General features: G+C 58.9%; 39 protein-coding genes and 2 tRNA genes. 15 read left to right on the top strand and 26 right to left on the bottom strand.

The window, feature by feature from the left end:
* On the bottom strand, positions 1-359 hold a 359-nt coding region (locus tag K8U03_10595), incomplete at its 3' end, for a hypothetical protein (GenBank protein ID MCE9605336.1).
* 506 nt (positions 360-865) lie between these two features.
* Here K8U03_10595 and K8U03_10590 point away from each other — a divergent pair.
* Positions 866-2,479: a 2-isopropylmalate synthase gene (locus tag K8U03_10590; GenBank protein MCE9605335.1), complete on the top strand. Its 1,614-nt coding sequence runs from the start codon at positions 866-868 to the stop codon at positions 2,477-2,479.
* Between the two features lie 11 nt (positions 2,480-2,490).
* On the opposite strand, the gene K8U03_10585 is transcribed toward K8U03_10590, so the two are convergent.
* Positions 2,491-2,961 carry a DUF420 domain-containing protein gene (locus K8U03_10585; protein ID MCE9605334.1) on the bottom strand — a complete coding sequence of 157 codons (471 nt, stop codon included), beginning with the start codon at positions 2,959-2,961 and terminating at the stop codon, positions 2,491-2,493.
* Positions 2,962-3,128: 167 nt separating this feature from the next.
* On the opposite strand from K8U03_10585, the gene K8U03_10580 reads away from it, so the two are divergent.
* Positions 3,129-3,215, top strand: a tRNA-Leu gene (locus K8U03_10580).
* A gap of 44 nt (positions 3,216-3,259) precedes the next feature.
* Here the strand turns inward: K8U03_10580 and K8U03_10575 are convergent.
* The 8 genes from K8U03_10575 to K8U03_10540 form a co-directional block, all read right to left on the bottom strand.
* Complete coding sequence (locus tag K8U03_10575) at positions 3,260-4,426, bottom strand: tyrosine-type recombinase/integrase (protein MCE9605333.1); 1,167 nt, start codon at positions 4,424-4,426, stop codon at positions 3,260-3,262.
* Positions 4,427-4,705: 279 nt separating this feature from the next.
* Positions 4,706-4,900: a hypothetical protein gene (locus K8U03_10570; GenBank protein ID MCE9605332.1), complete on the bottom strand. Its 195-nt coding sequence runs from the start codon at positions 4,898-4,900 to the stop codon at positions 4,706-4,708.
* A gap of 127 nt (positions 4,901-5,027) precedes the next feature.
* Positions 5,028-6,473 carry a hypothetical protein gene (locus K8U03_10565; protein ID MCE9605331.1) on the bottom strand — a complete coding sequence of 482 codons (1,446 nt, stop codon included), beginning with the start codon at positions 6,471-6,473 and terminating at the stop codon, positions 5,028-5,030.
* A complete protein-coding gene (locus tag K8U03_10560) occupies positions 6,470-6,961 on the bottom strand; it encodes an ERCC4 domain-containing protein (protein MCE9605330.1) in 492 nt (163 codons plus the stop codon). Before K8U03_10560 ends, K8U03_10565 begins: the two co-directional genes overlap by 4 nt.
* Positions 6,958-7,356, bottom strand: coding sequence for a hypothetical protein (locus K8U03_10555; GenBank protein MCE9605329.1), 399 nt, complete (start codon positions 7,354-7,356; stop codon positions 6,958-6,960). Before K8U03_10555 ends, K8U03_10560 begins: the two co-directional genes overlap by 4 nt.
* A gap of 72 nt (positions 7,357-7,428) precedes the next feature.
* Positions 7,429-7,635, bottom strand: a complete 207-nt coding sequence (locus tag K8U03_10550) for a helix-turn-helix domain-containing protein (protein ID MCE9605328.1) — start codon at positions 7,633-7,635, stop codon at positions 7,429-7,431.
* 86 nt (positions 7,636-7,721) lie between these two features.
* The gene (locus K8U03_10545) at positions 7,722-8,546 is read right to left on the bottom strand and encodes a hypothetical protein (GenBank protein ID MCE9605327.1); all 825 of its coding nucleotides are present in this window, start codon (positions 8,544-8,546) and stop codon (positions 7,722-7,724) included.
* 113 nt (positions 8,547-8,659) lie between these two features.
* The gene (locus tag K8U03_10540; protein MCE9605326.1) at positions 8,660-9,034 is read right to left on the bottom strand and encodes a hypothetical protein; all 375 of its coding nucleotides are present in this window, start codon (positions 9,032-9,034) and stop codon (positions 8,660-8,662) included.
* Positions 9,035-9,290: 256 nt separating this feature from the next.
* Between K8U03_10540 and K8U03_10535 the strand changes: the two genes are divergently transcribed.
* Entirely contained in the window at positions 9,291-9,989 is a 699-nt protein-coding gene (locus K8U03_10535) for a recombinase family protein (protein ID MCE9605325.1), read from the top strand.
* Positions 9,929-10,324: a helix-turn-helix domain-containing protein gene (locus tag K8U03_10530; GenBank protein ID MCE9605324.1), complete on the top strand. Its 396-nt coding sequence runs from the start codon at positions 9,929-9,931 to the stop codon at positions 10,322-10,324. Before K8U03_10535 ends, K8U03_10530 begins: the two co-directional genes overlap by 61 nt.
* A 214-nt stretch (positions 10,325-10,538) precedes the next feature.
* Here the strand turns inward: K8U03_10530 and K8U03_10525 are convergent, their stop codons facing one another.
* Positions 10,539-12,311, bottom strand: coding sequence for a GYF domain-containing protein (locus K8U03_10525; protein MCE9605323.1), 1,773 nt, complete (start codon positions 12,309-12,311; stop codon positions 10,539-10,541).
* Between the two features lie 213 nt (positions 12,312-12,524).
* Here K8U03_10525 and K8U03_10520 point away from each other — a divergent pair, with 213 nt between their 5' ends.
* A complete protein-coding gene (locus tag K8U03_10520) occupies positions 12,525-13,277 on the top strand; it encodes a hypothetical protein (protein ID MCE9605322.1) in 753 nt (250 codons plus the stop codon).
* Between the two features lie 42 nt (positions 13,278-13,319).
* Here the strand turns inward: K8U03_10520 and K8U03_10515 are convergent, their stop codons facing one another.
* Together K8U03_10515 and dmeF are read right to left on the bottom strand one after the other, a co-directional pair.
* Positions 13,320-13,652 carry a (2Fe-2S)-binding protein gene (locus tag K8U03_10515; protein MCE9605321.1) on the bottom strand — a complete coding sequence of 111 codons (333 nt, stop codon included), beginning with the start codon at positions 13,650-13,652 and terminating at the stop codon, positions 13,320-13,322.
* A gap of 120 nt (positions 13,653-13,772) precedes the next feature.
* Complete coding sequence (dmeF, locus tag K8U03_10510) at positions 13,773-14,738, bottom strand: CDF family Co(II)/Ni(II) efflux transporter DmeF (GenBank protein ID MCE9605320.1); 966 nt, start codon at positions 14,736-14,738, stop codon at positions 13,773-13,775.
* 218 nt (positions 14,739-14,956) lie between these two features.
* Here dmeF and purB point away from each other — a divergent pair, with 218 nt between their 5' ends.
* Entirely contained in the window at positions 14,957-16,381 is a 1,425-nt protein-coding gene (gene purB / locus K8U03_10505) for an adenylosuccinate lyase (GenBank protein MCE9605319.1), read from the top strand.
* 26 nt (positions 16,382-16,407) lie between these two features.
* On the opposite strand, the gene K8U03_10500 is transcribed toward purB, so the two are convergent.
* Positions 16,408-17,448 carry a Gfo/Idh/MocA family oxidoreductase gene (locus K8U03_10500; protein ID MCE9605318.1) on the bottom strand — a complete coding sequence of 347 codons (1,041 nt, stop codon included), beginning with the start codon at positions 17,446-17,448 and terminating at the stop codon, positions 16,408-16,410.
* A 54-nt stretch (positions 17,449-17,502) separates the two neighbouring features.
* Positions 17,503-18,762 (bottom strand): MFS transporter, encoded by a 1,260-nt coding sequence (locus K8U03_10495; protein ID MCE9605317.1) that lies wholly within the window; start codon positions 18,760-18,762, stop codon positions 17,503-17,505.
* Positions 18,763-19,022: 260 nt separating this feature from the next.
* On the opposite strand from K8U03_10495, the gene K8U03_10490 reads away from it, so the two are divergent.
* Together K8U03_10490 and K8U03_10485 are read left to right on the top strand one after the other, a co-directional pair.
* On the top strand, positions 19,023-21,014 hold the full coding sequence (locus K8U03_10490) for a prolyl oligopeptidase family serine peptidase (GenBank protein ID MCE9605316.1): 1,992 nt from the start codon (positions 19,023-19,025) through the stop codon (positions 21,012-21,014).
* Positions 21,015-21,250: 236 nt separating this feature from the next.
* Entirely contained in the window at positions 21,251-22,471 is a 1,221-nt protein-coding gene (locus K8U03_10485; protein ID MCE9605315.1) for a hypothetical protein, read from the top strand.
* 6 nt (positions 22,472-22,477) lie between these two features.
* Here the strand turns inward: K8U03_10485 and K8U03_10480 are convergent, their stop codons facing one another.
* From K8U03_10480 to K8U03_10460, 5 genes are all read right to left on the bottom strand, one after another.
* Complete coding sequence (locus K8U03_10480; protein MCE9605314.1) at positions 22,478-23,683, bottom strand: ATP-binding cassette domain-containing protein; 1,206 nt, start codon at positions 23,681-23,683, stop codon at positions 22,478-22,480.
* The gene (devC, locus tag K8U03_10475) at positions 23,683-24,834 is read right to left on the bottom strand and encodes an ABC transporter permease DevC (protein ID MCE9605313.1); all 1,152 of its coding nucleotides are present in this window, start codon (positions 24,832-24,834) and stop codon (positions 23,683-23,685) included. The genes K8U03_10480 and devC (K8U03_10475) overlap by 1 nt, the downstream gene beginning before the upstream one ends.
* Positions 24,835-24,865: 31 nt before the next feature.
* On the bottom strand, positions 24,866-25,996 hold the full coding sequence (gene devC, locus K8U03_10470) for an ABC transporter permease DevC (GenBank protein MCE9605312.1): 1,131 nt from the start codon (positions 25,994-25,996) through the stop codon (positions 24,866-24,868).
* Between the two features lie 2 nt (positions 25,997-25,998).
* Positions 25,999-27,177 (bottom strand): HlyD family efflux transporter periplasmic adaptor subunit, encoded by a 1,179-nt coding sequence (locus K8U03_10465; protein ID MCE9605311.1) that lies wholly within the window; start codon positions 27,175-27,177, stop codon positions 25,999-26,001.
* A 206-nt stretch (positions 27,178-27,383) separates the two neighbouring features.
* Entirely contained in the window at positions 27,384-27,791 is a 408-nt protein-coding gene (locus tag K8U03_10460) for a bifunctional nuclease family protein (GenBank protein ID MCE9605310.1), read from the bottom strand.
* A gap of 631 nt (positions 27,792-28,422) precedes the next feature.
* On the opposite strand from K8U03_10460, the gene K8U03_10455 reads away from it, so the two are divergent.
* The 5 genes from K8U03_10455 to K8U03_10435 all read left to right on the top strand — a co-directional run bounded on the left by K8U03_10455 (position 28,423) and on the right by K8U03_10435 (position 32,441).
* Positions 28,423-28,617, top strand: a complete 195-nt coding sequence (locus K8U03_10455; GenBank protein MCE9605309.1) for a twin-arginine translocase TatA/TatE family subunit — start codon at positions 28,423-28,425, stop codon at positions 28,615-28,617.
* A gap of 76 nt (positions 28,618-28,693) precedes the next feature.
* Entirely contained in the window at positions 28,694-28,960 is a 267-nt protein-coding gene (locus K8U03_10450; GenBank protein MCE9605308.1) for a twin-arginine translocase TatA/TatE family subunit, read from the top strand.
* Positions 28,961-29,062: 102 nt separating this feature from the next.
* A tRNA-Val gene (locus K8U03_10445) sits at positions 29,063-29,136 on the top strand.
* Positions 29,137-29,551: 415 nt separating this feature from the next.
* Positions 29,552-31,105: a hypothetical protein gene (locus tag K8U03_10440; protein ID MCE9605307.1), complete on the top strand. Its 1,554-nt coding sequence runs from the start codon at positions 29,552-29,554 to the stop codon at positions 31,103-31,105.
* Between the two features lie 121 nt (positions 31,106-31,226).
* On the top strand, positions 31,227-32,441 hold the full coding sequence (locus K8U03_10435) for a hypothetical protein (GenBank protein MCE9605306.1): 1,215 nt from the start codon (positions 31,227-31,229) through the stop codon (positions 32,439-32,441).
* Between the two features lie 26 nt (positions 32,442-32,467).
* Here the strand turns inward: K8U03_10435 and K8U03_10430 are convergent, their stop codons facing one another.
* On the bottom strand, positions 32,468-34,072 hold the full coding sequence (locus K8U03_10430) for a sel1 repeat family protein (protein MCE9605305.1): 1,605 nt from the start codon (positions 34,070-34,072) through the stop codon (positions 32,468-32,470).
* 345 nt (positions 34,073-34,417) lie between these two features.
* Here K8U03_10430 and K8U03_10425 point away from each other — a divergent pair, with 345 nt between their 5' ends.
* Positions 34,418-34,858, top strand: a complete 441-nt coding sequence (locus K8U03_10425) for a prepilin-type N-terminal cleavage/methylation domain-containing protein (protein MCE9605304.1) — start codon at positions 34,418-34,420, stop codon at positions 34,856-34,858.
* Positions 34,859-34,902: 44 nt separating this feature from the next.
* Here the strand turns inward: K8U03_10425 and K8U03_10420 are convergent, their stop codons facing one another.
* A complete protein-coding gene (locus tag K8U03_10420) occupies positions 34,903-36,291 on the bottom strand; it encodes a PAS domain S-box protein (protein ID MCE9605303.1) in 1,389 nt (462 codons plus the stop codon).
* 251 nt (positions 36,292-36,542) lie between these two features.
* On the opposite strand from K8U03_10420, the gene K8U03_10415 reads away from it, so the two are divergent.
* Positions 36,543-37,931 (top strand): POT family MFS transporter, encoded by a 1,389-nt coding sequence (locus tag K8U03_10415; GenBank protein MCE9605302.1) that lies wholly within the window; start codon positions 36,543-36,545, stop codon positions 37,929-37,931.
* A 19-nt stretch (positions 37,932-37,950) separates the two neighbouring features.
* Here K8U03_10415 and K8U03_10410 read toward each other — a convergent pair whose 3' ends face one another.
* From K8U03_10410 to K8U03_10395, 4 genes are read right to left on the bottom strand one after another with little or no spacing between them, the layout of a single operon-like run.
* Entirely contained in the window at positions 37,951-39,594 is a 1,644-nt protein-coding gene (locus K8U03_10410; protein MCE9605301.1) for a D-aminoacylase, read from the bottom strand.
* Between the two features lie 36 nt (positions 39,595-39,630).
* Entirely contained in the window at positions 39,631-43,584 is a 3,954-nt protein-coding gene (locus tag K8U03_10405; protein ID MCE9605300.1) for a cell division protein FtsK, read from the bottom strand.
* Between the two features lie 38 nt (positions 43,585-43,622).
* On the bottom strand, positions 43,623-43,856 hold the full coding sequence (locus K8U03_10400) for a hypothetical protein (protein ID MCE9605299.1): 234 nt from the start codon (positions 43,854-43,856) through the stop codon (positions 43,623-43,625).
* The gene (locus K8U03_10395; GenBank protein MCE9605298.1) at positions 43,853-44,485 is read right to left on the bottom strand and encodes a hypothetical protein; all 633 of its coding nucleotides are present in this window, start codon (positions 44,483-44,485) and stop codon (positions 43,853-43,855) included. The genes K8U03_10400 and K8U03_10395 overlap by 4 nt, the downstream gene beginning before the upstream one ends.
* Positions 44,486-44,490: the final 5 nt, after the last annotated feature.

Below are 44,490 nucleotides of genomic sequence, written 5' to 3'. Positions count from 1 at the left end.
TCGTCGAGCGCACGATCGGTTGGATGAAGGCCTTCCGACGGCTCGTTACCCGCTACGAGTTCTACGCCTTCCTCTTCCATAGCTTCGCCAAGCTCGCTTGCCTCATGATCGTCCTGAGGCGGTTTTGAAACTGCCTCTAGTAGATACATCGGAAAAGGAGGAAGACGCGTGTAAGCGAATCCAATTGTGCGTAAGCAATTGATAATGAAATCTACCGCGATCAACTCAAGTGCGACGATCATCGAAGTTGCGACGCTTACGTCGGGTATTTGCTCAAGCTTGGCTACGATCGTGAAGAAGGCGACCGCAAGCAGGATATGTATGATGTGGTAGACGACGCTGATCATCAAAACGAACATGTAGCGAAATCCGAAGGGGTGAAGTTTGCGAGCAAAACGATCGGAGGGCGGGCTCCATTTCGACGTTCGGAATCAGTCCGTTGCAGAGTCTATCATCCACCCGAGAGACGGGCGAACCCGCGTCGCAGATACCGAATTGGTTTTGCACTTCCCAGTAAAAACGATGTACTACGCTAAATGTGTTGGTGCCTCCGAACCTCACCGAACTTGACCCTGTCTGGGTAGACGATTAGAGTGTTTACAGAGGTCGGCAGCGGGCCTGCTCCCGGACGAAAAGCCTTAAAAAACGTGAGTTTTACGTGATGAACGCTCGGCAACTCCTCCGACTTCGACTTTTATCGCTACTTCGGAGCGGGCCGTAGGGTTCGCCGACCGCTTTCGATGGCGGACGGCAAATGTACGAGAAAGTCGTACAATGAACCTCGCGGCCTCTTCACTGAGACCGCGAGGTTTTTTGTTGGACTGAACGAGATTCGCTAGCGACGACTTTACGAAGGATCACGACCATGGCCGAAGTACGCCCGATCAAGATTTTCGACACCACGCTGCGCGACGGCGAGCAATCGCCCGGCTGCAGCATGAACAAAACCGAGAAGCTCGAAGTCGCGCAGGCGCTGGTCGATCTCGGGGTCGACATCATCGAGGCCGGCTTTCCGATAGCATCGCCCGACGACTTCGAGGCGGTTCGCGAGATCGCGTCGAACATTCGCGGCTCGACCATTTGCGGTCTCGCACGTTGCAACGATCAGGATATCGATCGGGCCTGGGAGGCGCTCAAGCTTGCCAAGCAGCCCCGCATTCATATCTTCCTCGCGACCAGCGCGATCCATCGCGAGTTTAAACTCAAGATGAACAAAGAAGAGATCATCGCCAGGGCCGTGGCCGGAGTGAAGCGCGCCGCCGGCTATTGCGACGACATCGAGTTCTCGCCGGAAGACGCGGCTCGCACGGAAGCAGATTTTCTCTGCCAAGCGGTCGAAGCGGCGATCGCAGCCGGCGCGACGACGATCAACATTCCGGATACCGTCGGCTATGCGACTCCGGTGCATATGTCGAACGTCATCCGGAACTTGAAAAATCGAGTGCCGAACATCGATCGAGCGACGATCAGCGTCCATTGCCACAACGACCTCGGCCTGGCCGTGGCAAACAGCTTGGCCGCCGTGGAAGCAGGTGCCGGCCAAATCGAATGCACGATCAACGGCATCGGCGAGCGAGCCGGCAATTGCTCGCTCGAAGAAGTCGTGATGGCGATTCGCACGCGCTTCGACTACTACCAATGCACGACCGGCGTGAACACGAAGCGGCTCGTGCCGACGAGTCGGCTCGTGCAGAATATCACCGGAATGCAGGTGCAGCGCAACAAAGCGATCGTCGGACGCAATGCCTTCGCCCATGAAGCGGGCATCCATCAAGACGGCATGCTCAAAGAGCGAAGCACCTACGAGATTATGCGGCCCGAGGATGTCGGGCTGTTGAAGACCGACCTCGTGCTCGGCAAGCATAGCGGTCGTGCGGCCTTGGCCGATCGCGCGAAAGCGCTCGGATATCAATTGACCGGCGAGCAACTGCAAGAAGTGTTCGAGAAGTTCAAGCGACTCTGCGATAAGAAGAAAGAAGTTTATGATGCCGATATCGCCGCTCTGATCGAACAAGAGTTGCACGGCTTGCCCGAGGTCGAAGTTTGGAGCATGTCGGGCTATAAAGTCGCGGCCGGCATGGGGCATACTCCGTCCGTCACGCTCACGTTGCGTCGCGGCAAGGAAGAGGTCACGAAGGAGGTCGTCGCCGGCGACGGGCCGTTCGATGCGCTGTTCTTAGCGATCGAAAAGATCACGGGCATCGACGTGGCCTGCCGCGACTTCAGCATTCATAGCGTTACCGTCGGCAAAGACGCGCAAGCGGAAGTGACGGTCGAGGTCGAGCACAACGGCCAGCTTTATCGCGGCCGAGGCGTGTCGACCGACAGCGTGGAAGCGAGCGCGCTGGCGTTCTTGAATTCGATCAACCGCGTGGCGGCGACGGCCGGTCGGCCGACGCAACGAATGAGCCCGTTCGAGACGACCGCAGCATCGCCGCAGCCGGCTCCGCGCGATCCGATCGTCGAGAACAACAAGTAGAGCTACGAGCGCTAAGCGACGAACGCCAGCCAATAGAATAGCCAGCCGGTAACGGATGTGCCGAGCATGTCGAGCGCGGCGATCCAACCCCAGCGCCGATGCCACGCGCTATGCCGACAAGGGCCGGGAGGATTCGGAATGTTGCGCAGCGCGCGCGCCATGACGACGATCCAAAGAGCGGTCGTCGTCACGGCGAAAAAGAGATGAACATAAAGGGAGTTCATCACGACGCCGGTTGCGTAGTAAGGGGAGGCATGCGCTCGGAGACGCCAGTCGGTGACGAACCGCATGTCGATCTCGAACAACGTGACGGCGATCAAGAGCACGATGCCGAGCGTGACTTGAACTTGCTTGTGAAGTCGGTAGTTTCGCCGATTGCGAACGAGGTGGATGCTCCAAGCCAGCGTCGGAACGACGGCGAACATCGCGAGAAATACGATGTCGAGCATGATCGAAGCCCGAGTGCCGAGAAAGCCGTCCATCGTTCGCGTAAAGATCCGAGAAGGTCGAAGTCATTGCGAGGCGTATCGTAGCGGACGAGGGCGAACCGCGGAAAGGCCCCGGCCGGTTTCGCTCCGACAAGCAATCATCGGGCGTTTGCACCGTGCGGCAAACAGGTTAGGATACGAAGCCGCTGCAAAAGCTTCCCGGCCGGGTGGCGAAATTGGCAGACGCACAGGACTTAAAATCCTGCGGGGGGATAACTCCCGTGCGGGTTCGAGCCCCGCCCCGGCTACCTTGCGGTTCGCAATGCTTTGAGATGCTACGAAATGCCTTGTTTTACGCACTTTCGATTTTTGGCTGCGAAGCATTTCCGAGCATAACGGGCGGTTGCTGCGCCTGAATATGCGCCGCCTTGGCGAAGTGTTCGTCGGTCGTTTGCGTGTAGTGGCGGAGCGCCACCTTCGGCGAGTGACCGAGCCACGAACAGACCACATGCAGCGGATAGACTTCGGCAAGTTCGGTTTCCCGAGTGCTCCGAAGATTCTGGAAAGTTTTTTCCCACGGCGTAAGCCCAGCCCGACGAATGATGCGGTGCATCTGCGTCCGAAGGTTTGAGTTGTCGTTCCGATACCGAGTGATCACGAACTCGTTCCCGCCGTTGGGATCGTGGAACACGGTTTCGAGGTGCGGCCGGAGTTCGGGGAAGATCGGAATGAACCGCTCGGCGCGTCCGTCGTGGTGCTCGGTCTTGATGCAGGAAACGCGAATCCGGTTTTTTTCCCAGTCGATATCGTTCCAGGTGAGCGCCAGAGGCTCGCTAGGCGTGCGGAGACCGCCCCAACGTGCGAGAGAGAACAATAGCCGCCATTGCGTGTCGGGACATGCTGCGAGCACCTTATCGGCCATCTCACGCGTGATGATGAAGTCCCGCGACCGGTTGGCCTGCACGCCGAGGTTCTTCATGTCGCCGAAAGGATTCTCAGCGAGTAGCTTCTTCCGCTCGGCTGCGCGAAAGAATTGCTTAGCCCGACCTAGCACGCGCCGCGCCGAGTTGTCACCCATCTTGGCGGAGAGCCATCGGCGGTAGTCGTCGGCGTCGGCCGGCTTCACATCCTGCAACCGCTTGCCGGCCCCGAGGAACTCTTTCAGCAACTCCCCGGCCTGAGTGAGCTTCCACATTGTCCGCGGCTTCGTGTCGGCCTTACGCGACTCGACATAGCTTTTGACGAACTCGCCGATACTCGACCGCTCCCGCCGCGGGATCAGTCCTACGGCCGCGAGCTTCGACGCCAGTTCGTCGCCGATCGTCGAGACCCATCGGGCCGTTTCGGAATCGTAGCCGTTGCCTGAACCCTTTGCGGCCGCGAGGTGCTCGACGCGCATCTTGATCGTCTCCGTCGCCTTCATCGCCATCTTCCCGAGCCGGATCGGCTTGCGCTTTCCGTCTCCATCGACGAACAAGATTCGTCGGTTGCCTCGGGCATCGGTTGAAATGCTAGCCACGTGCGGACGTCCTTTCCGCGCATCGCGCCCCGAGAGCGACACCTTGAGGTATCGGGGGCGAAAAAACCGATGCGCATAAAAACGACCGAAGGCCCACAAACTCCCCCTAGGCCGCAATTAAACGGCCTGGCGTTCCTTGCTCCCCGCCGACGCGGATCAAAGCTTGGTGGACGCGCAGAAGCTTGTGGGCCTTCGGCCCGTAAAATGAAATTACGCATCAGACTCGACCTTCTTAATTGTGCTAGCCGGATCATCGGAAAACCGAAAATCCGATTCGCTTTAGGGACCGTCACTATCTTGCACGATTCGTCGCGTGTCAATTCCGATCTCGGCCCGTTTCCGGACGTCGTCGGTTCCGAACACAACGTTAAGAATCTCCCGAATTGCTTCCAGGTTGCCGCTCGTCGCTTCCTTGATTCGCCTGTCGGCATACAGACGCATTGCTTCGATGTCGTTTGGTTTGGATTCGCTCATTCTTAGGCTTCGATATTTCGGCGGTGATCGGTTTGAAGTCTGGCCCCTACGGAACCAACGGAACAGTTGGAACCTCATTTCCGGTTAAGCGCTCACGTGGGCGCAGAGATAGAACTAAACCGGATTTCTATTCCAAGTGTTCCGTTCCTTCCGTTGCGGAGTTGTCGCGAATGCAAATTCCGAAGTACCAGACACCATTGTTCGTTCGTTTTTCGATACCACGCTCGCCAACTGATTGGCCGAACCTTCGGAGCGTAACGGGTTGTTCGCCTGCCGAGTCGCACCAACGCTGATAGGCACCGTACAGCGACGAAGCCCGAACCCTGCCCCACGATGCCACGGTGCAGCATTCGGTAATGAAGGTGCCGATAACGTCCTGAGAGTCGATGTAGTCGGCGGTTGCCGCTTTGACGCATTCCGGCTCGCCAAGCCCCTCGGTTGCCCATCGCTTCGCGCCACGGACGGCCCAAGACAAAATGCCCGGCAACTCCGCCCGCAACTTCGACGGCAGCGACTTGTCTTGTTCGTCGGCCGCGAAGGTGCGAACGAACGGAACCAGATGCAACCGTCGGCGAATACCGTGGTCGGTGCCGCGAAGTTCGGGTTTATGATTCGTGCAAAGCAGCAACTTGTGCGTCGGCTTGAACGTCCAAAAATCTTCGCGCATCCGTCGGGCCGTGAGTTCGTCGCCGCCCGTCAGCAACTTCACTCGCGCTTCGGCAAGTCGCCGGTTTTCCTCGGTCTCGACGCACGGCACGAACCGCCGCCCGAACAGAGATGCGATCTCCGTCGGGTGCGCGTCGCCCTTCTGCATCAACAAGTCAGGGGCTCCGGCCGTGGCGTACTCGCCGAGCATCGCCCTGATCGTTTCCACAATGAGGCTTTTTCCATTGGCACCACATCCCCAAAAAATCAGCAACTTGTGTTCGCGCACCGAGCCGGTCATTAGATAGCCGGTCAGTCGCTGCATGTGGTCGCGCAACTCGGCATCGGGAAACACATCGGCTAGCACTCGCTCCCATGTCGGGCACTCTGAGCACCTGTCATAGTGCAACTCAATCAACCGCGTGAGCATCATGCTCGAATCGTGCTTGAGCAGTTCGCCAGTGCGAAGATCGATAGTGCCGTTCAAGACGTTCAGCAGCGCGGAGTCTTGATCTAGTTTGTCGGCCGTGATTGAAATGCCGGGATCGCTCGGCAAGTATCGCTTGATGCCGGCCATACCCTGAGCCGTATTTTGCGTCTTAATGAACCTGATCGTCTCGGCGGCATCGCGAGCGCTGATCTCGTCGTTGAGTACGTCGGCATCGGTGAATAGCTCGTCGGTCGTCGCCCGGATAATTGCATCCACAATCGGCCCTTCGTCGTACTTCCATCGCTTGCCGTCGTTGACGATGAACTTCTTTTGACCCAGCACATATCGCATTCGGTGTTGATTCCGTTTCGCGATGCTGTGCGCTATGGCGTTCTGCGTGCGGCCTCGGTGGTAACGAAGCGACACGATGTCGCCGCCGCTGCCGTTAGTTGTCCACGAATCGGCTTCCGGCGTTTCTGGTTGAACGTAACGACTCATACCAACGCCTCCGTGCCGCTAAGCAGCGCCCGAGCTTCGCGCCAACGGCGTTTCGCTGCGGTGAAAAGAATGCGAGCGGCGAACTTACCGCCGCGTTCGTGGTCCCCCGCCATGACGACGGGCAAGCCGGCCGCGACCCATCCCAAGAGCGAGCCGAGCGCGACTTGCGGCGACACTCGCGACCGCCAACCGCCGTTCTCGATGTCTTGCCAAGTCGCTTCGACGATCAGGCAGCGGACCGGATAGGCGAGCAAGCGTTGAACTTCACGGTCGAAGCGTTCACGCTCGATGCCCACGCACGCGATCATGTCGTCAAGGCTCTTGCGCTCGATGGCAACAACGTGCTCAAGGCCTCGAATCGAATAGTCTCCGGTCGACAACGTGCCGACGACGAAATTCAGCGGCTCGAGATCGAACGGGTTTTGTTCTCGCGAGTCTTGGATTACCAGGATGGACGATTGTGGGATCTCCGCGGGGATGATGCTCATGCCGTCCTCCGATCAACCTTGCGGTTGCGGATCTTGTCGGCCCATTCGCGAACCTCTTTGGCGATCGCCAGTAGCGCGCTGCGGTTGCGCATCCACAAGCCGACGCCGCTGATCACGGCGTTGTCGATTGGCAGAATCTCCTTAGCCAGCCGCTCGGCCGCGAAGTCCTCCGGCTTGCGGCCCGAGTATTCGGAGTCGTACTTGACCTCTTCGACCTCTTGCCACGGATTAAGTCGCAGAGCCCGGATATGGTCCTTCAGGTCGAGCCCATCGTTACGCGTCGCGATGAGCTTCATGTCTTCATAAAGCTGGCGATAGATTTGCGCGTCGAGATTTCGCCATTCAGGCGACGGCGGTTTGTAAGGAGACTGGTAATCCGTATAATTCTTGTGCATGGGAATCCTTTCGAGCCTCGTCGCGTTTCCTTGGCCGGTGGCGCGCGAGGCTACTTTCTTGCGCGGTGTGGGTTAGGAGACGGTCGCCGGATGACGGAGCGACTCGATAAACGCCGCAATGTCGGCGTCCGTATAGCGAACGCTGAACGGCGTCGGACGAACCGAGCGCAGCCGCCCGGCCTTGGTGATTTCGTAGATGCTGCGGGTGCTCAGGCCGCAGATAACCGCCGTCTCTTTGACGGTTCTCAGCTTGATGGGATAGTGTGCTGCCGTGCTCATTTTCGCTCCTATAGTTGTTGCGGGTGTCTGCCGTGTTCGACGGCATGCACAACAATACGGATGCGAACTCCGGACCTCTATCGGAGCTATGCCGGAGCTTTATCGGAGCTTTGCCGGACCTCCCAAACGATGTCGTTGGCCGTGCCGTTTCCGTAGAAACGAATGATGCTTTGTCGCGTGTTCAACTCGTAAATCGTATCATTCAAAGTAGACGCAGCCTTTGCACCTCTAAATGCGTGCGGACATTCAATTTTCGTGGGCCACTGTGCTGTAACAAAAGCAGCAATAATCGCCATTTGATTTTGCGCTGGCTGTCTGTAGCGAGTGACGAAGGTATCTCCGAGCCATAACTCCCTGCGGGCGTCGTCCCATCGCAGCTTAATTTCGACGGTCGTAGGTGGTGCGGGGGCGGTTTCAATGACCGCAGCAGGAGCGTCTTGTCGCGGCGACGGCTCGGGTCCATCTGCATGTTGGACGACTACTGGCGGTTCGCTACGATCTACTTCGTCCGAAGCGCCCGTCGATTTCGTTGCCGTCGGGCCATCTCCTGAATCGATCCATCGCCGCATTTCCATCAAGGCCTTGCGGGCTTGGTGGTCGGTGGTCGGATCCGGAAACGGCGGTGGCTGTTGTGTGAGTCCTGAACGAAAAAACCAGGTGTCAGCGTTTGAAAAAGCTTCGATGAGTACGCCCGAACGCGCGCCCGGAACGTCCGTAATCTCCAGCATCATTGAAATATAGCGGCGCAAGTCGTCGAGCGTTTCGACGTCTTGAGTCAATGAGCCTCGCCAGTACGGTGGACGCTTCGGCGTCGCAGCTTCCGCTTTCAACATCGCGGCCTCGGACCACGACGGCATGAGCCTTCGTTCTCCGGCTTCTGGCGCACTTCCAGACTTCAGTTTCTTCGCCATGATTCACCCCTTTATGAGACGGCCGCTGGCGCAGCGCCGCGAGGGGTGATTCGTGACGCAGCGCCGAGCGTTCGGGGGTAATTAGGCCCCTGCCGATGTGAAGATTATATCCGTCAACCGAAATATGCGTTAGCGATCCGGTGCCCGGCCTTCTCAAGCAGCGCACGAAGTTCCTCCGGCGTCGGCCGCTTGGTTGGGCCGATATCGTCGTCGTCGCCGCTCGGCATCGGGACGGCTTTCCCGAGGCATCGGTCGAAGAGTTCACGCGCGGCGCTCACGTCGCCCTCTTTCGCTTTGACCAGTAACGCTTTTGCCACGTCGGCCAAGTCGTCGGCCGTGATCGCTCCGGCAATCGCATCGCGAGACGCGGAGACGCGGCGGGAGTGGCGATTGCCCTTGGCGTATGAATTCCCCGCTGCGAATTGCCCGGTCGGTGCGCGGCCGCTTGGCTCGTCGTCGGGTGCGGCGTCTCGGTTGGCTGCGATCATGTCGGTGGGTCCTTCCCAGATATTGGCGTGATGTTTTACCCCGGTAATTGTAGACGACCGTATGCAATTGGAATCGTGTCTCCGTCTTCATTTTTCGCCAGGTTTGGCATGCTCTTATTCGGATGTCCGCGCCCGGAGTAAACCGCCCCTCCCTTTGCTGATCAATAAAATGTTATCGGAATTACGATTGACCTATTATGCTTATTACGATAACATGCAATGCAGACGAGAAAGAACGCTATCGGGGAGAGCCGGCATGAAAGTTATCGCATATGTCCGCGTGAGCACTGACGACCAAGCCGACAACGGCGTTTCCCTTGCTGCCCAGCAAATGAAGGCCGCCGCATATGCATCGCTGTACGACCTCACGATTGTCGAGACTATCGTCGACGCCGGTGAGTCCGCCAAGAGCTTGAAACGGCCCGGTCTGCAACGTGCCCTGACGATGCTTCGGAGCGGCGAAGCCGAGGGGCTTGTGATCGTGAAACTCGACCGGCTTACGCGTTCGGTGGCCGACTGGCAAACGCTGATCGACGGCTATTTCGGCGAAAAGGCCGGAAAGCAGCTTTTCAGCGTTGCCGATTCGATCGACACGCGAACCGCCGCCGGCCGCTTGGTCTTGAATGTCCTGCTTTCCGTCGCACAATGGGAGCGCGAAACGACCGCCGAGCGAACCCGCGAAGCCTTGAAACACAAGATCCGCAACGGCGAACGCTGCGGCAAGGTTCGGTTCGGTTTCGACTTGAGCGCCGACGGCGTATTGCTTGTGCCGAATGTCGCCGAGCAAGAGACGATCGGAACGATTCTCAGTCTCCGCGCCAAAGGCTATTCGTTCCAATCGATCGCAGACGAATTGACGCGCCGCAACATCACGACCAAGGAAGGGAATGCCCAATGGAACCCCGCAAGCGTTCGCGGAATTCTGCAACGCCAAAGCAGCCAAGCGGCGGCCTAAATCTAGCGGCCCGGCAAGCAGCCGTTGCGGAGAAGATCGACGCCAAGCCGGTAGAACAGCAAGCCGCGCTTCGCGCCGCCTTATTGCCCGCTGCCGATCCAAAGCGAAAGCCGAAACGATGGCCGACGCTTGATGTGCAACTGCGAAAAATTATCGGCAAGGTTGGTATCTCTCAAAATCAACTCGCGAAACTTGCCGGGGTGCCGCAGTCTGCGCTCAGTCGCTTTATCGACGGCGGAGACATTCGCATCGACACCGCAACGAAGCTGGCCGACGCGCTGGGTATCGAATTTCGCGTACATCTCCAGGGTGACGAGAACCCGGCCGCCCCCTAGCCGATCTCGTCTGAAACCGACCGCGTGGTTCGCACGCTCCGGGGCAAACGACCGCTCTTGCGAACGTCGGGTCGTCGGGTGCAACCGGGGCTTAAATCGCGCCCTACGCGTTCGAGGTCGATTCTCGACCCATTTTGCCACGATCCGCCGTTAGTAGCCGTTAGCAACGGGAGTTTCGCGTGCCTCTCCATCCGGCTCCCGAAGGGCGGCCGGACTACAACTGGTTCCAGGCGTCAAACTTCGGCCAATCGATCCGTATGGCATTCGACTTGCTCAGCGCGTCGATGCTCCGAAGGTAAAAGTCGTCGGGATTTTTCGCTTCCCGCAAAGCAACTGCCGACTGAGCATGTTTCAGGGCGTCGGGAAACTCGCCGGCTTCCGCGTGGGCTGCGGCCGTGGCGATATGAGTTGCCGCCGATTTACCTAATTTCAAAGCCTCGTCCGCAAACTGTTTTGCGAACTTTGCATTCCTGATTTTTTCGTCGGACGACGCCGATTTTAGCAGCGAGAGCAACGTAAGGCCGCGTTGATTGTTTTTGTCGAGTTCGCGACACTTGCGCAGGAATATCTCCGCTGAACTCAGCGCGCCCTTTCGTAATTGGATCAAAGCCATCACGAAGCTCACCGTCCAATTCTCCGGATGGGCCTTCAGCGCGGCTACGATTTCGGTGAGGGCATCATCGTCCTGACCGCGCTGCAATTTCCAGTAACCGAATATCGCGCGAAACGTCGCTTCCTGCGGTTCCGAAGTCATCGCCGCGTTGAGGAACTTCTCCGCATTACGGTCGTCTCCCTTCCGCAAGTAAATGCACGCCATGCCGAACTCATTCCAAGCTTTGAGAACCACGTTGCTGTTGGGGAGGGCGTTATTGTTGGGGATCGGGCGACTGAAATAGCTGAGCCCCGCTTTTGCGATCGGCTCGGGTGCGGCGGCAAAAGGATTGAGATGAAAAACTAACTCGGCCCGGAGGTTATCGGCTTCTCTGAGAACTTGCTCGTATGCCTCTTTGAGCGAATTGATCTCGCTCATTAGTTTGCGATACACTTCGCGCTGCGCAGTGGTATCCAGAGATTGAATCTCTGATCGCAGAGACTGGATTGTCGAACTCAGCCTTGAAATTTTGCTGGGGAGAGATGTGTCACCGTTGGTTTGGAATGCTGACTCAAGGAGTCTCCGGTCGGAATCCAGGTTGCCGATTTCGATGTTGAGTTCTCGAATCCGTTTCTCTTTCGGCCTGCATTCGGCATCGATCGTCTTGGCTTGATCCTCCAGCGGCAATCCCTTTTGTTTCACCGCCGCGATCTTCAGCATCAGCGAGTCGCGCCTGGTATGAATGGATTCGAGTGTGCTGAGCCAAGTTATTGTCGCCTGATCTGGCTTCGCATCCTCCGCAGGAGAAACGGGAACGGGCAAAGGTGGTCGTTTTTCAGGAGGAGTCGTCGGCTTAGTCGCGACCACAGGCGCGCTCGGCACTTCTTCGATCGGCGTCCTTGTTTTTCGTGGTCCCGATGGAACGTCGAGCGCCGTAGGACGTTTCGGTGCCGGACTCGGGCGTTGAACCACGATCACTTCAGGCTCAGATTCTTCAACCGCTTTGGGAGCTAAGGCTGTGAGCAGACCTTTAGCGGTATAAATCGCTGCTGCTCCGCCGACCGCAATCGCTGCGATCGTCATCAGCAGGTTCAAATGGGATGACTTTTTTCGACGGTATCGAAAGGTAGGGGTCGATGTTGTCGATGCATACGCAGCGATCGGCTCCGGCTCCGGCGCTGGGATGGCTAAAGTGCCTGTTCCGCTGACGGAATGGCTCGATGCGGCGGCGACCATCCGTAAGAACGCCTCGGCGATCGTGATCCAAGGACCATCAAGTCGTCGCACGTAACTCGTTGGCGACAGGCTTCCTTCTTGGATGAATTCGACGATCTGATTCTGAGTGTACGGACCGATCGACTCGCCGTTTGAAAGTACAAACCATTCGGCGATCATAAAGATACTCCCCGGAAATGCCCATTAGATACGGGGCGATTGTATCCCTATTTAGTGGTCCCACCCAACAAAAACGGGCCGTGAGGAATTGACCCCCCGGCCCGAACTGCGCCTATCTGCGCGCCTGCGTCTCGAAAAAACGCTTGTAGCCGGGGCGAAAGGTGATCTGTTCTACCCCCGCCCCGGCTACTTGAAGAGACACAAGCCATCTTCGTGAAAATCACCTCGACCACTCCATTTCCCGATTTGTCGCAAACCGCGGGACTGCTGTTAGTCGCCAATAGCGTCGCGGGGATCGTCGATGGTTTGATTCCGGGCATTCCTCCCTTCGGTGATCGCCCGATCTCGCTCGTCTATCAAGACAAAGGGCCTCAAGTATTTTGGGAGTTACAAGATCATCGGGGAGCGACTTATCGAGTCGGCTTAAGCTCCAAAGGGGCTAGGTGGCAAAATCTCGCCTATCAGCTGTCGCACGAATTGGCGCACATCAAGTTCGGGCCGGCAAGGTCGAACTTGCTTATCGAAACCCTCGCAATCGCCGTATCGATCCGAGCGCTCGAGCTTCTGCGATTCGATTGGGGGGCGCATCCTCCATTTCCTTGGGATGGCTGGGAGGCGTATGCGGCCGATCTCTCGAAATACATCGAGCGTGAAAAAACCGAGCAGTTGAGTAAGTTGCCGAATTCCATTCGCACGGAATTTGCCGGCCTGGCCGTCAAGGAGAAATTGCGCCGCCTGGAGGTTGCGCGAGTGGAAGTAGAAAAGCTCCCTTTGAACGACGCGCAATGTCGTGCCTGGCAGTATGCCGCGGCGACTTCGCTTCCCTGGGCCGACATCCGTTGGTCCGGACTCATCGGAATCGCGATGCATACCGATCCAAGTCCGACGGACGACCCTCGATATTCCTTCGCTCTTAAAGTGCTTGCGAAGGCAATCCCCGCTTGGGTGCCCGACGCTTTGCGATGACAGCGGGAGAAGGTTCGCGGCACATTCCAATAGGCATGCGACCTAGCCGATCGTGTCCGGCGGGCGCGAGCCGGCGTCTTTGCGGCCGCTCCCTTCGAAGCGGCTGATCGCGCGGACGGTCATATCGTGATCGCAAACGATCTGACAACTCAAGCGGACGCCGGTCACCCCTTTTGCGGCTAATACCGTCCGTTCCGCATCGTTCATTTCAGCAGGCTCGCCCGCGAGAAATTCGACACGGCAGGTCGTGCATCGCGCTTTACCGCCGCAAGCGTGGAGTTGATCGATGCCGGCTTCGTCGGTGAGAGCCAGGACGAGCCGCTTCCCTTGAGGAACTTCGAACGTCCCGACTCCGTCTACGGTTAAACTCGGCATCGCAGGCTCCTCTTGGAAATGGCGTCAGACGTCGAAAAGGAGATTCTCCGTTCCTGACCCGAAAGGGAGTCTACCCGCGCGGCGCTCGCGAGAAAAGGCGCCGCTAGAGATCTCCCGCCGTTATCGATCGAGCGGCACGACTTCCAACGTGGCATGGGTCAACGCCGTGTGCCGCTTCAGCAATACGCGATATTCGTCAGGCGTTTTCGGGTTGCGTGCGACAATCGCAGCCGCGCAAGAAAATTGATTCGGTCCGACGCGCCAAACATGCAAGTCGGTCACGCGTGTATCGCCGTCGGCTTCCAGCGTCGCGCGGATTTCATCAACCAGCGGGTGATCCATCTCTCGATCGAGCAACACGCGGCTCGCTTCGCGCACCAGCCCTACGGCCCACACGCCGACGATCGCCGCACCGACGATTCCGATGATCGGGTCCAGCCGTTGCCAACCGAAAAATTTGCCGCCGAGCAAAGCCGCGATCGCTAAAACCGAGGTTAATGCGTCGGCGATGACATGCACGTATGCGGCCCGAAGATTGAGATCGTCGTGCTTATGCAGCGGTTTGTGCGTGTGGTCATGGTCGCAGGTTTTCGATTTACCATCGGCATCGTGAGTATGTCCGTGGTCGTGTCCATGATCGGCAAGCAATAGCGCGCTGGCGATGTTCACGGCGAGCCCGATCGCGGTGACGATCAGCGCTTCCGTATATTGAATTTCGACCGGCGACCAGAGCCGTTCGAGCGACTCGATCGTCATGTAAACCGCGACCATGCCTAGCGCGAGCGCGCTGCTGAACCCGCCGAGAACTTCGATCTTCCACGGCCCGAAAGCGAAGCGGGTGTCACCGATACAGCGTCTCGCGAACCAATACGCCAGCGCAGCGATGCCGAGTGCGGCGACGTGCGTAGCCATGTGCCAGCCGTCGGCCAAGAGTGCCATCGAATGAAAGACCGTGCCGCATACGATTTCGACCACCATCATCGCGGCCGTCAGTCCTACGACTCGCCAAGTGTTGCGCTCACCGGCCGGATTTCCTTCGTGGAACTTATGTTCGTGCTGCCAGGGAGTGATATCGTCGATGGGCAAGGAGCAAGCTGCGGTCTGGGTGCGGTTGCGGTCGGCAAAGGGTTGGGCTTCGCGAGTCAGCATAGCCGTGGCTAAAAGCGCGCACAACGCCGAGCCTCTCGTCGCACGAGGCGATGAAACCTCGCCGGCTGCGGAGTTTCGGCGGCTCCTGTTATCGGGGCCGCGATCCGTTAGAATACTGTTTAGTTCTTCCTTTCATGCCTTGCGAGCCGCCGAACATGAGCGAACTTTACGACAACCCGCTAATTGCCCGCTATGCCTCGGATGCCATGAGCCGGCTTTGGAGTCCGCAGCGGAAGTTCAGCACCTGGCGCAAGCTATGGGTCGCTCTTGCCGAAGCACAGGCCGAACTCGGCTTGCCGATCACGGAAGAACAGCTCGACGAGCTCCGGCTCCATACCGACGACATCGATTTCGCCGTCGCACATCGCCACGAAAAGAAACTCCGCCACGACGTCATGGCGCATGTTCACACTTACGGCGATGTTTGCCCAACGGCCCGCGGCATCATCCATCTCGGCGCTACGAGTTGCTACGTTACCGATAACACCGACTTGCTTCTGATTCGCGAAGGCCTGACGCTGGTGCGTAATCGCTTGGCCGCCGTGATCGATCGCCTCGGGTTGTTCGCCGCCGAAACGCGCGATCTCGCGTGCCTCGGCTTCACGCATTTTCAACCGGCTCAGCCGACGACCGTCGGCAAGCGAGCCTGCCTGTGGATTTATGACTTGGTGCAAGATCTCGACGAAGTCGAGTTCCGACTCGCAGGGCTGCGGGCTCGCGGCGTCAAAGGAACGACCGGCACGCAAGCGAGTTTCCTCGAACTCTTCCACGGCGACCACGACAAAGTTCGCGAGCTCGACGAACTGGTGAGCCGCAAGATGGGCTTCGAGGCCGCGTATCCCGTAACCGGCCAAACCTATTCGCGCAAAGTCGATTCGCAAGTCCTCGCCACTCTCTCGGGCATCGCGCAAAGTTCGCACAAGGCCGCGACCGACGTGCGCCTCTTGCAACACATGAAGGAAGTCGAAGAACCGTTCGAGGCCGAACAAATCGGCTCGTCGGCGATGCCATACAAACGCAATCCGATGCGCTCGGAGCGTATTTGCGGCTTGGCGCGCTTCGTCATGAGCTTAGAGCAAAGCGCAGGGGCGACGCTCGCCACGCAATGGCTCGAACGGACGCTCGACGACAGCGCGAACCGACGTCTGACGCTTCCGCAGGGCTTCCTCGCGACCGACGCGCTCTTGATCTTGTATCAAAACATCGCCTCGGGCTTCGTCGTCTATCCGCAAGTCATTGCGCGGCATTTGAAGGCGGAGCTGCCGTTTATGGCTTCGGAAAATATTCTCATGGCGGCCGTCGAGCATGGGGGCGATCGTCAATCGTTGCACGAAAAGATCCGCCAACACAGCCAAGCGGCGGCCCTCGTCGTGAAGCAACTCGGCGGCGAAAACGATCTGCTCGAACGCCTCAAGGCCGACGACGCTTTCAAGAAGGTCAACTTCGCCGAAGCGCTCAAGGCCGAGAAGTTCGTCGGCCGTGCTCCGCAACAAGTCGACGAGTTCCTGAGCGAGTATGTCGAGCCGATTCGGGCCCGCCACGCAAGCGTCTTGTCGCACGAAACGGCTCTGAAGGTCTAACCGACCGACCGCTGGTCGATTTTTCGTTAGATGTTTCGCAACGGTAGCGACACATCGCTGCCGGAGTCGATCGCCAACAGCGCCGCTTCGAGGATTTCCTGGGCGTCGCGGGCCGTGCGCGCTTCGCATAGCGGCGCGAACTCCTCGCCGGTTTCGAGGCAATACACGAAGTTCGCGCTCGGGTTCTGCAAGTGGGGCGGAAGCAGTGGAATCACGACGGCGGCGCCGTCGGGCAGTTCCTTCGTCGCCAACAGCACGCGCCCTTGTTCACCGGCTTCGACGAAGATCGTGCCGCTCGTGCCGTGGATCACGGCGACGTAAGCCGTGAGATTGCCGATTTGCGTCCAAGACGCTTCGGCGATCGAAACGGCCCGCGGATACGACATCACGATCACGGCGTTGTCTTCCGCCAAGACATCTTCTTTGCAAAGCCGGCCGCCGACGGCCGTCACCCGGCTCGGCAGCCCCAACAGATAAGACGAGAGGCAAGCTCCGTAGCAACCGTAGTCCATCAGCGCTCCGGCTCCGTTCAGCTCCGGGTCGTACAACCAGCCGACGAAATACTCGCTGCAACCGAGCTCGAGAGGCCCTTCATGAGCGGCGCGGTATTTCACTTGCCAGATCCGACCGATCTCGCCGCTCCGTGCGAGCGTGATGGCGTGCTGCATTTGCGGACGCCAAGCGAAAGGCCAGTTGACCATTAAGCGTACGTTGCTGCGCCGCGCAGCCGCGAGCATGCGGTCGGCCCCAATCAGGTCGGCCGCCATCGGCTTCTCGACCATGATGTGCAGCCCGCGCTCCGCCGCGGCCTCGGCCATTTCGACGGAGAGAGCGTTGTCGCCGAAGATGTAAACCGCATCGAGTCGCTCGCGCTGCAACAGCGTGAGCGGGTCTTTGTACGTTGCGCACTCGAACTCTTTCTTCGCACGTTCGAGGAGCGGTTTGTTCGGGTCGGCTACGGCGGTCAGCAAGCCGTGAGGCGTGCCGGAAAGCTCGCGTAGGTTTTGCCACACGTGGTCGTGCGTCAGGCCGAGTACCCCGATGCGGTAGGTCTTCGTCAATTCCATGGCGGCCATAGCGCTCGATTCGTGAATGGGCGATGCGAAATAAAAGAGGCGATACTATCGTTTCGAACCGAGTTCGCCGACGGCTTGCGGGTTGGGAGCGACGCGAGGAAAGAACATCGCCATGGCCAGGGCACATAGGCCGGCGGCGGCTGCGCACCAGAGCCAGATCGGCGCCCAATTATCGTAGGTTCTCGACGTCACTCCGGCGGCGAGGACAGTCTCCGGAAACCATTGCCCCATCCGGCCGCCCCAGACTCCGCCGGCGACCCCTCCGAGCCCCATGACAAAGACGCCGTAAATGGTTTGCAGGCTCCCCTTCACATCGGCCGGCGCTTCGCGATCGATATAGATGAATGCCGCGGCCATGAAGAATGCGAAGCAAAAACCGTGGAGCGCTTGCCCGAACGCCGCGACGGCCAGCGCCGCGCCGAACGGCAACTCCGGGTTCGCGGCTTCGGCGAATGCCAGACAACGCACAGCGTAGGCGATCGCGCCGAAGATCATGGTTCGCTTGTATCCGAACTTAAGAATCATCGGCGCCAGCAAGCCCATGACGAGGATTTCGGTGATTTGGCCGATCGTCGTGAACGCTTGCGTTCGATCGGCCCAGTCGTGTCGCGTGAGAAGTTGCTTCACCAACGGGCTGTTCCATACGAAGAAGTAGTTATGCACGGCCGCGATGAAGAAGCTGACGGCGAACAGCACCGCGAAGTCGCGCCGCTTCATGAGCCTTAGAACCACGCCCGGCGCGAAGTTGCCGCTGCCGCGCGGCGTCGGCGGAGTATGCGGCAGCAGCAAACAGTAAATCGACATCACGATTCCGGCGATCCCCGCGACGATGAACGCGATCCCTTGACCGCGGCTCAGCGCGTCGCCGGTGAGCCCTTTAAGAAAATAAAACGAGATCAGCCACGAAGGAACGATGAATCCGATGGTTCCCCACACGCGAATCAACGGGAATTCGCGATCCCGATTGCGAAGATGATGGAAGGCCAAGGAGTTGGTGAGCATCATCGTCGGGATGTAAAGCACCGAATAAAGCGTGCCGAGCACGATGACCGGAACGAACGCAGTTTGATAGTAGATCGCGAGCATGATTAGGCCGCCGAGAAAATGGCACCCGGCGAGCACGCGCTCGGTCGGCAACATCCGATCGACCAACTGGCCGACGATGAACGGCGCGAGCACCGGCCCGACGGCCATCGCCGAGATGAACCAGCCGATCTGTTCGTCGGTGAAATGCAAGGCATCCTTCACGTAGACGGACAAGATCGTGAGATACGCTCCTTGCATAAAGTATTGCAGGAACATCATCCCGGCGAGTTTTCGTCGGATTGTGCGGGGCGTCGAGGAGGCAGCAGAGGAATTCTCAGCGGCGTTGTTCGTCATCGAGTCACTAACCAGTCGGAAGTGTTGTGAGCGCACGGTGCGGCAGGTGAGTAGTTTGCGAAACCAGCAATCTACTCGACCCGCCGACCTCGGAAAACCCGCGCCGCGAGATTTGAGCTCGCCCCGAGGAAGCGTTAGTCTGTGGACTCTTGGTTCGACCCCCTTGCTGCTCGTTCGAGGTTGCCATGATGCCGCTACGAAAGCTTCTTTGTGCCGTATCGATAGCGTGGGGCTCGCTACTCGGCAGCGACATTGCGACGGCAGCCGAAACCGAAGCTTGGCCGCCGTGGATCGTGCGCAGGTTGCCGCCGGTGGTTGCTCCGCTCGGCGCTGCCGATCTCGCCAAAGCGAAAGCCGCACTAGCCGAGATCAACGAGGCTTTGGGACCTGTCGTTAAGCCCTGGTCGGAGAAAGATGCGCTTCGGCCCGACGTGGAGATTTTTCGCAAGGCGATCGATCTGGCGCTTCGCCACAACGAGTTCTTCAAGCCCGACGCAGATCTTAAGCGGGTCGAGGCGTTGAAGAAGATCGCGCTGGAGCGGGCCGCGGCGCTCGCGAGCGGTAAGGCACCTTGGGCGGAAACCCGCGGCGTCGTGGTGCGCGGATTTCGCTCGCTCATCGACGACTCCGTGCAACCGTACGCTCTTGTAATACCCGAAAAGCTCGACCTCACGAAGCCGGTGCCGCTTTACGTTTGGCTGCATGGCCGGGGCGACACGCAGTGCGACTTGCAATTCATCGCTGGATTTCTCGGCACGAAAGCACCGGGACCGCTGCAGCCGGAGAATGCGATCGTGTTGCATCCCTTCGGGCGCTACTGCAACGGCTTTAAAAGCGCCGGAGAAATCGATGTGCTCGAAGCGATCGCCGATGTGTCGAAGAATTACAAGATCGATGACGATCGGATCGTGATGGCGGGCTTCTCGATGGGAGGAGCCGGAGCGTGGCACATGGGAGCGCATTTCGCCGATCGTTGGTGCGCGGTTCATCCCGGGGCCGGGTTCGTCGATGTGCGCCGTTATCAAAACATCACGCCGGACAAAATGCCGCCGTCGTACGAACAAACATTGTGGGGGCTCTACGATGTGCCCGACTACCGCCGCAATTTGTTGAACGTTCCGGTCATCGCCTACAGCGGCGCCGACGACAAGCAAAAGGCCGCGGCCGATATCATGGAGCAAGCCTTAGCCGAGGAAGGATTGAAGATTCCGCACTTGATCGGTCCTGGCGTTGGGCACAAGTATCATCCGGAAACTCTTGCCGAGATCCAGAGGCGGCTTGCCGATATCGTCTCCAAAGGTCGCGATAAGAACCCGTCGCGAACCTCGCTGCAAACGAAGACGTTGCGCTACGACAAGATGGGCATCGTCCTGGCGACCGGCTTGGAGAAGCATTGGGATGACTCGCGGATCGACCTGGTCAGGAACGGCGAGAAGATCGTCGTGCGCACGAAGAATATTTCGTCGTTCGCGATCAATGAGCCTATAGCCGCCGAAATCGAGGTCGACGGACAAACAATCGATTCGCCGTTTCTGTTCGTCAAAGAAAACGGCGTCTGGAAGAACAGCCTCTGGAAAGATTTCGTGAAAGCCATCGCCGGTCGGAAGTCGCCGGTTCTCCAAGGCCCGATCGACGATGCCTTTCGCTCTCGCTTCACCGTTGTGCCGCCGGATGCGAAGACGAACGGGGCCGGCATCGATCGTTGGGCGGAATTCGAATCGCAGCACTTCTTGAGTCGCTGGTGCGAGTTGATGCGCGGCGAGCCACTTCGTAAATCGGCTTCTAAAGTAAACGACGAAGATATCGCGACGAGTAACCTCGTTCTCTGGGGCACGCCGCACACGAATCCGTTGATCGCGAAAATTCTCGACAAGCTTCCGATTCGTTGGACCGACAAGGTTGTCGGAATCGGCGACTTGGAGTTCGATGCGACGAAGGTCGTGCCGGTGTTGATCTACCCGAACCCGCTTAATCGAGAGAAGTACGTCGCACTCAACAGCGGCCTCACTTTTCGCGAAGCGGTCGACCGGACGAACTCGCTCCAGAATCCTAAGCTCCCCGATTGGGCCTTCATCGACACGACGCAACCGCCGACGGACGAGCTGCCGGGCAAGGTCGTGGCGGCAGGGTTCTTCGATGAAGAGTGGAAGTACGTTCCGAAAGATACTGCCAAGTAAATCTCTAAGAAATCGGATGACAAATGGTTCACGAAGAATCATCGAATGACTCCGTTTTCCGCTAGCGTCGCCGCGACTGCGCGCGACGCCGGCTTCGTATTTCCGCCGATACGGTACGCCTCCGGATGCAGGCGTTAAAAGCCCCGGATTTTCTCCAGTTTGAAGCCGCGGCCGGCGATCTTATCCCTACGAACGTCGCGCTTTCGATGCGCGCGGAGGTAAGGATGCCTGATCGTATGCTCGCCATATCGCTTGCGCTGCTCGTCGTTACGACGACTGCTTTGGGCTGCGCGCACGATAAGGTTCGGAGCGGCGCCACTTCGCGCAGCGATTACACGTATGAACTCTCGCCAGTCGCTCGCGGCAAGATCGCGATCGAGCCGGGTGTAGCAGCATCCGAAGTCGAATCGATTTCACCGCCGTCGAATGAGTACGTGACGCTCAGTGCGGCCGAGTGCCAATGCTTAGCGGCTCGCCATTCGATGCTCGGCAATTTGCTTGACGGCGAGAAGAACGCCGTTTGTTGCGATGATGTAAAGCATTGTCAGAAGGCTTCGCATCACGCGCTGCAACGAATCAAAACCGCCGCTGCACGCGAGGCACGCAACAAGAGTTCCGCCGATGCGCTGAAACTCTACTTCGGCCTCGCTGAGGTCGAAGCCGGGCTCGATTCTATCGAAGCGACGGCGGTCGTCATCGATGACATTCTCGCGAAAGCCGGCGAGATCAAACGGAACGAATTACAGGTGCCGTTCGACCGGACCGAATTCGAGCGGCAGCGCATGACGCTCGATTCCGAGCGAACCGACTTGGAAGCCAAGCGCGTGACGATGAACGCGCAGTTGCATGCCCTGCTCGGCCCGACTTCCTCCCCGAACGCGTTCTTCTGGCCTTCGGATCCTTTGCGGCCGACGACATCGCCGCCGGATGTCGAGACGGAAGTCGGCTACGCGCTCGCGACTCGGCCCGAGCTGATTGCGTTGCGGAGCCTCGCGGCCGACGGAACGACCCCGACCGACGCGATCGCCGAATTGCTCGGGAGCACGCACGGTCTCTTGGGTTTGAAAGCGAAGTTTGCGACGTTGAAGATTTCCAAGGCACTCGGCGGCGGGAGCGACTGCGAACCTTGCGCTCGGCAAAACCAACTCGCCGATTTGTTACGCAGCCGCGAAGAACAGATCGCCGGCGACGTACGTGCCGCGGCGTTTACGGTGAACGCTCGTCGTCGCCAAGCCTCGCTGGCCGAGCGGCAAGTCGCTTCCTGGGACGTGCGCATCGCGCAACTCGAAGAGTTGCACACGACCGGGCAGGCGTCGTTTCTGGAAATCGATGCGGCGCGAATCAAGCGAATCGAAGCGCAGCAAGCCGTCGTCTCGGCCGTGACCGCGTGGAAGCGTGCGGAAGTCGAGCTCCATCAGCATGAAGGGGCGCTTGAAGCGGAATGTCGCGGACTCTAAGGCCGACTACATCTGCCGCTCGAAGAGCACCTTGCGCAGTTCTTCTTTGAAGGTCGCGCTCGACTCCATCACCTCGCGAAACTCGTCTTTGTCGAGAGCGCAGAGCACGAGCGGCGTCTTGGCGCGGATCGTCGCATTGCGCGGCTCGCCTGTCATCAACGCTTTCTCGCCGAAGAAGCGCCCTTCATCGAGCGTGGCGGCCACGTTTTCTTCCGTGTCGTCGCGAATGACAACCTCGGCCTCTCCGCTGCGGATGAGATAGAAATTTTCGCCGGGATCCCCTTGCCGAAATACGATCTGTCCGGGTTGATACTCCGAAAGCTCCATCTTATCGGCGACCTGCGTGAGCGTGTGAGGAAGCAAGCCGCTGAACAACGGAACGCGTCGGAGGAACTCGCAGATCGCTTGCGATTCGCTGATGACGACGTCGGATATGATCCGACCGTCGACCATGTTTACGATTCGATCGGCGACATCGAGAATCCGATTATCGTGCGTAACGATGAGGATCGTCGTCAACTGCTCCTTGGCGTACTTCTTTAAGAGGTTGACGACGTCCCTGCCTGATTCCTTATCGAGCGCGGCGGTCGGCTCGTCGGCGAGGATGAGTTTCGGTTGATGCACGAGGGCCCGCGCGATGGCGACGCGCTGCCGTTGGCCGCCGGAAAGTTGTTGCGGTTTGTAATGCACCCGATGGCCGAGCCCGACGGCCGTGAGCATCTCTTCCGCTTGGCGATTCATCCGTGCCGTGTCGTCGTCTTTGAGCTCCAAAGCCATGCGTACGTTTTGCTGCGCCGTGAGCGAGGTAAAAAGATTATGGGCTTGGAAGATGAAGCCGATATCGCGACGGACTTCATTGAGCTGGCCGCTCGTGAGCCCCCGCATCTCGCGCCCCATGACGCGAATGCTCCCTTCTTGTACGGTGCGCAGCGCGCCGATGAGAGTGAGCAACGTTGTTTTTCCGGAGCCCGACGGACCGGTCATGATGACGATTTCGCCACGCGCAAGATCGAGGTGATTGTCGAAGAGCACCTGCTTCTTCAGCTCATCGGTGCCGTAAGTGTGGTTGAGCCCATCGATGCTGACGGCGAGATTCGCGGCGTAGCCTTCGCCGCGCAGGGCGGGATTCTCGCGCGTGGCCTGATGGCTCCGGCGCGAAGGAGTCGGGCTCGTCGACGGTGCGCCGGTAGAGAGATTGCCGTGGTCGGACATTAAAACAACTCCGCGGGATCCGTGGTGACGACTTTACGCATGGTCAATACGCCCGAGATAATGCACATCAACGCCGTGAGCAGTACGACGCCGAAAACTCGCGGCATGCTCATGTAAACCTGCAAGCCGGTCGCGAGCGTCACGATTTCATAGAGCAGCAAGCCGGCGACGAGCCCCGGCACGAAACCGAACACCGACAGCAATAACGCTTCTTGCAGTACAAGGCCGACGAAGTATTGCGGCCGATAACCCATCGCTTTCAGCGTGGCGAACTCGCGGAGATGGTCGGAGATATCGGAAAAGAGAATTTGGTAGCAGATAATCATGCCGACGATGAACCCCATCACCGTGCCGAGCGCGAAGATGTAGCCGATCGGCGTAGCCTTGTTCCAAAAAGCGAATTCGGTGTCGAGGAATTGTTCTCGCGTCATCACATGCACGTTCGGCGGCAGTAAAGCATCTATTTCATCGCGCACGCGAGTAAGATCGGCTCCCTTTTGCAAGCGAATCAGACCGAAGTCCGCTTCGTGGAGACCGGTGTCGCCGGGGAGATATGAATAAAAGATCGAGTTGAAAGTACGGTCGCTGCAGAGAATCGTGCCGTCGTCGGCGAAGTCGGTGCCGAGTCGATAGTCGCCGACGACACGCACGCGCTGGCCGTTGAGTTCGGCGACGTCGCCGACTTTAAGATCGCCGAAATCTTCTTTCGACATCCGATCGAAAAGGACGGTGTCGGTCTGCATGAGCCGCTCGGCCTCCGCTGCGAGTTCCGGCAGCAGCAGCGGCGGAGTTTTCGGATCGAATCCCAAGACGCGAATCGGTGGACCGACCGGTTGACCGGGGAGTTTCCAATTGGAAAGGTTGCTCTCGAAATAGAGCGGAACTGCCGAAATCACGGCAGTCGAGGCGCGTGCCAGGTCTAAGTAGCGCCGCGGAAATTTTTGCCGCACGGTCAACGTATAGCGATGCGTGTGCATCAATACGATATCGGCATCGAAGCGCCGAGGAAGCGCTAGCGTGCTATCGAACAGCGCGCCGCGGAAGCCGAGTTGCATGAACATCAGGAGCACTGCGAACCCGATCCCGCCGACGGCGAGCGCGAGCCGCTTTCGATCGTGCGTCAGATTTTTCCAGGCGAGCGGTGTTCGCATAAATGTTCTTGCAAGCGTCGTCGAGCGACGCCTACGTGAATAGCTCCGCAGGGGCGACGCTATGCACTTTTCGCAGCGATGCTAAGCCCGATAGGCAACACATCAGCACGCTCAAGAACAGCACGACGATCGGCAGCAGAATTCCCATCTCCATCCAAAGATGCGCCTGGCTTCGCGTTACGGCATAGAGCCCATAGGCGAGAATCCAGCCCGGCAAGAAACCGAGTGCGCCGATGATCGAGGCTTGCGTGAGAATCACGCCGGTAAGGTAGCCGCCGGGATAGCCCATCGCTTTAAGCGTCGCATACTCGGGCATCCGTCGCGCGATGTCGGCGGAAAGAACCTGATAGACGATCGCCGTGCCGACGAGAAATGAAACTATCACGCCGAGCCCGAAGATGACGCCGACGTTTGTTTTCACGACCCAGTAGTATTGTTCTTGCGTGATAAACTTCGCGCGTGTCTGTACGACGATGTCCGGCGGCAGAATCTTACGCAGCTTCGCGACCACCGACTCGGCATCGGCGCCGGGCCGCAGCTTGAGCAGACCGAGACTGATTTCGTTCACCGTTCGAGGAGCAAAAAACTGCGCGAAGGTCTGTTCGCTGGCGACGACCGTGCCGTCGGCTCCGAAGCCGCAGCCAAGCTCGAACAGGCTCGTAATCTTGACTGCATGATCGGCGATCTGCGAATTCATGCCCGGATAACGGGGGCCGTATTCCGGCCGGCTCAGTTGATCGAGTAACACGCGGCTGGTCGGAAAGATTTCATCGAGTTGTTCGCGCGTGACCATCTTGACGTAGTTGCGGCGCGGATCGACCCCGACGATCAAGATCGAGCGTTTGATGCCCGACTCGGGATTGCGATAGAGTTGCAACGCGCAAAACACGGGATAGGCATCGGCCACTTCGGGCAATGCCCTGGCGATCTCCAGACGATCGCGATTGAAATAGCCCGACTTAAGCATCTGGCGATACTTGACGCTCGACAGAACGACGTCGAACTCAAGCTGATCGTAAACGACCGTGGCGGTGTGGAGAATGCTACGGAAGAAACCGAGTTGCATGAGGATCAGCACGACGGCGAACGCGGTCCCGGCCAGAGCGGTCGCGGTGCGACCTTTATCGTGCCAGAGATTGAGCCAAGCGAGCGGAGTACGCATGGCTAAGGAGACTTACGGACGTCGATCGTCGCAGTAACTTGCATACCGACGAACACCGCGGCCGCGCGCGAGGAAGCCTCATCGAGCGCGATGCGAACTTCGACGACGTGCGAATCGGCGCCATGCGTCGGATCGACGCTGAGCAGCCGATTCTTGCCGACGACCGTTCCGACCCGATCGACATTGCCGACCAGCTTTGCGGGAAGTGCGTCGGCCGTAAGCTCGCTGGGTTGCCCTTTCACTACCGAGTGGGCTTGCGTCTCATAGACTTCGGCGACCGCAACCATGCGCGCCACGTTACCCATGCGGACGATCGGCGTCGGGCCGACTGCGTCGCCTTCGTCGCCGAGGACTTCCAAGACGTAGCCGTCGGTCGGCGCGCGAAGCGTGCTTTGCTTGAGTCGTTCCGTCGCGGCGGCGACTCCTTTGCGGAGCGATTCCAACGGCACGGCGGCATCGATCTTGCCTCGGCCTGCGATCGCTTCCTCTTGCTTCAATTTCGCGATGCGATGCTTGAGGTCGCGACCGGCTTTGAGTTTCTTGATCTGGTCTTGCGCGGCGGCGAATTCCGCGGCCGCTTGATCGCGCGCGAGTCGGACCTGATCGAGTTGCTGCGGCGACGATACCGCTTCACTGAGCTTCGACGTGCGGGCGAGACTTCGCTCGGCCGCTTCGGCCTGCAACTGCAACGATTTGATTCGCGTTTCTTGCGCAGCGACCTCGAGGTCGTCGAGCTTAACTTCTTCAAGACCGGCCTCGGCTTCACGAACGAGCGTGTCGCCGTAGTTTTGTTCGGTGCGAAGCCGCTCGACCGCTTCGGCGAGTTGCGATTGCGCGGCTTCGAGTTCGAGTTGCCGCAACTTGCGACTCTCCAAGACGACCAGTTCTTCGTCGCGGCGCACGCTCTGTCCCGGCTTCACGGCAACTTTTTCGATCCGATCGCCGGGCACGCCGCCGAGTTCGAGCGTGCCGTCTGCAGGTTCCAGTCGGGCCAGCGCCACGACGCGCGTAAGAGGGACCTTGGCTGAAGAGTTGCCGGCATCGTCGACATAGTTGTCCGTCGTGGAAGCGACGGTCGTCGACGTTTTGATGCCTGGAAGCTTGCCGTAATAAGCAAGAGCGAACACGGTCGCCGCCCCGACGAGAAGGCCTGCAAACGCGACGATGGCTCGATGATTCATGGCAACGCATCCTCAGCCGCGTGTTCAGCGACATTGCGTTCAAGAATAGTTCGCGCCCCGGCATCCGGCCAGAGTCGATCTCGGCAACCGAGGAATTTTCGCGATTAAACGGCGCGTTCCGGTTATTCCGGTGTCGCAGCGTGTCGAAGAACCTGGTCGATCAACGACCAGGTTCGTAAACAAAACGTCTCGCCGGGCAGTCTGGCTTACGTCTCGCCTAGCACTTCGTTCAAGACGTCTTCGGAAACGTAGATCGGCAACGGAGGTACGCACGTCACGGCCACGGCGATCGCATCGCTGGGGCGGCTGTCGATCTCGACGAACTCCCCTTCTTGCTTTACGCGAAGTCGGGCGTAGTAGGTGTGATCTTTCAATTCCGTGATGTGTACGCTCTCGAACTCTCCGCCGAGATTTTGAACGGCGTTGACGACCAAGTCGTGGGTCAGCGGCCTCGGCTTAGAAACCCCTTTCACGCAACGGTCGATGCTCGTCGCTTCGAAAATGCCGATCAGAATCGGAAACGACCGCTCGCCATCGACCTCTTTTAGGTAGATCACCTGTTGGTCGTTGATCTCACTGATGATGATCCGCGACAACTCCATGAGCACGGGCATTGCAAATCCTTCTGGGCCAGCGGTCGCCGCGCAGAATGTCGGCGAAGGACGTGAACGAAGCCTCGATTATACGAGCCGCGCAACCGGCGTCGCCAGTGGCGAACGGAGTGCAATTTGAGGGGCTAAGAAATGCGCTTGACTTCGAGTCGCACGACGCATTCGAACTTGGCAACGTACTGCGGCATCTACCCGATCGATTGCGTTGACACGCACGACGGGAGCGGGCGTGTCGAAGTTTCGATGGAGCGCAACACAAGCCGATGTGTCTCGCTGAAATGCCTGGATCGGCCTTCGAGAAGCGTGTAAAAGAGCCAAGGCCGCCTTGCGAGGCCGAACTTGCCGGACGGGATGTTCCGGTAATCGCGGTCGCGACGAGCTTTTCGCAGCGTAAGCGTGGCATCGGTAACGTCTTACGGATGGTCGGCGAACGTGTATTGGGCCGGGAATCTCATTGACTGCCTTTCTCGCGGCGGTAAAATCGAGTTGTCGGAGTTTTGCCGGCGGTTGCGTCGATTGTTCTCAGTTCGGCGGCATGCGGCATCGTTCCGACGTCCCACCGTTGCCTCGCTTTTCGACCTCCGGCGTCGGCGACTCTTCCTCCTCGTTCGATCACTTTTAATTGAGTCGTATCATGAGCCCGCTTCTGGCGATCATCGGCGTCGGTCCTCTCGAACTAGCGGTCGTTGCGCTGGTCGTGCTTCTCTTGTTCGGGAACCGCCTGCCGGGCTTAGCGCGATCTTTCGGCAAGAGCATCGTCGAATTCAAGCGGGGCGTTTCCGGAATCGAAGACGATTCCGAAAAGGGAACCGTGCCGCCGAAGAATTAGTTATATACCTTAGCGCGTAAGCTCGCGCATCGTACCTACTCAACGCTTAGTGCAAAGATTCGCAGAGGAGTTTCTCATGTTTGGCCTCGGTCCGATGGAAATGGTCATTATCGGCGTGCTCGCTATCCTGCTGTTCGGCAATCGGCTGCCGGAAGTCGCCAAGTCGGTCGGCAAGGGCTTCAATGAGTTCAAGAAGGGCATGCACGGCATCGACGAAGAAGTGAACAGTGCATCGCGCGTGAGCAGCAGTTCGTCGTCGTCGCGCGTAGCTCGTAGCATCGAAGACCGCGAAGAAGTTTCGACGCCGAAATTCGAGCCACCTCCGGCCGAAGGCGCGGCCTAGTCGAACGCCGCCGGTTTTCGTATAACTTTCGCTCCGGCGATGCTTCGCCGGTTGACGATGGCGAAAGTAAAGGCTCCGAGTCGTCGCGAACCCGAAGCGTTCGGGCGACTAGCTCAGTTGGTTAGAGCACTATCCTCACACGGTAGGGGTCACAGGTTCGAGTCCTGTGTCGCCCACTTCTACGACGCTCGGAGTTACGGTCAGCGATGTTCTAGCGTGTTCTACGCTGTTCATCGCTGACTTTTTTTATTGGGCTGAGGCACCAGAGCGTGCCTGATTGCTCCCCGGTCGTCCGCATAACTTCCTCGCCGGTATTTAGAGCGGAAGGCAGATTTCCAGAACCAATCTCGTACTGTGTGAACTCCGATGATGTACCGTTGCCGTTCGGCATGCTTGATCCGAAGCGTTCGATCTTTCAAGACCATTCCGTTCGTCGGATTCGTCGGGATATTTCTATTGGCGACGGTTGCGGCTGCCGTAGCGCCGCAAGAGTCGACATCCAGTGCTGAGGCATTTCCGAGCCCTTTCGGTGTCGGCGGCTGTCATGTTCGCAATCGCTCGCTGGCCGACAATGCGACTTGGATCCCGCAAATGTCTGCGATCGGCTTGAGCGTTTATCGTTCGCCGCAAGCGGCTTGGGGGGCATTGGAGCCCGAGGAAGGAAAGTGGACCTGGGACGAGTTCGATCGACAGATACAGTACCTCGCCGATCAAAAATATCAGTTCGGTTTGCTCATGCACGGCAGCCCCAAGTGGAACCGGCTCGATGCACCGGGCACGTTGCCCGTGAACAACTTGAAGGCTTGGTCGAACTACGTTTCGCAAGTCGCTGCGCATGTGAAGGGAAAGGCGAAGCACTTTGAAATTTGGAATGAGCCGCCGAACGGCACCGGCCGCGATCAAACGCCGGCTGACTATGCGAAGATCGTCGTCAGCGCGTACGACGCCGCCAAGGCGATCGATCCCGGCAACCTAATCGGCTTGGCCGCCAAGAGTGCGCATGTGAACTACTTGGAGCAAGCGATCGAAGCCGGCGCGAAAGACCATTTCGACTACATCGTGTTGCATCCGTATGAAGTTCTCAACGGCATCTCCGATAACAGGGGTTCGGAAGCCGTGTACATGCATATCGTGCCGACTGTGCGCAAAATGCTCGCGGCGCGCAACCCTGCGAAGGCCGGCGTACCGATCATCTTCACGGAACTCGGCTCCGACGCCGCTAAAGGTGCCGACAACCAAGCACATGCTCTCATCAAGGCCTACGTGATGGGAATTGCGCAAGGCGTCGCGTGTATCCAATGGTTCGAAGGGCGCGACGGCGACAGCGGCCCGATGGGATTGATCGACGTCCACGGTACGCCCCGACCGGCGTACACCGCGATGCAGCAGATGATTCGCTACTTCGGGAATCGCCCGAAGTATTTGGGTTGGGTGCTCCTCAACGATCGGCACTACGGCTTCGTCTTTCAAGGTGTCGACGGAAAGTTTCTCGCGACTTGGTCGCGGCCCGGGAAACCGGAGCGCGTCGAGTTCGAACGAGAGGTGCGGATCGTCAATCCGACGACGAGTAACCTCGTAGAGGCACGCAGCTATGAGTTGACGGTCGCCCCGATCCTCGTGCTGGACGTGCCGCAGTCGCTCGTCGATCAAGCGCAATCGAACCTGGCCAAGCCGTTTCCTTGGGGCGGCGACTACACGAACGCCGAATCCGTTTCGATCACGTTCGGCGAGACGATGGTCGAGCGAGGATTGCACACCGGTTCCGGTGCCGATGTCGCCGCCGCCGTGATCGCCTACGGCGGCTCGGCTCGGGCCGGAAACGTACCCGGCGGCAACGTCTTTACGGTCGATCCCAACTTCTTAAGCCATGACGTAGTGCCGCTTGAGATCACGGCCGTCGTCCGCCGCAATCCGGCGAACGAGAACTCAGGCTTCAAGCTCGTCTACGAATCGACGACCGGCTTCAAGACCGCCGGCGGCTGGTATACCGTGCCTGATAATAAGCAATGGCACACGATTACGTGGAAACTCGACGACGCCCAATTCGTGAACTACTGGGGCTTCAACTTCAACCTTGAATCCGACGGCGACAAGTACAACAAGTACTATATCCAAAGCGTAACGGTGACGAAGCGAAGCCGGTAACTTCGCCGAACTCGCATGCTTTAGCGATTCCCGCGGCGGATAGCGCTAGGCTCGGGGTTGATTTCAAAATCTAGGTAATCAAAATCGAAAAGAGCCCCAACCCCCATCCGAGGCCTTTTCGATGTCGACGGTAATCAAGCGGAGCGCGATTGCAACGACGCAAGCTTTAACGGCATCGTTGATGCTCATGGCGACTGCGCTACTTGCCGCCGAGCCATCCGGTAGTCCGACGTTCGATGAAACGGTTCAAAGCAAATTCGCGCACTGGGATCGTAATCGGAACGACAAGCTAGAAGCCGACGAGATCAATCCCGCGCTGATCGATCTGACGACTCGCGGTGCCGATGCTGCCGCCTTGGCGGCGATTCATCTGTACCAGCGCCGGGTTAAGAATGCGGCAGGAACGCCGACTTGGCCTCCTTTGACGCTTGATTTCCTGCTTCGCAAAACGGCGGAGCACGCTGAGGGACGTCGCGATAAAGAAACGGCCGTCCCTAATTTTCGGATTTGGTATGCCGGCTTTATCGAGCATGTCCGCGAACGACCGACGACCGCATTCTCGTCCGGTGCGCCGAGTCTCGAAGGGTTTAAGCAAGGTCGCTTGGGCGACTGCTTCTTCCTGGCGACGATCGGCTCTGCGGTGCATCGCCGGCCCGACCATATTCGGAGTATCGTTTCACTTTCGGCAGATGGTTCCTATCGCGTGGAGTTCGGCGACGGCGAGACGGTCGAAGCCCGTCATCTCACCGACGCGCAAGTCCTGCTCGGTTCGACTGCCGGCGATCAAGGGCTCTGGCTGAACATTCTGGAGCAAGCCTTCAGCCGCCGTTGGGCTGCATCACACAAGCGAAGTCGGCCCGATGAATTGTCGCTCGACGTATTGAGTCGGGGAGGACATTCGCGCGACGTCATACCCATTCTCACCGGCCATCGGGCGAAGCTCACCTTGTTTCGAAAAAATCCGGAAGAGCCGCCGACGAAGAGCGAGGTCGCACATTTGATGAAGGAAGTCGCGGAGATTCTGACTACGGCGCAGCGCGCGAAGCACATCACTACGACCGGCACGCTATCGCCGAAGCACTTGCCCGCCGGCATTCCGAGCGACCATGTGTTAGCCGTGTTGGATTACGATCACGCGTCGCAAACCGTCGAGGTGTGGAACCCGTGGTGCAATCATTTCGAGCCCCAAGGAACGCCCGGCCTAGAGAACGGCTATCCCACAAAAGGGGGCCGGTTCACCATGCCGCTTGCGGACTTTATCAAGACCTTCAATGGGTTGACTTCCGAAACTGCGGAGCGCGCTACAGAGCATTCCTCCGAGAAAAAAGGGAAGTAGTCGCCCTGTTCACTTTCGCGCGTCGTTCATGGCTCGACGCGAATCACCCGCAGCACGGGCGAGTTGAGGAGAGCACGAAATTGCGGTAGGTCTTCCGTGCGTGTTGGTTTTAGTAGCAAGTCCGTTACGCCGGAGCCATAGGTGCCTCGGTTCTTGCGGAACGTGACGGTCGCTTCGACCGTCGGCCCTTCGGGATGGAATCCCTTGCCGGTTCCGCTGATGCGTACGCGCGATCCCTCTTTAAGCTGCTGCGATTGCGACCAATGTTCGGCGAAGATCATGAAGTGAATTCGGTCGCCGTCGACGCTCTCTAAGCGGCCGGCAAGTCCTTCCGCGGCGATCGTCTTGGCGAGCCGCTCCGACTCTAATTTCTTGATCGCTTCCAGGCTCGTTTCGTCGCTCAGCAGCTTCACGACTTGTTTGCCGTCGCGGACGCACCAGGTCATGTAAACGTGATCTCCTTGCGCTAACTTCGCCTTGGGCACGAGCTCGCCCTTCGACCAGACACGGCATTCGGGATCGAAGGCGAATTCGCGCTCCTGATCGTCCATCGGTTTATCGCCGGCGACGACACGGGCCGTGAAACCGCCGGCCGTGAGTTTGCAAACTTCCCATGAGTGGCCGTGCCCTTTCATCTGGCAAATTTCATCCTGAAAGTGAACGAGGTAGCCGCGTTTGTGATGTTCGTCGGGATTGAAGAAGATGTTCACGCGTTCGCCGGGAAGCAATCCTTCGGGGCCCGCACCATAAGCGAGATAACGATAGGTCGTCGCCCACGGCAACATCCGAACCTTAAAAACCTCGGGTGTGCCCGAGTCTTGCGGGCGATCGTGGGTGACTTCGGCTTCCCATGTGTCGGGATTAAAGCTGCGCCAAATGTACCAGCCGCGCGTCGTGCCGATGTTGCCGTCGGGAGCGCCGAATCGTCGAGGATGCACCGGCACGCTGGCTTGAAACGTCGCGATCCGTTGACGTGCGGTTTCCAGCTCTGCGGGCGTAAGGGTTTTTACGATTGCTTCGCGCTTCGCGACGATCTCTTTCGCCTTCGGCTCGCCGAAAATGTGGTTTTGGTTATCGTGGGCCGAAGCGAGGCTATAGAGGATGAACGCTTCCAGTTTGCTCGCAGGCATCCCTTGACCTGCTTCGTAGAGTTGGCCGAGATTATATTGGCAGCGCGGTTGCCCTTGTTCGGCACCTAAGCGAAACCAATGTGCAGCTTCGGCGAAATCTTGCTCGACACCGTGCGCATAGTTGTAGTCGAGCCCGAGGTTGTGCTGTGCGATCCGATTTCCGGCTAGAGCCCCTTTGCGAAACCAGCGGATCGACTCGGCCCAATCTTGCTTGACGCCGAACCCGTGGGAGTAAATCGAACCCAGACTGATGTAAGCCGGAACGTAATCGCGCTCTGCGGCTTTGAGATACCACTTGAGCGCAGCTTGCTCATCCTTTTCGATCCCTTTACCGCCGGCGTAGCGCCCTGCCAACTCGTATTGAGCCGCGGCATCCCCCTTCTCCGCTTTCGCCTGGAGGTCTTGGAGTTCGTCTGCCGAGAGCGAGACGACCCCTGCGAACATGGCAAGGGCGACGATCGCGGAGATACGAAACCGGGCGAAGCTGACGGCGTTTTCCATCGGGGCGGTAATTCCTAGGCGAGGCTTCTTGGGATGAAGCGGGAGGCGGGCAAGGGATGCATTCGGGCAGGCCGCCGAGATTTTAACCTCGCAACGCCCCGACGCACCCATTTCAAAAAGGACTTCCGGCCATTTTCAAGCTGATTTTCAGCATATTCGTCGCCGGCGAAACCGATATTTGCCATGCAATCGATTACTTTTTGAACCCAAACAAGCTGCGTTTAACCCTATTTGGGGGAAAACGACAACTCAACCCAAGGAGTACGAGCTAAGGTTCAAAGTGAGTCGAACTTGCGCGCAGTGAAGAGCCGATCTCGCCGAGGCCGAACGTAAATGAGTCGACGTGTGTTAACGATCCGACGCGGTTTCACACTCGTCGAAGTGATGATCGTCGTCGTCATCGTGGCGATCTTGGCCGGAGTGATTCTGCCGCAGTTCACCGATTCGACGAAGGATGCGAAGACGAACGGAGCGAAGTTCAACCTGAAGATGCTGCGATCGCAGATCGAACTCTACAAGCTTCATCACAGCGGCAAGCTGCCGACGAATCTCGGCGATCTTGCCCTCAAGTCAAACGCTGCAGGCACGATCGGCACGACCTCGGCCTTCCCATACGGGCCCTATATGCAAACCCTGCCGGTGAATCCGCTGACCGGCAGCGCTAAGGTCACGACGGCCAATGCGAATCCGCCGACCGCTGCCGGCGGGGCCGACGATGCCGGCTGGCTCTACCATCCAGCGACCGGCGGCGTTTGGATCGACGACGCGAACTTGCTGACGCAATAGCGCAAGCTTCACGGCGAGCTAATCCGTTCAGCACCGGAATCCATTCAACTCGTCGTTTCAGGTTCGCACATCGGGATCGGTAGTCGGGCGACGATCTTTGTGCCCACCGCTAACTCGCTGGTGATCGTCATGTCGCCCCCTTGGAGGCGCACACGTTCGGTCATGCCCAATAGTCCGAAGCCTCGTTTACGCGCAGGCCCGACCTCGAAGCCGCAGCCGAAATCGCGGATCTCTAAATGCAGTTCGGAGTCCGCTTTCTTCAACTCGATACGGACCACATCGGTGCCGCTGTATTTTCGAGCGTTATTCAATGCTTCCTGCACGACGCGGTAAAGGGTCGTCTGCAGCGACTTCGACAGCGAGCCGATGCGAGGATCGCAATCGACTTTGATCATGATGCCCGAGCCCTTGAATTGATCGATCAAGTCTTCGAGCGCGGCATCCAGGTTCGAGTCGTCGAGCACGGACGGACGGATTCCGCGAATCGCTCGTCTGCCGTCTTCGATTCCCTTGCGCAAGTTGACGATCGCCGCGGCGATCTCGTGCGTACGGTCGTCGACGGGCCGATTACGCGTCGAGCCTTCCAGCGACATCAATGCGCCCACCGCATATTGGATCAGCCCGTCGTGAAATTCGTGACAAAGATGTTGTTTCTCGCGCTCTTGCAACTCAAGTAGATTGCGCAACAGATCTCGTTCTTGCTTCAGTGCTTCTTCCGCTTGTTTTAGCTCGGAAATATCGATTGCGATTCCGCCGACGAACTTCCGCTCCAGTCGATCGCGGTAAGGAAACAAAACCGTCACCCAACGATAAAGTCGCCCGTCCGTCGAGACTGTGTCTTCGAAGAACCGAAACGATTCGTTGCTTGCTAAGACCTTACGATCGTTCTCTTGCAGTTTTTCCGCCACCTCACGCGGCCAGAAGTCGAAGTCGGTCTTGCCGTACCAGTCGTCGCGGCCGGTAAAGTGGAACATCGTTTCCGCCGCGCGGTTGAGAAAGACGATGCGGCCCTCTTCGTCTTTGGCCCAGGCCGTCGTCGGGCTATTGTCCATGAAGACTCGAAAGCGCTCTGCCATTTCGCGCAAGGCTTCTTGAGCCGTACGACGTTCGGTGATGTCGCGCGCGGAGCAGACCAATTGATGCGTTTCGGGCACTACCGTGACGCGCCAACTCAGCCAGCGATACGAACCGTCGAGGCAGCGATAGCGATTCTCGAACCAGATCGTTTCATGGTTTGCGTTTCTCAGCAACGCGGCTTCTCGGATCGTGGCGCTCAGGTCATCGGGATGCACGAAATCGAGATAAGGCCGGCTCGTGAGCGCATCGGCCGACCAGCCCAGAGTTCGAGTCCAGGCCGAATTCACGCGCGTGAAATAGCCTTGCTGGTTGGCTAAGCAAAGCATTTCACGGCTGAATTCGAAAAAGTCGATCATCGGTGACCGGTAGCAGCGAAAATGTTCGATCGCAGAAACGGAACTTGGGAAAGGCCCGGCGATCGGCCGAGGCGACCAGTAGTCTATTCGATCATGCGTGACGACGTGAATACGGCGGAGAGAATATGCACCTTGCAGTTGGGGCGCAATTGTAGATCGGATAAACTGGCCGTCGCTCCGACCTCCCATCGCTTGCCAGAGCCCCCGCTATGCCTGACTCCCCCCCCGCTTCTTCCGGTGTTGCCGCCGATATGCACGCCGGCTACCGCACGGCGCCGGAACCGATCTCCACGATGCCGCCCGGCATTCCGTATATCGTCGGCAACGAAGCGGCCGAACGGTTTAGCTTCTACGGTATGAAAGCCATCCTGATGGTCTTCATGACCGACTACCTGATCATGGGGGCCGGGCAGCCTCGCGGGATGAAAGACGCCGACGCGAACTTCTACTTTCATATCTTCGAAGCGAGCGCCTATGCCTTCCCGATCATCGGCGCGTTCTTCGCGGATTATCTTTGGGGCAAGTATCGCACGATCATCTGGCTCTCGCTCGTCTATTGCTTCGGGCATCTGGCACTCGCGCTCGATGAAACGCGGCTCGGGCTGTTCGTCGGCCTCGGACTCGTCGCCATCGGCACCGGCGGCATCAAGCCGTGCGTTTCGGCGCACGTCGGCGATCAGTTCGGTCCTCTCAACAAGCACCTGCTCGAGCGAGTCTACGGTTGGTTCTACTTCTCGATCAACTTCGGCGCCCTCTTCTCCTCGCTCCTAACGCCGATGATTTTGGCTCGCAAATGGATCTTCGCCGACTTGATTCCCGAATCGCATTCCAGCGCCGCTTACGCTTTCGGGCTGCCGGGCGTGCTGATGTTCATCGCAACGATCGTCTTCTGGCTCGGGCGTCATAAGTATGCCCACATCCCGCCGGGCGGCGCGTCGTTTCTCAAGGAAGTGACTGGCCCGGAAGGGCGCCGAACGTTTTTGCGACTGTTGCCGTTGTACTTCTTCATCCTCTTCTTTTGGACGCTCTACGATCAGCACGGCTCCTCGTGGGTACAGCAAGCGAAGGAGCTCGACTGTCATATCTTCGGGCTCGATCTTTTGCCCGCTCAATTGCAAGCGGTGAATCCGCTCTTGGTGATGATCTTCATTCCGCTGTTCAACTACGTCGTCTATCCCACGCTGAATCGCTGGTTTCGGTTGACGCCGCTCCGCAAGATCGGCATCGGCTTCCTGTTCACGGCGGCCGCATTCGGCGTGTCGCTGTTGATCGAGATGAAGATCGTCGATGGGCGAGCGGTGGGCGTGAAGCCGACGGCGCTGTGGCAGATCTTGGCCTATGCGATCATCACAGCCGGCGAAGTGATGGTCTCCATCACCGGCCTGGAGTATTCCTACATGCAGGCACCGCGACGGATGAAGTCGCTCGTGATGGCGTTCTATCTGCTGAGCGTTTCACTCGGAAACGTGCTCACGGCGTACATCAACCACGCGATCAGTGATGAAGACGGTAACAGCAAGATCACCGACATCCAATACTTCGCGCTGTTCACGACGCTGATGCTCGTCGTGGCGGTGGCGTTTTCCGTTTGGTCGCGGTATTTCAAGGAAGAGATCTACATTCAAGGAGACGACATCTGATCGCGCGCCGGCGAACCGATTAAGGCTTCTTCTCCGAACCCTGGCTCTCGCCCCCTCCCCTCTTTCGTGAATCGTGCCGCAGCGACTTCCCGGCCAGCACCCCTGTCGGCGTTCCTTCGTAGATCGCCGGCTTGCCGTTCACGTAGACATATCGCATTCCCGTCGAATAGAGATACGGCTTCTCGAACGTTGCCCGGTCGATCACCTGCTGAGGGTCGAATACGGCGATGTCGGCCGCTTGCCCAGGTTTGAGATAGCCCCGATCTTTCAGCCCCAAGATATCGGCGGGAAGACCTGACGAACTGCGCACGGCTTGTGCTACCGAGATGACTTTCTCGCGCACGGCATAGGCTCCGAGCTTGCGGGTGAACGTGCCGAAGCTGCGCGGGTGCGGCATGTCGGCGTCGGGCATCTTCGCGCTGCCGTCCGAGGCCGTAGCAACCCACGGTAAGCGCATCGCGAGGCGCACGTCGTCTTCGTTCATGCCGAAGCTCACGACGCGCGCTCCGCCGTTGGCTTCCATTTCCAGCACGATCTCGACCGGTTCGCGCTTTTCCATCGCTCCGATCTCGTCGATGCTCTTGCCGACCCAGTCGCGCCGCGGTCCGTAGCCCGCGATTTGCACGCGCGTTCGACCAGCTAGTTCCAACTCGACTTCGCGTCGAATTTTCGCTCGCTGCACAGGGTCGGCGATGCGTGCTTCGATCGAAGTTCGCCCCCCTTCTCGGCTCCAAGCCGGCAGGAGCGTCGCTTCCAGGCTCGTGGACGATGCCGTGTAGGGATACTGATCGGCGGTTACTTTCCGGCCGGCCTTGCGTTCTTTCTCGATCAGTTCGGCGGCGAGATGCAGCGTTCCCCAAGCCTCGTGGCCGTTGGCTTTGAAGTGCGAGATATGCACCGGTAGGTCGCCGCGGCGTCCGATCTCGAGCGCCTCTTCGATCGCCGTCAGAAGTTGTTTCGCTTCGTTCCGAATATGGCTCGCATAGATACCGCCATGTGCCGAGACGACCTTCGCTACCGCCACGATCTCGTCGGTCTTCGAGTAAGTCGCCGGCACATAGATGAGCCCGGTCGCCATGCCCCAGGCTCCGTCGCGCATCGCTTGGTTTGCGAGGCCGCACATCTTCTCGACTTCTGCCGGCGTCGGATCGCGAGCCGTTTTCCCTAAAACGTTATCGCGCACCGTGCCGTGGGGAAGTAGATGGGCGACGTTCGTGCCCGCTCCCGCCTCGTCGATTTGTTTGAGATACGCTGCGACATCGAGTCGCCCGAAGCCGCAGTTGCCGGTCACGATCGTGGTGCAGCCTTGAGTCAGGTAATTGACGTTGGCACGCGTCGTCGGAGCAACGATGGGGCCATCGCTATGCGTGTGCAAATCGATGAAGCCCGGCGCAATGGCGAGGCCCCGGCAATCGATCTTCTGCTCGACGACCGTGACCGCGCTCGTATCGCCGACGGCGATGATTTCGCCGCCGCGAATCGCGACGTTGCCGACGAACCCCGCGCCACCGGTGCCGTCGTAGATCGTCGCTCCTGCGAAGAGGACATCGGCATGAAGCGGTAGTCCCGCGGCGTTCGGGACAGGTTTCGCTTGGCCTTGCGCAAGGGCCGGCATCGCGGCGATTGCTAAGAGCACGGCGACGCACGATGAGAACGGTTTCATACTTGCTCCGGCGAACGGGGCGTCAACGACACGGGGCTAAGTAGTTGCAGCATCTGCCGGAGCGGCGCCGGCCGGTGCTTCGTCACGCTTCGCGAGCAGTCGCGCTCCGGTGGTCTTCAGCCATTCGTCGTCGGGCACGTTGTACGGCCGGAACTTCTCGAGCCTCCCTTGCTCTTCGCTGTAGAGCAACGCCCGGTTCGGCCCGAGCCGGCCGGCTGCGGGAGAGTCGATGAGGTTGGCGGAATCGGCTTGGCTCATTTGGAACAGAATGCGGACTTCGAACTCGCGCATCGCGGCCCGATCGAAGGTCCGTTGGAAGTTGTTCAGCGAGTCGCACCAAATGATCGTGTGGATCCCGAGCGACGGCCCTTCACGGAGAATATTGGCAAGCTGCTTGCCGGGATTCGGTTTCTCTTCGCCGCGACCGAAGCCGAAATCATCTTCCGCTTTACGCAGATCGCGGAAGCGCTGGAGATCGTGGACGACGAGGTAGATTTCGCCGACGCCGACCGCTCCATCGGCCTGGCGCTTCGTGAGTTCTTGGGAAATCTCACCGACCAGCCGGCCGGTATCGCGCAAGCCGCCGACTTGGCAGCGATGCGGAAAGGTCGCGCTTGCTCGTTGCCAGTAGCCGGCGTGCATCGCATCCGGCGGCGAACCGTCGAGCACGTAGAACGAAGCCCCGCGCTGAGTATCGGCCGAGTGCTGCGCCGCGAGGCTCGTAAGCGCCACGACTTCCATCGCCAAAGCCGCTTCGCCTTGCTGACCCAAGATAAGTGCGTTGCTGCCCCCTTGTCGGCGGAACGTGATCATCGTCGGATCTTTAATCGCGATCGCTTCGCCGAGCCAAGCGTGGGCCGCAGTGAGTTGCTCGGCCCAACGAGGCGCATCGAGCGCGGCCGTGAGTAGATGGTTTTTCTCGATATTCGCCGGCACATTTCCTTCGAACACGATCTGCGGCGTTGCCGGAAGCACGTTGCGCTGTTCGGCAAGCGCGCGGATCCGTTTGAGGTAATCTTCTCGTTTGTCATCCGTCAGCCAAACGACTTGAAACAGATGGTTCCCTTCGACGCGCCCGTTGGCGTCGTTGTAGATCGCTTCGCCGGGACGCGTGAGAAGTCTGGCCGCCGGATTGTCTTCGCTCAAAATCAAGTGCGAGTCGGCTTCGCTGCATTGCAGCGCGATGCGGATCGCCATTTGGCCGAGCGTCGTGCGGGCGAGGCTATAGGCTCCGCCGAGCGTTTGCGTGCCGAGATGCACATGCACGCCGAACGCACGACCTTGCCGCACCAAGCGATCGAGCAGCAACGACGTTTCTTGAGCGATCTTGTCGTCTTCGATGAAAAACTCTTGGAATTCATCGATGATCAATAGCATGCGCGGCAGATGCTTCCCGGTCGCTTCACGGTAGGATTTCACATCTTGCACGTTCAGATCGCGAAACAGATCGCCGCGCAGCTTGAGTTCGACATCGAGTCGTTGCAGTACGCTCAGGCCGAACTCGCGCTCGCTCTCGATCGCGACGACGCGGGCATGCGGCAGATCATGCGTCGCATAAGTTTTGAACTCGACCCCTTTCTTGAAGTCGATCAGGTAAAGCTCGACTTCGAGCGGGCTATAATAGAGCGCTACGTTCGTAATGAGCGCATGCATCATCGTCGACTTACCGGAGCCCGTCTTACCGGCGATGAGGACGTGTTGCGATGTGCCGTGGCCGAGTTGCAAGTGTTGGCGCTTCGTCGCTCCGGCACGGCCGAGAGGGACATCGATCTCCGAACCGCTTTGCTTCGACCACCAATCGTTGTCGCGTGGGGCGATGAATTCGAACGGCACCTCGACGCGGCTGCCGGCTTTGGCACGTTCGCCGACCCGTTGCAACAGTTGCGTGAACCGGTCTTGCGACGGAGGCGCATCGAGCAGCAGCGGAAGATGTTCCCAGTCGCCGTCTTTGCAGACGAAGCGTTGGTCTTTCCAGACGAGCTTTACCGCGTTTTGCTCGAGATCCGAGAGATTGAAGCCGTGCGGGAGTCGCTGCTTCATGTCGACGCTCATCAGCGTGTAAACGCCGCACCGAGCGCCGCTGGAAATGATCGACATCAAATGCCGCGCGGCATTGTCCGTAAAGTTGAACGGAAAGTTGGCGACGACGAGAATGCGATACGGTTCGGCGACTTCGCCCGCATGGCGATTGTAGTCTTCGATGGTGTCGAATTCGTTGCGTAAGTATTTCTGAATCACGTTCGCCATGTGCGAAGTGAGGTCGGCGAGTCGCTGTTCGATGAACTGCGGCTCCGTCCAGATGCGGCTACCGACGAGCTTCTCGTCGAAGTCGGCGAGATGCATGAAGCCGGCGAAGTTTTGTCCGAGCCCGACGGGATCGATGATCGTGAAGCGAACTTTTCCGGCCGGCAACGACGTGAGGAATCGCATCATCACGGTTTGCAGCGTTTGCACCGCCTCGGCGCGGCCGGAGCCGCTCGTCTTGATGAGCATCGAGCAGCGTTCGGGAAACGACAACATCGCCGGCAACGTATAACGCGGCGGATTGCGATTGCCGAGTCGATCGACCGGTAGCTCTCCGCCCGGAAGACGATCGAGCGTGACATCGAACTTACCGAATTGCAAAACCGGAGCGATCCCCTCGCCCGGTTCCCATTTGTCCCAACTCTTATCGTTCCATGTCGGGAACAAGCCGCGACAAACGCGGCCGATCTCTTCGGTCTCCGAGCGAATGCGTTCGACGCCGGTATGCCAGAGCGCGGAAATCCGTTGCCAATCTTGATCGAGTAGTTCCTGGGCGTCGTTCTTCGCTTGCTGCAAGTCGTCGTCGGCCGCGACCAGGGCTTTCTCTCGTGCCGTTTCCAGATCGGCGGCACGCTGCGGAAAGTTGACCTGCGCGTTGCGGACATGCCCTTCGTGCAACTCCCGCATCTGTGCTAGTTGCGGCACATACTTCTGTTCCAACGCCGCACGCTTCCGATCGCGAGTCTCCACGGAGACTTGCTCGCGAGTCTTGAAATCGAAGTCGGCTTGCGCCAGATCGTCGTCGTGACGCTTCTTGATTTCGGCTTGCATTTTCCTGGTGCGATTTAATTCTTGGCAGAGCCAGCGGCGCCGAAGTTCTTCGACGGCGATCATCGTCTTGAGAAACCCCGCGTGCAGTTGCACGACTTGTTTCTTGCCGAGCTTCCACAACCAAATGCAAAGGCCGATCCCCGCCAGCAATCCGCATCCGGCTGCGATCCCGATCGGTAAGGGGTCCTTCCACTCGACGGCAAACCCTACCGGCACGGCTACCAGTGCCGCTGGGAATGCCGCAACCCACAACGGCGCAATGCCTCGAAAGAGCGACGGTACGAACTTCGTTCGCAATTTTCCCAACAGCGCTTCGGCCGTTTGAGCGTGCTCTTGCCATTGCTTGGCCGGTTCTTCCAGCGGTTCTCCCGGATCCATCTCTTCGATCGGTCGTTCGTCGTCGACGACGCGGCTCGGCAGCGGCCGACGCAACTCGATCAGTCGTTCGAAGAAGGCCGTTTCGAGTTCCGCGATCCGCTCGGACTTGAGCTTGATCTGCTTCTCACGTTCTTTGAATTCGCGTCGAGGGACATGCTTCTTCGCATCGTAGACCGTATTGCCTTCCCAGCGGGCCTGCTCATGGTTGTGTTTGGCCGAGCGCATTTCTCCCGAGTAGGCATCGTTAACGTCGCGGGTCGACGTGTGATACTCGCGTTCGCATGATTCGTATTCGAGCCGGAGTCGGCCGTTGACCGCTTCGCGAACCTCTGCGAACTCACGATCCAAGACTGCCCGCTTCTTCCCGAATTCGTCGTGAGCCCGATTTCCCGCTGCTTCGTGCGCGAGCCGCGCTTCGGAGAGTCGTTGTTGATAACGTGCTTCGGCTTCTTCGCCGGCAGCCTTGCGACGTTCGACCATGCCGACGAGATCGCGCAACACCGCGTTTTGCTGCTGAACGAGTTCGGGTTCCGCCATGAATTCCTCAGGTTGTCTCATTCAGGTTCGAGCTTCGGTCATTGTCGATCGGGCGAGCAAGCGTCGTACGCTTTTACGAGGGTCAGCCCGAGCCGCTCGATCGCCTTCAATGCCGTTTCGACCGGCTCGTCGAGCGGCGCAACATGCGTTTCCTCGAAGCGTCGGGCGACGTCGTCGCTCCAGATCTCTTTCGTCTCGTCCCATTTGGCGCGTAAGTCTTTGATCGCGAAGCGAAGCGATCCGACGACGGGGGTAAGATCTCCCTGTTTCACGGTGCTTGTGCTCCTGCATCGCGAGCTATCGGAGCGACGCCTTCGGTCGCCGACGTCTCTGCGTTTTTCGCGGTCGGTCCCGTAGAAAGGTTCGCCGATGTCGTTTCCGAGCCGGTCAGTGAGAGGCCGGTGACGCTCGCGCCCGGCGTTGCGATCGCGAGATACGACTCGATGATGTCGGTCATCCGATCGAGCGACGACAGCGCGGCCGGCACGCTCGAGTCGAGCAGGTTATTCAATTGGGCGACGGGGCCACGGTATTCCTGAACTTCTTGCTCGACCGTGATGTACCACTGCTTGACGAGTTTCAATTTCTCTTGGGCCTCAGCGAGCTTGGCTTGCGCGCGACGCAGCATCAATATTTCTTCCGAGTCGGAAGCTACGTTGCCGAACGTGGCGGTGATGCGTTTACGATGCAGCGCCCCATGGGCTTCGTTGACCTTTTCTTCGCGTCGCCGAATCTCGTTTTTCCAATAGCCGACTTGATCCTTCTCAAGCCAGTCGAGCATGCGACGAATTTCCAACTCGGCCGCGAGAAGCGCATTGCGCGCGGCATCGCCGAACTTGGAATAGACGGCCCGAAAATCTCGAAAGGCGTCGACCGAGCCGACGCGTGCCTGTGAATCCATGCTGC

This window comes from Planctomycetia bacterium (genome assembly GCA_021413845.1).
GTDB lineage: Bacteria > Planctomycetota > Planctomycetia > Pirellulales > PNKZ01 > PNKZ01.
The sequence above is the reverse complement of the archived record's forward strand: the minus strand, read 5'-3'. Positions and strand labels throughout refer to the sequence as shown.

Excerpts from the sequence above, each read along its gene's own strand:
- K8U03_10590 (MCE9605335.1), top strand. The coding sequence starts at position 866 with ATGGCCGAAGTACGCCCGATCAAGATTTTCGACACCACGCTGCGCGAC.
- K8U03_10585 (MCE9605334.1), bottom strand. The coding sequence starts at position 2,961 with ATGGACGGCTTTCTCGGCACTCGGGCTTCGATCATGCTCGACATCGTA.
- K8U03_10570 (MCE9605332.1), bottom strand. The coding sequence starts at position 4,900 with ATGAGCGAATCCAAACCAAACGACATCGAAGCAATGCGTCTGTATGCC.
- K8U03_10565 (MCE9605331.1), bottom strand. The coding sequence starts at position 6,473 with ATGAGTCGTTACGTTCAACCAGAAACGCCGGAAGCCGATTCGTGGACA.
- K8U03_10560 (MCE9605330.1), bottom strand. The coding sequence starts at position 6,961 with ATGAGCATCATCCCCGCGGAGATCCCACAATCGTCCATCCTGGTAATC.
- K8U03_10555 (MCE9605329.1), bottom strand. The coding sequence starts at position 7,356 with ATGCACAAGAATTATACGGATTACCAGTCTCCTTACAAACCGCCGTCG.
- K8U03_10550 (MCE9605328.1), bottom strand. The coding sequence starts at position 7,635 with ATGAGCACGGCAGCACACTATCCCATCAAGCTGAGAACCGTCAAAGAG.
- K8U03_10545 (MCE9605327.1), bottom strand. The coding sequence starts at position 8,546 with ATGGCGAAGAAACTGAAGTCTGGAAGTGCGCCAGAAGCCGGAGAACGA.
- K8U03_10540 (MCE9605326.1), bottom strand. The coding sequence starts at position 9,034 with ATGATCGCAGCCAACCGAGACGCCGCACCCGACGACGAGCCAAGCGGC.
- K8U03_10535 (MCE9605325.1), top strand. The coding sequence starts at position 9,291 with ATGAAAGTTATCGCATATGTCCGCGTGAGCACTGACGACCAAGCCGAC.
- K8U03_10530 (MCE9605324.1), top strand. The coding sequence starts at position 9,929 with ATGGAACCCCGCAAGCGTTCGCGGAATTCTGCAACGCCAAAGCAGCCA.
- K8U03_10525 (MCE9605323.1), bottom strand. The coding sequence starts at position 12,311 with ATGATCGCCGAATGGTTTGTACTTTCAAACGGCGAGTCGATCGGTCCG.
- K8U03_10515 (MCE9605321.1), bottom strand. The coding sequence starts at position 13,652 with ATGCCGAGTTTAACCGTAGACGGAGTCGGGACGTTCGAAGTTCCTCAA.
- purB (MCE9605319.1), top strand. The coding sequence starts at position 14,957 with ATGAGCGAACTTTACGACAACCCGCTAATTGCCCGCTATGCCTCGGAT.
- K8U03_10500 (MCE9605318.1), bottom strand. The coding sequence starts at position 17,448 with ATGGAATTGACGAAGACCTACCGCATCGGGGTACTCGGCCTGACGCAC.
- K8U03_10495 (MCE9605317.1), bottom strand. The coding sequence starts at position 18,762 with ATGATGTTCCTGCAATACTTTATGCAAGGAGCGTATCTCACGATCTTG.
- K8U03_10490 (MCE9605316.1), top strand. The coding sequence starts at position 19,023 with ATGATGCCGCTACGAAAGCTTCTTTGTGCCGTATCGATAGCGTGGGGC.
- K8U03_10485 (MCE9605315.1), top strand. The coding sequence starts at position 21,251 with ATGCTCGCCATATCGCTTGCGCTGCTCGTCGTTACGACGACTGCTTTG.
- K8U03_10480 (MCE9605314.1), bottom strand. The coding sequence starts at position 23,683 with ATGTCCGACCACGGCAATCTCTCTACCGGCGCACCGTCGACGAGCCCG.
- devC (MCE9605313.1), bottom strand. The coding sequence starts at position 24,834 with ATGCGAACACCGCTCGCCTGGAAAAATCTGACGCACGATCGAAAGCGG.
- devC (MCE9605312.1), bottom strand. The coding sequence starts at position 25,996 with ATGCGTACTCCGCTCGCTTGGCTCAATCTCTGGCACGATAAAGGTCGC.
- K8U03_10465 (MCE9605311.1), bottom strand. The coding sequence starts at position 27,177 with ATGAATCATCGAGCCATCGTCGCGTTTGCAGGCCTTCTCGTCGGGGCG.
- K8U03_10460 (MCE9605310.1), bottom strand. The coding sequence starts at position 27,791 with ATGCCCGTGCTCATGGAGTTGTCGCGGATCATCATCAGTGAGATCAAC.
- K8U03_10455 (MCE9605309.1), top strand. The coding sequence starts at position 28,423 with ATGAGCCCGCTTCTGGCGATCATCGGCGTCGGTCCTCTCGAACTAGCG.
- K8U03_10450 (MCE9605308.1), top strand. The coding sequence starts at position 28,694 with ATGTTTGGCCTCGGTCCGATGGAAATGGTCATTATCGGCGTGCTCGCT.
- K8U03_10440 (MCE9605307.1), top strand. The coding sequence starts at position 29,552 with ATGTCTGCGATCGGCTTGAGCGTTTATCGTTCGCCGCAAGCGGCTTGG.
- K8U03_10435 (MCE9605306.1), top strand. The coding sequence starts at position 31,227 with ATGTCGACGGTAATCAAGCGGAGCGCGATTGCAACGACGCAAGCTTTA.
- K8U03_10430 (MCE9605305.1), bottom strand. The coding sequence starts at position 34,072 with ATGGAAAACGCCGTCAGCTTCGCCCGGTTTCGTATCTCCGCGATCGTC.
- K8U03_10420 (MCE9605303.1), bottom strand. The coding sequence starts at position 36,291 with ATGATCGACTTTTTCGAATTCAGCCGTGAAATGCTTTGCTTAGCCAAC.
- K8U03_10415 (MCE9605302.1), top strand. The coding sequence starts at position 36,543 with ATGCACGCCGGCTACCGCACGGCGCCGGAACCGATCTCCACGATGCCG.
- K8U03_10410 (MCE9605301.1), bottom strand. The coding sequence starts at position 39,594 with ATGAAACCGTTCTCATCGTGCGTCGCCGTGCTCTTAGCAATCGCCGCG.
- K8U03_10405 (MCE9605300.1), bottom strand. The coding sequence starts at position 43,584 with ATGGCGGAACCCGAACTCGTTCAGCAGCAAAACGCGGTGTTGCGCGAT.
- K8U03_10395 (MCE9605298.1), bottom strand. The coding sequence starts at position 44,485 with ATGGATTCACAGGCACGCGTCGGCTCGGTCGACGCCTTTCGAGATTTT.